Genomic DNA, 55,920 nt, shown 5'->3' with positions numbered 1-55,920 from the left:
GAACGCTCATGCTGGACAAGGCTGAGGTGCTCAGCAGGGGCCTGGCGCCCAGCCAGCGTGCGGCATTCTGGAAGGATATGCAGAAACTGGTCACCAGGACGCTGGTGCTCTTTACCGCAGGAGTCGTCTATGCGTGCATCCCTACGGTGGTGTTCTGGGGAAAAGTCTCTGCAGCAACCGCCATCGCAGTAGCAACAGGAGTGGTTGCCAGCACCGTCATGTCCATCTGGCGGTACTATCAGTTCGGCGGCAGCATCGACGAGTCGTTCGGTGACTGGCTGACCAGCGTCACGACCGAGCCTGAGCTGTCGTATGCCCTGGCGGCAAGTGTGATTGCAGTGGGCAACACCCTCAAGCGGGGTGCGGTGGTGACAGGAATCATCATCTGCGTGTTTGCCCTGTACAACGTGGTGGACATGGTCAAACCGATGCTTGCCAAATACAATTTCGGTGTTTGAGCAAGCCCTGTGTTTCTGAGGTTGCTCCAGCCAGTGCTTTGTGAAATACTATGTGCATCACGAACATCAGCAAGGAGCTCCTCACCATGTCTACTTCCCTGAAAAACGAAATCCTGTCACGGTTCCTCCGTTATGCAGTCATCGATACCATGAGCGACGACCAGGCTGTGGCCGTCAAGCACCCCTCCACCGACGGTCAGTGGGATCTGTTGAACCTGCTCGTCGATGAATTGAAGGCGATGGGCATCAGCGACATCCAAGTCGATCCCAACGGGGTGGTCATCGCAAGACTTGCTTCCAACATCGATCACCCGGTGCCCACCGTTGCCTTCATGGCCCATGTCGATACCGCAGATGATGTCATGGGAAACAACGTAAAGCCAAGAGTTATTGACTCCTACGACGGCAAGGATATCGTGCTGAACGAACAGTACACCCTTGTGGCCGAAGAAAATCCCGAGCTGGCCAAGTATGTGGGGGAGACGATCATCGTCACCGACGGCAATACCCTGCTGGGCAGCGACGATAAAGCCGGCGTGGCTGAGATCATGAGTGCCGCCGCCTATCTGAAAGCCCATCCAGAGGTCAAGCACGGGGTGGTGGAGTTCATCTTCACCAGCGACGAGGAGACCGGGGCTGGGATGAATACCTTTCCCTACGACAAGATCAGCTGCGACTACTGCTATACCATCGATGGGGGAAAACGCTTTGAGATTGAGAGCGAGTGCTTCAATGCAGCAACGGTGAAGGTCCATTTCAGCGGGGTCAGCTATCACTTGGGCATGGCCCGCGGCAGGCTTGTCAACGCTCTGACGATGGCCTCGTTCTTCATCAATGCCCTTCCCCAAGCGGAAAGCCCGGAAGCAACCGATGGCCGTTACGGTTACTACTGCGCCCAAAACATAAGCGGAACCAGCACCGAGGTTGACCTCACCCTCTACCTCAGGGATTTCGACCTGGACATCCTGAATCGCAGAATCGATGCGATCAAGAGTCTTGCTGCCGCCACCGAGGCTCTCTATCCGAACGGAAAGGTCAGCGTCGATGCAAAACACATCTACTACAACATGGCCCTGGTTGCAGCAAAGAAACCCTTTGCCATGGAGAATCTCTATGAGGCAGGCCGGCAGCTCGGCATGGAACTGCAAAGCAGCTTGATTCGCGGCGGCACGGATGGAGCGCGCATGGCCAATGAACGCGACATACCTTGTCCGAACATTTTCACCGGCGGTCACAACCTGCATTCACGCTTTGAGTGGGCGGCTCTTCCTGCCATGGTGGATGCCTGCCGCCTGATCATCAAGATTGTCGAGGTGGGTGCTTTGAAATGAAGCGGCTCTCCTCTCTCCTTCTATGCCTGCTTCTCTTTTCGCTTCCGGCCGCATCCCTTGAGATTGACAGTGCAAGCACCGTTTCCGAGCAGGTCCGCCTGTCTGTCAGGCGGGCCTTGGAGCGTGCGGTGCTGCCGCTGCTCAAGGAAGATGAGACGCTTGTCGCCCATATCGATACAGCGGTCCTCAATCTTTCCGTCGGAGAGCGGCACCTCGCACTTGATATGCCCGGTCATGAACAGGACCTGGAAACGTTTCTGGTCTCCAACCTCGCCTATGACGGGCTTGTCCTGGTTGGGGAGCTTCCTCCCTTCGGCTTGGAGTTTGTCCTTGATCGGGGCTTTGCCGTCGAAAACAGCTCAAAGACGCTCATCGGTGAAGGTCGGCCCTACTGGGTATTGGACGGCCAAGGCCGAAAACGCGGAGTGGTGGTCGCTTCTCATGTGCGAACCAGCGAGCCCAAGTTGGCCTTCCTCCAGCAGACGGCAGGGGGAGAGCTCCTTGCCGGCATGGCCCTTGCCCCCATGGGGTTGTTTCCCCTCAGTGTCGAATCCAGCATCCATGTTGATGGCTCGATAGGAGTGGGCGTTGGTACTTCCTATCCCCTGCCTTCCTATCCGCTGTGGTTGCACTTGGGTTTCAGCACCCCCGATTTTGAGCAGGGGTATCTGGTTGTCGGGCTGGGCTCTGCACTCCCGCTCTCCCATCTTTTCTCTTCCAAGAGCCATTTGGTTCGTTCCCTCAGCCTTGAGGCAAAGGCTCTCGTCGGTATAGGCACCTTTTTTGCATCAGGCGGACTCTCCTATATGGGCGAGGGAAGCCTTTCTGTGGTGTATCACCAGGGAGCCTGGGCTTTCAGGCTGGGAGCGGGGAACCACCTTGCGGCCTCCAGTCAATCGTTGGTGCGTCAAGGGCTTTTCCTCAGTCTCGGAACATCGTACACTTATACACCATGAAACACGCATTGCGCACCCTCTTGATCGGCCTTCTCTTCAGCCTGATGCTCTCATCCTGCTCGTCGCTGTCCGACTTGGTGCGTTCCCAGGTGGAAGGTCTTCCCTCCTGGGTGTACAGCCCCCAGACACGAAGCGACCAGGTGGCATTTGTCGGACAGGGGAGTGCAGCGGTGGCATACAATGCAAGGCTGCTTGCGTACGAGGACATCCTGAAGCAGATATCGGAGTATGTCGGTGAGGATGTGCGCAGTGCCTACTATCGCGAGCTGACCACCACCAACGCCATCGCGGACCTCAAGCTCACCATTTCCAGCGAACATGAACGGACCGAAGGCCGCTTGCAGAACCATGTGTATCTTTTGGCCCGCTTGGATGCCGGGCTGCTTGCCGGCAAGCGGACAAGCGTCTACAACGAAATCTTGAAACGCGATGCTGATATTGAAGAACTGCTGAAACAGGCCGACCGCTCCTATCGTGCCAATGATGACACAACAACCATCCGTCTCTATCTGGAGGCGGCGATTCTTGCCGCCCAAGGACCGGTCAATGTCAAGAAACACGAGTTGCCATACCTTTTGGAGAAGGCCCAAACCTTTATCTCATCGCTGCAACTGTCCCTGCGTGATGCCGACCCATCCAAGGCAACCGTGAGTGTGTATGTCCGCCGCAAGAGCCGGCTGCTCTCCCCGAAGGTCCTCAAGGCATCGGTCACAGCGACGTTCCAGGCTCGAAACAGCCTGGGAAGGTCGTATACCGATTTCTTGCAGTTCAACACCGCCGGTGATGGGTTTTTCTCCTTTGTTCCCTACAACCAAGGATTGCACAAGAGTGGTGAAGTGATTTTCTCCCTCGATTTCACCGATTTGCGCAATCGGATTTCATCTGCATTGGATGCTCAGGCCATCGCACCCATCCTCGCTGCCATGGATGAGTGCCGCATCGAATTCCCCTATTCGATAGCTTCACCGGTGGCCGGCCGGATGGTGGCAGCACAGATACAGGCCTTCAACCAGCAAGGGGCCCTTCTCCCCCAGGGCAGTGCCCTGCAATCCTTCAGCGAAGAACTGGCCCTTGACGGCATCGCTGTCCAGCAGGTCTCCCTGGGTTCTGTGGAATTGGAAGAACAACTTGCCCAACTGCAAACGATGTATCCTCAAGGTGCATTGGCTTTGTTGGGGACGGTGGGAGTGCTCTCCACCCAGCAGATACAGGAAAAGCAGGTGGTGGTGGTCTCAGGACGGGTACGGATCCACGACCTGGAAAACCAAAGCGTGCTGTATGACACCGCTGAAGTGGAAGCCGTGGCTTCGGGAGCCACCTTGCTTGAAGCACGCGAAGAGGCCTTCAGGCGTTTCGGCTCCATGGCAAGCTACCTGGTGAGGGACTTCCTGTTCAAGCGTTGAATAGCGCAAGCAGGGCCTTCGGATTGTTGCTGATGATTCCCATGGCACCCCGTTCAAGCAAGGATGCCGCTTCGTCGGGATCATCGACTGTCCAGGTACAGAGCTGATAGTTCCACTCTCTTGCCTGATCGAACTGCTCCTTCGGCGGTTTGAGATAGGCCGGCCGCACCAAATGCCTGCCTTGGCCGTGCCGAAGGATTTTCGGTACGGAGGACGAGTCGCTGTAGATGATGGCTGTGGGGATGCTGTTTTTGCTGATGCGCTTGAATCGCAGCAGGCTGACGGGGTTGAAGGAGCTTAGCAAGGCCCGGCTCTTGAGGCTTTTCATTTCAAGCAGGGCAAGCACGGCAGCTTCCAGGCCGAGGTTTGCTGTTCCCTCGGCTTTCAACTCGATGTCATACAACACCTTGTCCCGACAGAGGTCGAGCACCTCTTCCAGAAGCGGTATATGCTGACCGTCGCCGACGTCGATCTGCTTCAGCTCTTGATGGTCCAGTTCGTCGATGCGCTTGTCAATGCCGGCTATGCGCTTCAGGTCGTAATCGTGGAAAACCACCAGCTCACCGCTTTTGCACCTCTGCACATCGAGCTCAATCCCGTCGATGTGCATATCCAGGCAGGCTTTGAAGCTCGCAAGGGTGTTCTCCGGATGATCGAACGAGGAACCGCGATGGCCGAAGAGGACCGGTTTGTCAAAGACTTGCTGCATTATGGTGTCCCCCAGCGGAGGCGGGAGACCTCAGCCTTCCAGAGTTCCGTGTCGATGGTCTCAAGAACCAAGGGGATATGTTCGAATCGCCGATCGGAGGCGATATGTTCGAAAGTCGGCCAGCCGATGGTCCCCTTCCCAAGGCTCTCATGACGGTCGAGCCTGCTTGCCGCCGGCTCTTTTGCATCGTTGAGATGCATGCCCCTGAGTTTGTCCAGCCCGATGAGGGTGTCAAACCGTGCAATGGCCTTCTCAAATTCCTCGATGCTGCCGAGATTGTACCCTGCAGCATGTGCATGGCAGGTGTCGATGCAGAACCCCACCCGCTCTTGTGTCCTGCACTGCTCATACAGGTAGGCAAGCTCTTCGAAATTGGAGCCCAGATTGGATCCTTGGCCTGCAGTATTCTCTATGACTGCAATGGCATTGCCGGTCTCGGAAAGTGCGATGTCCAGACTCTCGGCAACCAGGCGCAACCCCTCTCGGGCATCCACCTGGTTGAGGTGTGAGCCCGGGTGAAAGTTGAGGAGCTTCAGTCCCAGCTGCTCCACACGCTTCAGTTCATCGATGAAGGCATCCAGACTCTGTTGCCGTTTCACTGAATCAGGATTTGCGAGGTTGATCAGATAGCTGTCGTGCACCAGGATCTGGCTGGAGCTGAAATCCAAGGACTCGCATGTTTTGACAAAGAGCGCAATTTCCTCAGGGTCCAGCGGCTTGGCCTTCCACTGCCTCTGATTCTTGGTGAACATGCCCAGTGCATTGGCACCGAGCTCGTGGGCCGAGATGAGGGCGTTCTGAAGTCCTCCAGCGATGCTGGTATGAGGTCCAATCGTATGCATAGAGGAAACCTAGAGCTTTAGGGCAGGGTTGTCAATCATCTGAACTCATGGTAGTGTCCTCCTTACAGAGAGAGGAGCGATACAGGATGAGCGAACGGCAATGGGCCCTTGGCGATGAGGTATCCGGGTTTCAGTTGGTAGAGATTTCCACCCTGCCTGAGTACAAGGGCATAGGGTACTTGTTTCGACATATTGAAACCGGTATGGAAGTGTTCCAGGTGGTCAATGAGGATAGCGAGCTCTTTTTCAGCTACGTGTTCAAGACGCTGCCCGGCAACGACTGCGGGATCGCCCACATTCTGGAGCACTGCGTGCTTGCCGGCTCGGCGCGTTACCCGGTGCGCGATCCGTTCATGACGTTGCTCAAGGGCAGCACCAACACCTTCATGAATGCCATGACCTACCCGGACAAGACCCTGTATCCAGCGGCCAGCCCGCTGAAGAAGGACTTTGACAACCTCTTCAGTGTGTACACCGATGCAGTATTCGCCCCGCTTCTGAGAGAGGAGACTTTCTGGCAGGAAGGGGTGCGCCTGGTCACCGACGGTGAGAACCTTCACTTTGAAGGGGTTGTCTACAACGAAATGCTCGGAGACAGCTCCGACCATGACTCGATTGTCGGCAAGAGCAGTGTTCGTTCCCTGTTTCCCGATACTCCCTACGCCTTTGAATCGGGGGGGAATCCCGAACAGATTGTCCGCCTCGATTATCAACAGTTTCTCTCTTTCTACAGCCAATTCTACCATCCCTCCAACTGCAAGCTGTTTCTATTTGGAGACCTGCCGGTGGGAGAGAAGCTGGCCTACCTCGATCAGGAGTATTTGAAGACCCGCGGTTCGCTTCGGGTGAACAGCACCTGCAAGCTGGCCAAAGGCTGGAAGCAGGAGCGCAGTGTCACCTTCACCAGTCCGATGGAAGAGGGGCAGACCAAGGAGAGTTCCTCGGTTGTCCTCTGCTGGGCCACCGGCGAGGTGACTGATTCCTTGGCTTTGATCACCCTTTCAACCCTGGTGGACATTCTTCTGGGAAATCCGGCTGCACCGCTGTACAAGGCGCTGCTTGACAGCGGGCTTGGGTTGGATATCTCTCCAGAAAGCGGGATGAGCGCCGACTTCAGGCAGATGCCGTTTTTGGTCGGTTTCAAAGGAATCGATGCACAGAAGGCGGAGCAGGCAAGAGCTTGCATCCTCAACTCACTGGCGGACATCATCGAGCAAGGCTTGGACAGCGAATTGGTCGCCTCCAGCCTGAAGCGTGCGCGCTTCAAGCAGCTGGAGATTCCCGGGGGCATGCCCAATGGGCTGAGGGCGTTGAACCGGAGTCTTCGTGGTTGGATCTTCGACCTCGGCCCCAGCGCCACCATCCAGTCGGCGCCCTTGCTTGAAGAGCTCGAGCGGAAGCTGCAGGAAAATCCCCGATATTTCGAGGATTGGATGCAGGTCAATCTCATCGACAACCCCCACCGGTGCCTGGTGACGGTAAAAGGGGATGCCGAGCACCAAAAACGCCAAAGTGATTCAATCGCGCGATACGCCCAGCAAGTCAAGGAAGAGCTGGGAAAGAAGGGGATGAAGCAGATCGCCTTGCAGAATGAGCGGTTTGCCGCATTTGAGAATGAGGGTGATACACCCCAGGCGTTGGTGACTGTACCGTACCTGCGTTTGAGCGACCTGCCCGGCACGATCAAGCCGAATACCCATGATCATGTGCTTGCAGGCGGGCGGGACCTCTTCATCAGGCCGCAATTCTGCAACCAGATCGTCTATGCCGATATCAGCTTGGATATTGCCGACTTCTCTGAGCGTGAGTTGCTGTTGCTTCCATTCTATACAAGGCTGGTGCAGATGACCGGTATGGGCGAGCTCTCCTATGTACAGGTAGCCACCAAGCTCAAGCACCTGACCGGCGATTTCAACCTCTTTGTCGAGATGGGCTCGTCGTGCAATGATGAGGATGTTCTGGTGCTGCTCTGCCGGGCCAAAATGCTGGTTGAGGATTTTGAAGAGGCGATGCATTTCATCCAGCGGTTGCTGTTTGAAGCCAAGGTCGATGACCTGAAGCAGATCAAGCAGGTGCTGAACAACTATAAAACCGATTTTGCAGACAGCATAACCTACAGCGCCCACAGTTTTGCCTCCCTGTGTGCGGCCAGCGTCTTCAGCCCGGTCCAGTACGAAGGCGAGCAGCTTTCCGGTCTGCACCAGTGGTTCTTCCTCGATGCCCTGACCGACGACGACCTGCCTCAATTGGCTGAACAGATGCTCGCACTGCAGCAGAAGCTGAACAATCGCAATCGCCTGATCACCCACCTCAGCTGTGATGAACAGACTGTCTCGTCCCTGATTCCGGTCGTTGATCGCTTTGTTCTGGGGTTCGAGGACAAGGGCCCCGTTATCGCCAAAAAACGCAGCTACGATGCAGTCAGCAAGGGTGAAGTGCACGAGGTGCAGCTCTATCGGCTTCCCTCCACTGTCAGCTATGCAGCCTATGCCCTGAGAACCAGTGCACGGGGCAGCATCGAACAGGCGGCCCAAGTCTTGCTCGGCCAGATTCTCAGCGGAAACGACCTGTGGGAGGTAATCCGAGGTCAGGGAGGAGCCTACGGGGTGTCGGCCACTGCCGATGTGATGGAGCAGGTGTTCGTGTTCTCCACCTATCGCGATCCTCGGATCATCGGCTCGCTCAGTGACTTCAAGCGGGTGCTCGCCACATATGCAACCGAAGCCGTCGATGCCAAGCACATTGAGAATGCCTTGATTTCCACCGTCGGTTCCGAGCTCAAACCGCTCTCACCCGGCCAGGACTCCATCCTTTCATTCCGGCGGCTGCTCTACAAGATCAGCGATGAATTCAGGCTCATGCGCAGGGAGCAGTTGCTGGGCATGGACAGCGACAAGCTCAACAGGGGAGCCCAGGCGTTGCTGCAGTCGGCCGAGATGGAGGATTCCTATGTGGTGTTGGCTGGTTCCCAGTTGCTGGAAGCTGAGAAGATGAAGCATCCTATGCTTGATCGTCCTTCAATCCGTCTGCCGCTATAGATCGTTCGCCCCAGATGCGGGCCAGGCTGTTGAGGTCCTTGGCCGACTTGAGTTTGAGCACAACGCATTGACGGATGCTCGCCTGGCTTTTTGCAATATCCTCGGCCAAGGCTTTGCAGGAAGGGCTGCCGCACAGTCCGCAGTCGATGCCGGGCAGGGCTGCGAGGATGCGCTCGGCCTTGCGGAGTTTTTGCAATGCTTTTGCATGGTCGGTATCGAGTCCGAGTACCTCAAGGGGGGCGGCCGGTTCCAGATTGAGATTCTTGTAGAACGCACTCTTATGCATCAGGATGCGTTCACACAAATTTTGGTCCAACTGCTTGGGGACGGTGCTGGACCAGTGCCTGAGCCGTTCGGTGGCCAGAAATCGGTTGCGGACCGTCAGGATTCCACCGACGCATCCCTCTGCACAGGCGTCAAGCTCCAGAAATTGCAGGTTCGTCTCCTGCTCGTCTTCCAGGATTTCCAAGAATTCAATGACATTGTGCATCTCGTCGACGGCCAGGCAGCGTCCGCTGTGATTCGAGCTCTGTCCCTTGACCAAGCTCCACCGTAAGGCTTTGCGGGTGCAGACTGGGAAGCTGAAAGCACGGGTTTCTTCCTGTACTGCTTCCTTGTGCTTTGCAAGGTATGAGCAAACAAGGTTGTATGCGGTATCGAAGTTGATGATTCCGTCGAAGAGACGATGTTCCTCCGATCCCTCGGTCTTGAACTGGGCGATTTTTGCAGCGCAGGGACTGAAGTAGAAGACGCCCAGGCCATCGGCAAGTGTCTTCAGTTCACTGCGGGCGAACATGGCCGTCACCTGTGCAGGGGAGCGAAGGGTGCTCAGATTGCCCACCAAGAGGGGGAACCTGACTTGAATCAGGCGCTGGACCGATGGACAGAAATTGCTGATCAGGGGAAGAGAGGAACTCTGGTCCTTTGCTTCAAGAACAGTAAGAATATCCACACCGGTTTCGGCAAGGTAGAGATGGGTGAAACCCAGCGCATATAGAGTTGTGATGATCTGACCAAGAGTCACCGAATCGTCGAACTGTGCAAAAAAAACAGCCGGTACAATGGCGACGCGGGTGGTGTAGCTTTCAAGCTGGGAAAGACTGTCCTGCTCGATGGCGATGGCGTTGTTCGGACAGACAGCCATGCACTGGCCGCATTCAATGCACAAGCCATTGTCGATCCGGGCTTTCCCCTTGGCGATGCGGATGGCCTGGGTCGGGCAGCGCTTCATGCAATGGGTGCACCCCTTGCAGGCATGTTCGACGATGTAGAGGGCGTGATGGAAAAGCTGGGTGCTCATACATCCTCCTTGAGATTGAAGAGCATGGTCAGATGGGTATGGTCGCCGGCTTTCGTATAGATGGAGAGCTTGTCACAGCTTTTTTGGATGTTCGGCAGTCCCATGCCAGCCCCGTATCCCAGTTCGCGTACTTCATCGGTTGCAGTGGACCACCCCTCGGTCATTGCCAGGTCCAGGTCAGGGATGCCGGGGCCTGTATCGATGACCTGGACTTGGATTGTATCTTCCTCGAAGTCGCAGAGAATCCTGCCTCCGTAGGAGTGTGCAATGACGTTGACTTCAGCCTCGAAGACCGCGACTATGATGCGCTTGATCGTCAGGGGGGGGATGTTCAGCTGCTTGAGCAGCCGTTTGAGATTGCTTGCGGCAACCCCTGCCACCGAGAAGTCCTGAGCTGGTACGAGGTACTCTTGATGCATCCTAATATACCGGCTTCAACCCTTGTTGATAGAGCAGTGCGCTGGCCTTGAAGAGGGAATAGGCAGTGTAGGAGAGGGAGATGTTCAGCTCATTTGCCATATCGATCATGCTCTGGCTCGGTTTCTTGTTGCGGACCAGGAGGATGTTGCTGATGTCGCTCATCTCCGCAGTTCTGATGGCTTGGTTGTTGGACAAGCCGGTGATGAGGATGATGTCATCCTCCAAAATGGTCAGGACATCGCTCATGAGGTCGCTGGCGAAGCCTCTCGTCACTTCATCTTCCAGATGGGACTCTCCGCAGACGAGTTTCCCATCCACACATGCTAAAATATCTTTGAGTTTCATAGGTGAGAGTATACCATGGACGGAGGCCTCAACGGTAGGTAAAACTCCGGCTCCTTTTGCTCTTTTTGCCTTTCAAAAAGAAAGGTGAGAAGCTATACTGGCCTAAAGAGGAGGATTTGCGTGAAATACGTTGGAGCTTTGGACCAGGGAACGACCAGTACCCGCTTTATTGTGTTTGATCAGGAAGGAAGTCTCGTTTCATCTCATCAGCTGGAACACCAGCAGATTTACCCCCAGCCCGGTTGGGTTGAACACGACCCTTGGGAAATCTGGGACAACAGCTCGGAGTGCATCAGCAAGGCTCTGAAGGCTGCCAACCTCAAAGGTAGTGACATCGCCGGCATCGGCATCACCAACCAGAGGGAGACGATTCTTGCATGGAATCCGAAAACCGGAAAAGTATGGCACAATGCAATCGTCTGGCAGGATTTGCGGGGAGCCGATCTCATTGAACGGCTGAAAGGGCAGGTCGATGCCTCCTTCCTCCAGAAAAAAAGCGGATTGCTTTTCAGCCCGTATTTTGCCGCGTCCAAGATCGCCTGGCTTTTGGACCATGTTGAGGGCCTTCGAGATGAGGCTGAGAAGGGGAATGTGGTCTTTGGTACCATCGACACCTGGCTTACGTGGAATCTGACCGGAGGGAAGGCTCTGGTCACCGATGTCTCCAACGCCTCACGCTATCTTTTGATGAACATTGAAAGCTGCCGGTGGGATGATGATCTGCTCGAGCTTTTCAACATCCCCAAGAAAGCACTCCCGACCATCGTGCCATCCTCGGGTATGGTGTACGCCATGACGACCCCCAGCGGGCCCTTGCGCAGTGAAGTGCCTGTCTGCGGCATTCTCGGCGATCAACAAGCCGCCTTGTTCGGTCAGGCATGCTTCACCGAAGGACTAGGAAAAAGTACGTATGGCACCGGCTGTTTCCTTTTGGTGAACACCGGGCGCAAGTTGGTCACCAGTGCACAGGGACTCTTGACCACCGTTGCCTACCAGCTGGGAAACGAGCCTCCCATGTACGCCTTGGAGGGCTCCATTGCGGTAGCCGGTTCTCTGGTTCAGTGGGCCCGCGATAACCTCAAGATTGTGGAGACTCCACAGGAACTGGACAAACTGGCCTCCTCTGTGCCAGACTGCGGCGGAGTGTACATTGTTCCTGCTTTCAGCGGGCTTTTCGCCCCGTACTGGAGATCGGATGCCCGCGGGGTCATCGCCGGCCTTACCGGGTATGTCACCCGTGCCCACCTCGCCAGGGCCATCCTTGAGGCAACAGCCTTCCAAGCCCATGATATTTTCAAGGGAATGGAGAAGGACAGCGGCATCGAGATGACCACATTGAAGGTCGATGGAGGACTTACCAACAGCAAACCGCTCATGGAGTTCCAAGCCGACTTGTTGGGCATCCCCGTCATCCGTCCGTTGGTTGTGGAAACCACCGCTTTGGGCGCCGCCTATGCGGCCGGCCTGTCGGTGGGGGTATGGAAGGATCTCGACGAACTGGCTTCCTATTGGAAGGAAGATCGACGCTGGGAACCCAAGATGAGCGATGAGGTGCGATGTGAGAAAATTCGGTTCTGGAAAAAAGCAGTGAACCGCACCCTGGATTGGGTGGGTACCCAAGAGGATGAACAGTAGGAGTTCCTGATGGTTCTTGATGCAATGCAAGGAGTGTTGTCATTCATACGCCCCGCCTTACAGGTGGGGGTTCTTGCATGGTTGTTCTATCGGTTCTATGAGACCATAGCCCAGACCAAGGCACAACAGATGGTCAAGGTGGTGGTTGTCCTGTTCTCCGCCTTCGCCATCAGCTACATCCTTAAATTGGATGTACTGCTCTGGTTCTTCCGCTATATCTCGGTTCCCGCAACCATTTTCATCTGTATCGTCTATCAGCCGGAACTGAGGAGGTCGTTCACCCAGCTTTGGAGCGGCCGTTCCAGGCTCTTCAGGATCGGGACGCAGACTACGAGTTCGGATCAGATCGACTCCATCCTCAACGCCTGCACCGTGCTGGTGAACAAGCGCAGGGGCGCCTTGATCGTATTCCCCCGCCGCCTGGGGATCAAGAACATCATCGATAGTGGGACCCGGCTCAACGCCGACCTTTCCACCAGCCTGATCCTTACGGTGTTCGACCATGATACCCCGCTGCACGATGGGGCGATGGTTATCCAAGGCGGGCGCATCGTCGCCGCCGGATGCTACCTCCCCCTCAGCGAGCAGACCGATATCAAGAAGAGTTTCGGAACCCGCCACCGGGCGGCGTTGGGATTGGCCGAGGAGTCTGATGCCGTTGTGCTCATCGTCAGCGAGGAGACCGGGGCGATAAGCATGACATACAACGCCAACCTCTACTATGACTTGGAAACAGGGACGATCAAGCGAATGCTGCTTGCCTTGTTCAGTTACAACGACATCACGCCCGAAGAACTATTGCAGGAGGCAAACAGTGATGAAACTGAATAAACACCTGCAAGCATTCATCTACAACTGGCCGGCCAAGGTCTTGTCCTTGGTCTTTGCCTTGCTGGTCTATGCCTTTATCCAATACACCACCTTGGGAGCACGGGTGGTAACCATTCCCCTGGAAGTCTTGCTGCCTGACCGATACGAGGCCGAGAGCCTTGTGCCTGCTTCGGTCGAGGTCAGCATCAGGGGGAATGAGGATGTCATCTACCTCATCAATCCGAATTCCATCCAGGCAAGTGTGGACTTCTCTGCCGTCAAGCAGGAGGGTATTGCCACAGCTCCGGTGATTCTTGTCTACGATGAGCAGGTCTTTGACAGTGCCGATATCGCCTTGTCGGCCAATCCCACCCAATTCAGGATTCTCTTCACAGCGGGGAGCGGACCTGATGATTGAGGGCATCGGCATCGACGTGGTGAATATTGACCGGATCGGCAGACTCTCTGAAGCAGTGAAGCAACGGTTGTTCCATCCGCGGGAGCTGGAAGATGCATCCGCTCTTGCCTTGGAGGTGCAAAGCGAGTTCCTTGCCGGTCGATTTGCCGCCAAGGAAGCCCTGGGCAAAGCTTTGGGCACCGGATTGAAAGGGATAAGCTTGCAGGAAATCTGGGTGGAGAAGCAATCTGACGGCAGTCCCAAACTTTGCTTTGCAGGAAGAGCCCGGATATTGGTAGGCTCCCGGACGGCCATGCTATCCATCAGTCATGACCAGCCGGTTTCAGTGGCTGTGGTCTTGCTTCAAGGAGGTTGTGATGGCTCGCTCTGATTGGAAACGGCCTGATCTGGAGCCTCTGGGGCCGGGGCTTAGAAGAATTCGGATGACTGTCTCCTACCACGGCAGCCACTACAGTGGTTGGCAAAAGCAAGCCAATGCAAAAGCTGTCGCCGAAATCATCGAGCAAGCGGTCAAGCAGATGATCGATGAGGATGTTCAGGTGGTCGGCAGCGGTAGAACGGACAGCGGGGTGCATGCCTTGGCGCAAGTCTGTCATATGGACATTGCCAACACCCGGGTGAAGGCACAGAAGTTCGCCCTTGCGCTCAACCGGCTGCTTCCCGCCGACATCAGGATTCTCGACTCCAGCGAAGTCGATGGAACCTTTCATGCCCGCTATACAACCATGGCGCGGATGTACCGCTACTACTACAAGCGTGAATGTGACATGACCGCCTTTGACGACCAGTTGGTGGCAAAGGTGAAGCAGTTTCCTCCGCTTGACTTGCTGAGCTCCTATGCCCAAGTCCTGCTGGGAACGCATGACTTCACCACCTTCACTGCAAGCGGTGATCTCTGTCCATCCCGCTGGCGGGACATCTATGAGTCGTATTGGAAGGTGGAGACGGACCGTTACGGCAAACAGCTCTTGACATACACCATCTGCGGCAATGCGTTCTTGTACAGGATGGTACGCTCTCTGGTGGGGTCGATGATGGAGTTTGCCCGGAAAGGCCTGACTGGAGAGGAGTTTGCCGACATACTCGCTTCACTGGACCGAAGTCGTGCCGGCTGTACAGCCGGCGCCTGTGGTCTCTATCTCTACCGGATCAGCTACGATCCGGCTGAGTATGCATGGTTTGAGGAGGACGGCAATGAGTGACATCCAGCACAAACGCGACGCCCTTGCCACGGCGTTGCAAAGCTTTGTGGACCTGTGCGATGAGGCTGAGGCGGTCATCGGGTCTGTCCCGGTGCAAGGCAGTGGCCCACGTGATTTCTCCGCCCTGCTCGATGCCTTGCTGCCCCTTCCGATCGATAAGGATTCCATCCAGGGCACCAATATCCGACAGCTGGAATCCCTTGCTCTGGCGTGTACCAAGTGCCGTCTTTGTGAGGGAAGAAACCATGTGGTGTTCGGAGAGGGGACCCTCCCGGCCCGCCTGATGGTCATCGGAGAGGGCCCTGGGTTTGAGGAAGATGCCAGCGGCAAGCCATTCGTTGGAAAGGCAGGCCAGTATCTGGACAGCTGGCTGAACGCCATCCATCTCAACCGCAGCAGCTCGGTGTACATAGCAAACATCGTCAAGTGCAGGCCGCCGCAGAATCGTGATCCCGAGGTCGACGAGGTGCAGGCCTGCATTCCGTACCTCAAGCGGCAGATCCAGCTGGTCAAGCCGCAAATCCTTCTTTTGGTCGGCAGCGTAGCAGCACGTTCACTGCTTGGCGTTGCCGACGGGGTGGGCAAGCTGCGGGGTCGATTTTTGCGGTATGAAGGAATTCCGGTGGTGGTTACCTACCACCCGGCTGCAGTATTGCGCAATTTGGAGCTGAAACGGCCGGTTTGGGATGATTTGAAGAAGGTTGCCGCGTATTTGGATATCCAGCTGTCCGGGAGGTCGTGATGGCCTTGTTTGCCATGGTGGCCTTGGACTTGCCGCTCAAGCAAGCCTTTACCTATACCATCGATCCCGAGATCGCCGACAAGGTGGCTGTAGGGCATCGGGTGGTCGTCCCATTCGGCAAGCGGGAGATGACCGGCTTTGTCATCGAGCTGTTGGACGCTTTCACCGCTGCATACGATGTGAAGCCGATCAAGCGCGTCATCGACGCATCGCCGCTCTATGGCAGGCAGCTCATCGACCTTGCCGATTGGATGAGTCGGTACTATCTGTGCTCGCTCGGGGAAGCGTTGAGCATGATGGTCCCCGGAGGAAGAAGGGAGCTCGGCATCCCCGCTCTCGAGATCGAGGAAGACCTGAGCTTTGAGCGCATCCACCATCTCAGCGATGAGCAGGATGCCGCGATCAAGGAGATCCTGAGGCGCGAGAAACCGATGTACTACCTCTACGGAGTGACCGGAAGCGGCAAGAGCGAGGTGTTCTTGCGCTGTGCCGAGGCGGTGATAGCAGAAGGGAAATCGGTCATCTACCTGGTGCCCGAAATCACGCTGACCCATCAACTAGTCCAGCAGGTCTCCACACGGTTTGCCAATAAGGTGGCGATTCTTCATTCAGCTCTCACTCCCAGCCAACGGCTGAAGGAGTGGAAGCGCATCATCAGAGGGGAAGTGGACCTTGCAATAGGTGCCAGAAGTGCCGTGTTTGCTCCGTTTGAAAATCTTGGTCTGATCATCCTCGACGAGGAGCATGAGAACAGCTATAAGAGCGGCAATACCCCCCGTTATCATGCCAGACAGGTTGCCCAGCGCCGTTGTCAGCAGGAAGGCGCGACCTTGGTCATGGGCAGTGCTACCCCTTCCCTTGAGGCGTACAGCCTCATGCTGGACGGCAATCAGGTGGGAGCTCTTCGCCTCACCAAGCGTGTGGCAGGCGGAAGCATGCCCCGTGTGGAGGTGGTAAACCTTGCGTTTGAGAAATCCCTGGTCAGCTCTGCGTTGAAGCAGGGTATCAAGCAGACACTGGGTAAAGGGAAGCAGGTCATCCTCTTTCTCAATCGTCGGGGCTTTTCATACTTCTTCCACTGCAACAGCTGCGGCTATGAGCTGCATTGTCCCCATTGTTCGGTGGCTCTGACCTACCACAAGAAGAGCGAACAGATGGTTTGCCACTACTGCGGGTATCGCACCGCACCGATGCGGGTCTGTCCCGAGTGCCGCAGTGTTGATGTGACGTACAGCGGCTTCGGCACCGAGATGATTGAGCAGGAGATTCGCACCCTCTTTCCCAAAGCCCGAGTCGAGCGCCTGGACACCGACAGCGCCAAGGAGAAAGGGCATGTGCAGAAGACGCTCTCCGAATTCCGTCAGGGGTCGATCGACATCCTCTTGGGGACGCAGATGGTGGCAAAGGGGCTGAATTTCCCCAAAGTGGAGCTGGTCGGCATCGTGCTTGCCGACAGCGGGATGAATATCCCGGACTTCCGCAGCCAGGAACGGACGTTCAGCCTGCTTGTCCAGGTCTCGGGCAGGGCTGGACGGTACAACGACCAAGGGAAGGTGATCATCCAAACCTTCCATCCTGACAATCCTGCCATCCAATACGCCTTGGGCGGCGATGTAGAGGGGTTCTACAACGAGGAGCTGGTGGTTCGCAAGGAAACAGGGTTCCCCCCGTACAGCAGGCTCATCAACCTGGTGCTCAGGGGGCGCAACCAAAAGAAGGTGGAGGCGGAAACCGCCAAGCTGGAGGCCCTCCTTCAAGCCGCATCGGCCCATATCAAGGCTGAAGTACTTGCCGCCGGCGAATGCCCGCTGGAGATGATTGCCTCCAACTACCGTTTCCACATCCTTGTCTCAGGCAAGGATGGCTCTTCGGCGCACCACCTGGTCTCTACCGTGCTTGCTTCCTATACCCCTCCCTCGGCGGTGTATCTGGAAGTGGACCTTGATCCGTTGCAGCTCTTGTAGCGGTTACGGGCTGCTCGGCTCGGAAAATTCCATCTCTGATGCATCATTGGTCACGGTACTTCCATCGAGCTAGCCGGGAGGCCCTTGCTTGGGAAACGTAATCTTCAGGATGAATGTGGTTTCAGCTCCTACCACACCGCCCTTGAATGTCATGTTCATGAATCCTGCATCGGCAAGATTCGATGGCGTCAAATGTATCGGTGCCGGTGATTATCGTATGGTGTGCTGTCCTCTCTTGCGTTGACCATAGCGTTTTGTGTTGGTATAGTTGAGATACTATGTTAGATATTTATACACTTGGAGATGAGGTACTTACCGAGAAGTGCCAACCGGTAACCAAATTTGATGATGCGCTGAAAATCTTGGTGGATGCGATGTTTGAAACCATGGCTGAAGCCGATGGAGTCGGCCTTGCAGCTCCCCAGGTCGGGGTGAACAGCCGCTTGTTCGTCATTCACATCCAAGGCCAAGAGAAGCGTGCATACATCAATCCTCAGATAATCGAGACTTCGATAGAGACCGATACCGCCGAAGAGGGCTGCCTCTCCATACCCGGCGTCTGGCATGATGTACAGCGCCCTGCCAGGGTCGCCGTCCAGGCACAGGACACCGAGGGCAAGGTATTCACCGTCAAGGCCGAAGGCTTGCTCGCACGGGCGATCCAACACGAGAACGATCACCTCAACGGGGTGTTGTTCATCGACCGCCTCGATGATGAGGAGCGGGAGAAAATGGTGAAGGCCTATGAAAAGAGGTCGAAGTCAACAAGCAGGAGACGCGAGCGGTGAGAATCCTCTTCGCGGGAACTCCAGAGATTGCAGTCCCCACCCTGAGGGCCTTGTCGGAGCACTTTGAGGTCGGTGCGGTTTTAACCAATACCGACAAACCCGGTGCAAGGGGCAGGGCCCTTGTTCCGTCTGCAGTCAAGAGTGAAGCACTCAGGCTCGGTCTTGCAGTACTGCAGCATGACAGCCTTGGGTTGCAGGCACGCACCGAGGTTGCAGAGACCGGCTGCGATACGCTTGTTTGCTTTGCTTACGGGAGAATGTTCGGACCGAAGTTTCTCTCGCTTTTTTCCAATGAGAAGCTGAATATCCATCCCTCGCTGCTTCCCTCCCTGCGTGGTCCAAGCCCCATACAAGGGGCGATCCTCAACCAGATGACGGAGAGCGGGATCAGCATCCAACGCATTGCCCGAGAGATGGATTCGGGAGACATTCTGGCCTGTGAACGTTTTGTGCTGCAGGGTGACGAGACGGCGGAAAGCCTCTCTTCCTTCGTCAGCCTCAAGGCTGCTGATCTGGCGGTACGAGCCCTTGGCTTGGTGCAGGCAGGAACTGCAACGTTTACCAAGCAGGAAGGGGAGGCTACCTACACCACGTTGCTCACCCCTGAGATGGCCCATCTTGATTTTCATCGCAGTGCAAAGGAACTTCACGCACAAATTCGTGCCCTCTACCCGTGGCCGAAGGCCCGTACGCTGTACAACGGACAGAACCTTATGATTACCGGGGTGCATGGTAGTGTGCAGGATGCGGGAGAGCAGAAGGCGGACGCAGATATACCGGTGGGGACGGTGGTTGGAAAGCAAAAAGGCAAAGGCATTGCAATTGCAACCGGTGATGGGTTGCTCTGGGTCACTTCACTGCAGCTGGAAAAACGCAAGGAGATTGACTGGGCCTCCTTTTTAAACGGCAACCAAGGTTTTCTTGGTGCAAGGCTCGGGTAAAGCTATGAAACGAGCGCTGTTTTTCATGCTTTTTTCTCTCTTGTGTGTACCGCTTGCCGCCTCCAAGCCGACAGTCGTCCTCGTACTCAGCGGCGGCGGCGCCCGCGGGCTTGCCCATATTGCTGTGCTGGAAGCCCTTGAAGCAGAGGGAATTCCCATCGATATGGTTCTGGGAGCCAGCATGGGCTCGCTGGTCGGTGGTTTGTACAGCAGCGGCTACACTCCCAAGGAAATTCGCAGGCTCCTGGAAGAGACCGACTTGGTCGGCTTGTTCTCGGAGCCGGCTCTCGATACCGTACGCAATCAAAATACAGCGTTCTCCTACATGCACGACCATGTATTCTCCCTTGGTTTCGGCGAGAAAGCCTTAGGTGATGGTCCTTCACTCATCGGAGACCAGAAAATTCTTGAGCTGTTGGGGTATCTTTTTGCCAAATACCCAAATACGATCGATTTCGACGATTTGCCCATTCCGTTTCGCTGTGTTTCTGCGGATGCACTAACCGGAGAGCGTATCGTATACGAATCGGGGTCCCTGGTCAGCGCCATCAGAAGCAGCATATCCATCCCCTTGGTATTTTCCCCATACCCCTATGAGGAGAATCGGTTGGTGGTGGATGGAGGCGTGGTGGACAACCTGCCCATCGCTCTCGCCCGGTCGTTGGGAGCCGATATCGTCATCGCCAGCGATGTGAATGCCCTGCAATTTCAATCCTATGAAGAACTGGAAAACCTTTCGGCGATGGCGGTGCAGACAGTCTTCCTGCTCACACAGGAGAAGGCTACCATGCAACACCCGCTTGCCGACCTGCTGTTTCTCCCCGACCTGAGGGATATCAATTCGCTGGATTTCACCAAACCGGAACTGATCATTGAGCGCGGCAGACAGGCTGTGGAGGCAAGGCGTGATGAGCTTGCAGCCTTGGCCGAGAAGATAGGGTCGACACGAGGCCTTGCTGTTCTGGACAGCAACCGCAATGGGGCGTACAGCCTGCAACCAACACCGACTATTTTGCAGATTGCCATCCAGGACCTCTCTCTCAGCGATGGACATCAGATGCCCCAGGCTAAACAGTTTTCCTCGTTCCTGGGACGGAAACTCGACAAGCAGACAGCCGAGGAACTCAACTTGAAGTTGCGGGAAATCCGCAAGGCCAACGCTCTGGCAAGCCTCTCCTATGAGATGGCGCCTGGCGGCACCTTGTTGATATCGGGTCGCGGTTTTGGGAAGCTTGATCGGAATATCAGCCTCGGCTTGCAAAGCGATGCAGGGTTTTCCAACGCACTGCCTTCATCCTTGGCTTGGTACCGGGCGGATGTGTTTCTGGATGCATACGTCAATGACTTTTGGAACACCGAGCTTTCCTTGTTGGTCAATGCGACCTTGGGGCAGAAGACCAGCATGCAGATTGCCCTGAGCTACCCGTTTGCATTTACCAGTTGGGGGCAGGTGGATGTGAAACTCGGCCTGTTCTACGGCAGCGGCAGTTTCAGCACGCTGAGCACGGTGGTGAATGCAGCCCGGACGGCTCCCCTTGACCGAGCTTTCCATGCCGACCTGGCCCTGGATCTTCGGTTCAACGAAATCGGCTTGGCTTCCCTGATGGGCTCTTACCACCTTGTCTCGCTGCACGACAATCGGTTTGCCGATACCTTTCTTGCTTTCCCCGAACTGAAAGTCAGCTTGTTGTACAACAGCCTGCGAAGCCGTTTCACCCCCGGCGGATACAGGTTGGACGTGCTTGCATCGATAGGATACCTTGACCAACTGCTGGGCAGCATGCGTCTTGCATGGAATCAGAGATTTGCCCTCACGTATCTGGACAGTCTCGGGTATGACCTGCATCTCTCCTTGATCCGCAGGCCGTATCCCTTGTTGGACAGCTATGCCGATTTGGGTATCGTCGAAGGAATACCCGGCTACAGTCCCTTGTCGCTCAGGCGTGATGCCCTGTATGCAGGAGTAACCTGGCAGCATCGGCTCAATGAAGTGCTGGGGTATCCCACCTACAGCAAGGTCATCCTGCGAACAGGTGTGCTGGACGTGTATGACCCTTATACTGCCCAAGCCCCCGCAAGCAATGACTATTTCTCCGATATCATGTGGGATATGGGCTTGGGGGTGGTCCTGGGACTGGTTGCACCCCTTGGTGAGATCCTGATCAGTTTCGGGGCAAACCTCGCTGGTTTTGTCACCCTCGCCGTCGGAGTCTACTGATGCAGGCCCCGTACCGCATGTACGCCCGGCATTTGGAGGGTGTCTATGGAGGCCGGGTGTATCGAGTCGGTGTCGACGCCCTTTTTTCTTGTCCGAATCGTCGGGAGGATGGAACGGGTGGGTGCGCCTTCTGCGACGGCAGGGGAGCTTCAGCTGTCTATCACCGTACGCAAGAGCATGAGCTGAGTCGGTTGGGCTTATGCCGGGACGGGATTGTGGAAGATTTTTGTTCGAATGCCGGTTCCCTTGCTGAGCGGATCGACCGCATCCGTTTTCAAATCGAACGGGGCAAGGCTTTTGTGAAGCGCCGCTATAAAGCCGAGCGGTACAGCCTCTACTTCCAGTCCTACACCAATACATTTGACACCATTGAGAACCTCAGGGCGTTGTTTGATGCCGCGTTGGCCTGCGGTCCCTTTGTTGAGTTCATCGTCTCAACCCGTCCCGATTGCCTGCCGCAGCAGGTTGTAGATCTGCTGGCATCGTATACCGGCATGGTCGAGAAAGTCTGGGTTGAGATCGGCCTGGAGAGTGCAAATCAGCGCAGTTTGGACCTCATGGGTCGAAATCATGACATAGAATGTTATATTCGTGCGGTAAAAGCGTTACATTTGCGCCATATCGGTGTTTGTACTCATGTGATGCTGGGACTGCCGTATGAAGGGTGTGATGACTATCTTGCAACGGCACGACTGATCAACGCGGTACACAGTGATGCCGTGAAAATCCATAACCTGCATGTCTGTGCGGGAACTCGCTTGGATGATTGGCATCGGCAGGGAGAGGTATGTACAGCTTCGCTGAAACGGCATGTCAGTGATTGCATCTTCTTTCTCCGACATCTTCAAGACTCGGTTGTCATCGAACGGATGATGTGCGAAACTCCCAGTCATAGGCGTGTATCTCCTCGTTCGTTTCCTGACAAGCACCAATTTCTTGCACAGGTAACACAAAGCATGGAAACGCATGGCTGGGTACAAGGGGATTTGGTATGAGTGGAAGGATTCCATTGCAAAAGATAGTCCGGATAACAGGAATTGTGCTTACGATAGTGGTAGTCGGTCTCATTTTGGCGTATTCGTTCATGCCGAAGGAGGCCTATCCCCATATTTCATGGATACCATTTGCCGACAAGGGCGACCATATGGCAGCCTATGCAGCCTTCGGGTTCTCCTTCTTCTTGGCGACGCTGCAAATCCCCGGTTCCGGAAAACAACGAAGAGCACGATCCAAGGTCCATTCAACCCTGCACATCACCAGCTGGTCCGGCAGATCGATCATCTACACCTTGGTGACCGGGTTGCTGCTTGGTGGTTTCGTGGAGTTCCTCCAGCCAAGGTTTGGAAGGACCCGGGAATGGCTCGACCTTGCAGCCGACTTCATGGGGCTGGTCGTCGGGGTGGCGGTGGTCCTGTTGCTGCTCAAGTTGGTCGGTTCGTATTTTACCACGCGGCCTTGGCTGTATGACCCGAATTGGAAGGATGGGGTTGATGAAACTCGCTGAACGAATACGAGACGCGCTGATGCATGCAGTAGTCGAGCTTGATGAGGATGTGCTTGACTTGATCAAAAGAGCTTATGGGCAAGAGGAGCGTGAGCCGGCAAAGGCCGTACTCGATGCAATACTGAAGAACCTTGAGCTTGCAAAAGAGACCGGCCTGCCTATGTGTCAGGATACCGGATTGTTCTTGGTCTTTGCCGATGTGGGGCGCACCTGTCCTCTTTCGTTTGGAAGCATTGAAGCCTCCATCATGGAGGGCTGTGAGACAGCCGTCCAGCAAGCATATTTTCGTCGTTCCATCGTTGCGGAGCCGGTCTTCGACCGAACCAATACCCAAAACAACCTGCCTCCGGCCATCTGGTGGAATCTTGTCGAAGGCAGTGGCCTCACCCTCCGCATCCTGCTCAAGGGTTTCGGCAGTGAGAACTGCAGCTCGGTGAGGATGCTCAATCCCACCGGGGGAAAAGAAGCCGTAGTGGAAGCGGTCAGGCAGATCGTCCAAAAGGCCGGGGGCAAGCCTTGTCCTCCGATTTTTGTAGGAGTGGGCTTGGGCGGCACCATGGACAGAGCGGCGTATTTGAGCAAGCGCGCCTTGCTTCGCGATGTACGCCAGGCGAACAGTGATGCGCGATATGCTGCCTTGGAGCAGGAGATTCTTGCCTCCATCCAGACGTTGGGAATCGGCAGCGGCGGATTGGGGGGCACCATTACCGCCTTGCACGTGGCTGTCGAGCAGGAGAGCACCCACATTGCGGGGCTTCCCCTTGCTGTATCGATCAATTGTTGGGCCGACCGAAAGGCGACCATCACCTGGAAGGAGGGAGAAGATGCGTGAGCTCAACCTTCCTCTCACACCTGAAGATATTGCCGGCCTGCAGGCATACGACCAAGTCCTCTTGACCGGAAAGCTATATGTCGGCCGCGACCAGGTGCACAGCCTGTTGTATGAACGACTGCTTCATAGCGAGAGCCTTCCCATTGATCTGATGGGACAGGCGATCTATTACATGGGCCCATCTCCGGCACCGGCGGGGAAGGTGATCGGCGCCTGCGGTCCAACGACCAGTGCAAGAATGGATCCCTTTTCACCCCTGTTGCTGGACCACGGGTTGAAGGTCATGATCGGAAAAGGGCCGCGAAGCCAGGATGTTGTTGATGCGATCAGGCGAAACAAGGCGGTCTATCTTCAGGCTTTTGGTGGATGCGGGGCACTCTATGCCTCCACGGTGAAGTCTTCACGCATCCTTGCATTTGAACACCTCGGACCGGAAGCTCTCCTCCTTCTTGAGGTAGAGAAATTTCCGGCAATTGTCGCCATTGATAGCCTACAGGGAAGTGTTTTCACGTATTAGTCCTGTTTTTCTTCTTTTTACTGGACGTTTTGGTGGAGGTGGAGTACAGTTTCCTGTATGCAAGACTCCCTTGCAAGCCTCTTCATCTTGGGGTGACTGAAGAGCCTTCTCTTTCCATGCGGAAAGCGGGGAGGAAAATCATGTAAGCCGGAAGGATATGCCGTGAAGAATTATATGACTGTGCGCTTTGCGCCCTATCTTCTCCTGTTTCTGCTCATCGGCTGCACAAAAGAGGCTGTCCCCCAGGTGGCGATGCCGAGCATCCCTGTTGTTACCGAGAAACAGATAATCAAAGAGACTGATGTCATCAACGACCTGGTCAAACCGGTTGAATTGGATGACCGATTCAGCTACACCTACGGATATATGCTGTACACAACACTGCAACAACAGGGCTTCGGCAACCTGGATGCTTCCTATTTTGCCAAGGGCGCATTGGACGCCCAGAGGCAGAAAGGTTTTTTCACCCAGGAGGAGATGGGCGCGATCCTCTATGAGGTCCAAACAAACATGCTTCAGATCGCCCAGCAGGAGCTTGAGGCCCTCGCTGAGCAAAACCTGAAGACAGCCCAGGAATTCCTTGCAACCAATGGCACTCGTGAGCAGGTCAAAAGTACGGAGTCGGGACTGCAGTACGAAGTATTGTCAGTCGGCGAAGGGCAGACGCCTACCGAGGAGAGCATTGTCGAGGTTGACTACCAGATCCTGCTTCCCAACGGCCGAGTCGTCGACAGCAGCTATGAGCGGGGCCAGAGCTCAACATTCCAGCTGAAAGCCATCATGGTTCCCGGATTCATCGAAGGGGTGAAACTCATGAGCGTCGGTTCCAAATACCGGTTCTGGATTCACCCTGACCTGGCGTACGGCAAGGAAGGGACGCAAACCATTGAACCGAACACGCTCTTGATTGTGGAAGTCGAGCTGAAAGCCATCAAATAGGTGCTGCAAGCAGATCCAGTATCGTTTCCAGCCGAGTCACCGTGTAAGTCGCCTCAAGGTCGGGGGGGAGTGCCTGATTGTGAGGATTGTACCAGACTGAGTCGATGCCGCTGTCCATTGCACCGCGGATGTCGCTCTCAGGGTTGTCGCCGATCATCAGGCAGTGACTCTTCTCGCCCAACAAATTCGAGCGCTCAAGCATGGCAGAGAAGTATCGGGTGTCGGGTTTCTGCCATCCAAGTTCCTCGCTGATGAAAATGTCCTTGAAGAAGTGAGAGACACCACTCTCCTTCAATCGTCCCCGCTGCACCTCAGCGATGCCGTTGGTGGCGAGAAAAAGCGTGTAACCCCGCTTTGCAAGCGTCGAGAGTATGAGCAGGCTGTGTCCAAACAGTATCCCTTGCCCCGCCAGATGGTTCTGATAGCTTTGGGATGCTCTGTTTGCATCCAACAAGAAGAGGGATGTTTCAGAGAAGCGCTCAAACCTCTTTGTCTTCAGCTCCTCAAGGGTCAACGCACCTTGCTCGAACTCTTTCCAGCAGGAAGCATTGCAAGCTTTGTATTGCAAAAAGTGATCGTTCTGGACTGAAAGTCCCAAGTCCCGGGCCATCGAATGGAATGCGTGGTGCTCAGCCTGTTCAAAATCGAACAGTGTTCCGTCTGCATCGAAAAAAAGATAGCGGTACATGCTCTGTCATCCTTTACTTGGGTTCTTCTTGTCTGTACGATAAAGAAAAACAGTCCGGTGATGCAAGACCGGTTCAAGGAGTTGACAATGCAGGATAGTTTTCTCAAACGCCACTTGACCCTTTCAATTCTCTTTGGGTCGTTGCTCATGATTCTTGGCATCTACCTGATGTTCCAGCAGGAGTCGTTCGTCAAGATATTCATCTCGATTCTTGGCTTGTTCCTTGCCGGCTCAGGACTGTTCACCCTGTTCTCCCTGAGTGGGTACAAGCTGGGAAAGCGTTCCAAGATTGCAACCCTCGTCAAGGCACTGATCAGTCTTGGCCTGGGCATCACAGCAGTCATCGTACCGCTGACGGCAGCCGATGTGAGCTGGAAGGTGTTCTTGTTTGTAATCGCCATCGAATTGGTTTTTTCGGCGGTCATCTTATTCTTGGATGCGCTCTTGCTGCGAAAGAGTGGTATCGTCGTTACCGGGATGCTCTCTGAAGGTGTGTTTTCCTTGGTTGTTGCAATCCTGTTGTTTGTCTTCCCCGAGCAGATAGGCAGCATGTTGCTCAAGCTGGTAGGGGTTGTGTTGATCGCCTCAGGCCTGGGCATGGTGTTTTGGGCCTATCGGATCCGCAAGATCAACCGACAGTTCAACACGCAAGCCATCGAGGTTGAAGCTGTCGTGGTTGACGAAAGCTCCAAGGACTAGGGCACCAGGAAGGAGGAGACGAGACCGTAGCGGGCGATGCCATCGGCATCTGCAACCGATTCCCCTCCGATGGTAAGCATGGAGGAAGCGAGCGGCAGCATCTTTCGGCTGAACATATAGTCGATGCGCTCCTTGAAGTCCTTCTTGACCAGCGTGTTGCCTGCATCGGTTGCACTGGAGAAGTGCGTCACCCGATAGACATCATAGAACTGTTCATCCTCGAGGAGGGTGGTCAGCGGCCAGAGATAATCGACTTGCCGATAGGCTATCGGGCTGAAGGTGTTCCAATCCTGGTGTGATGGTTCGAAGAGGCTTGCAGCAAGCAGGGTCGGCTCGGTGACCGAGCCTTCGGCAATGATGGCTTTCAGGCTCTCCTGCCGTGCTTGGGTGACGCTTTTTTGGACAGCCTTCCAATCACCACCGTCTGCGAAGGTCGCGAGCACCTTGTACTCCGGCAGGTAGGCGAGAGCTAGGCGGAGCGTCTTCTTCTCGCTGAACTGAACGCTGGCACCATGGGTGCTGGAGCTGATGATCGGCAGGGATGTGATGATGGCCCCGCCTTCCACCAGTACTGCATGCATGCCCACCTGTCGTACCACATCAATGACATTCTGCATGTGACCGGTCAAAAATATGACAGGATAAGAGAGGTCGCTGATACTGTTCTTGACCTGCCCAGCCATGCTCTTATCGCTCCAAGGCGTATCGTCGAGGGGCAGCAGCATTGCATGCAGCTGGCTTTGGTCGGTGAATAGAACGGTCGGCTTGTCGGTGGTGTAGATTCTTGGGAAGGTGAGTTCGTCCAGCGGTGGGATCTGCCGATACAGCTGGTCCAAGGCAGCTTGTCGGAGTCTTTCTTCTTCCTCCAATTGGCGCTCCAAGGCTTCCTTCTGTGCAAGTTCGTGCTGCTTCAGCTGGGCGAGGCGCTTTGCTTCTGCGTCCCGTTCTTGTTCAAGCTTGATTTTTTCCTCAAGTGTCGAAGTTTTCTCTTCCAGCTGGACCTTCAGGATGGCCATCTCCTCACCGAGAGCCTGGATGGTGGACTCAAGGGTTTGCACTAGGGTTGCATGCTGGCTCTGCCATGCCGATTCCCTTGCAAGAAAGTCGGCTTCGGTCTGGGAAAGCAAATCTTCCAACTCGCCATTGATGACCTGCTGTTCGGTAAGCAATCCTTCCAGCTCGTTTGCATGATAGGTCAGATTTTCGTATGCCTGGGTCATGTCCTCCAGTTCCTGCAGGGCGAAAGTCAGCTGCTCGCCGGTGGACGTTGCTTCCTCTTTGGTTGCGACCAATGCCTTCAGTGCAGCATCGAGGCGGGCCTGCAGGTCGGTTTTTGCTTGGGTCAGTTCCTCAAGCTGCTGCAAGGCGATGACCAGCTGCTCGCTGGTGGAGCCTTGTTCCCCCTCGATTGCAGACAAAGCCTGCAGTGTTGCATCGAGGCGGGCCTGCAGGTCTTCGTTGGAACGTTCCAGCAGGGTATTCTTCTCTACAAGGGAGGCGATATTGGCTTGCGCCTCATCCCATGCTTGTTGGCGGCTTTGCTGCAGTTGCTGCTCTGCTTCCATCGCTTGCCGGGCGGCCAGCATCCTCTCCTGTTCTTCTGCTTCGGCCTTGCGTTGTGCTTCCTCAAGCTGCTGCTTGGCCATTTCGGCATCGAGGATTGCCTGCCTCTCGGCTTCGATGGTGGAATATTTGGTGACCGGCAGTGTGCCTTCGGATGCACTCAGTTGAATGACATCCTTGCCCTGGCTTGCAGTATAGCTCTGGCATCCGACGGTAAAAAGAAGCATGACGAGAAGAATGGGCAGTAACCAACGTTTATTCATAGTGCTGTGGTGTCCTTAAAAGTTGAAGAATGCCTCGGCCCGGGCCTTGGCTTGTGCTTTGCGCTCCGCTTCCTCCTTGGAGTCCTCTCCAAGCATGAACGAGTCGCAATAGTTTGCTTCCACCTTGTCCTCGATGTACTCTTCCACTCCTTCGAGGCAGTCATGATAGATTCCCGGGTGGTAGAAGCGGCAGTTTACGCAGCTGTGCAGACTTTTCGAGCAGGTTGGGCAGAGCGTCGAATAGCCGATACTGGTCATGACGTCGATGCTTGTATGACAGTGATGGCAGGCACGCATAGTTAAAACTCCAATTGTTTCCCATACTCGGCCATTTCGCCATCGGTATAGGTCTCTTTCGAAAGCTGGATGGTTTTATGGTCGTTCTTCCAGCGGGGGATGATATGCAGATGCAGGTGCGGAACTTCCTGCCCGCTCTCTTTTCCATTGTTGATGATCAAGTTGGTGGCATCGCAGCCGATCTGTCTCCTCAGTGTTGCATCAGCTTGTTTTGCCAGTTTCATCAGTTGGGCGAGCACCTCATCGGGGCACGATTGAAGATCTGGATAGGGCTCCTTGGTGATCAGCAGCAGGTGCCCCTTGTTGACAGGTTTGATATCGAGGATGGCGAAGCAAAGTTCGTCCTCATGAAGTTTAACGCTGGGGATTTCCCCTTTTAAAATTTTTGTGAAAATCGTTTCCATGGCACACCTCGAAGCCATTGTATCACACAAGTGTCGAGTCGGAAAAGGATTGTATTGGGAAAAGGGATTGCACAAAATAAACAGATATACTATCATCCACGAGGTACGGTGGGACAGCAGATTTGCTTCTTGGTCCCTTTCAATCCCTTCAGAGGCTAACCTGATGCGTACTAGGAAGAAAGACCTTTCCCATCGGGTGTTGTTTGGAACTGCAGGGATACCTGTGGATTCGTTTTATTCTATTTTATAGAGGTTATACAGAATGGCTAGTTTGCAAAACTTGAGGAACATCGGAATCAGTGCCCACATTGACTCGGGAAAAACGACTCTCTCCGAACGCATCCTCTACTACTGCAATAAGATCCACGAAATTCATGAAGTTCGTGGTAAGGATGGCGTTGGCGCCACCATGGATAGCATGGAGCTCGAGCGTGAACGAGGTATTACGATTGCCTCAGCTGCAACTAACGTCACTTGGAAGGGAACGGAGATCAACGTCATCGACACTCCGGGCCACGTTGACTTTACCATCGAGGTAGAGCGTTCACTGCGCGTACTTGACGGCGCAGTGTTGGTACTTTGCTCCGTCGGCGGCGTACAGAGCCAGTCGATTACCGTTGACCGGCAGATGAAGCGCTACCATGTTCCCCGTATTGCCTTTGTCAATAAATGCGACCGAACCGGGGCCAATCCATACCGTGTCAAAAAGCAGCTGGTCGAGAAGCTCGGCCTGAATGCGGTTCTGATGCAGATTCCCATCGGGCTTGAGGATCATTTGGAAGGCGTTGTCGACTTGGTGACCATGAAGGCACTGTACTTCGATGCCGGTCCGAATGCAGACCAGGTCCGTGAAGCTGAGATTCCCGCCCATCTCATGGCAGAAGCCATCTCCAAGCGCGAAGAGCTGCTTGACGGTGTTTCCATGTGCTCCGATGAGCTTATGGAAGCCATGCTTGAGGACAACGTAACCGTTGAACTGCTGCAGAAGGCTATCCGTGAAGCTACCATCCGTCTTGAGCTCTGCCCGGTGTTCATGGGCTCTGCATACAAGAACAAGGGCATCCAGCCGTTGCTTGATGCTGTTGTCAGCTATCTGCCCAACCCGACCGATGTCGTGAACAAGGCTCTTGACCTGGACAAGAACGAGGAAGAAGTCATTCTCAAGGCTGACGATGATCTGCCACCTGTCATTCTTGCCTTCAAGCTTGAGGACGGTCAGTACGGCCAGCTTACCTATATTCGTGTGTATCAGGGCAAGGTGAAGAAGGGCGATGAGCTCTACAACACCCGGTCCAAGAAAAAGTTCCGTGTAGGCCGCTTGATTCGCATGCATGCAGCCGCCATGGAAGACTTGACTGAAGTCGGTTGCGGCGAAATCGCAGCCCTCTTCGGAATCGAGTGCGCCAGCGGAGACACCTTCTGCGATCCCAAGCTCAACTACTCCCTCTCCTCCATGTTTGTTCCCAACCCGGTTATTTCGCTGGCCATCAAGCCGGTGGACAAGAAGGCTGCCGACAATATGGGCAAGGCTCTCAACCGCTTTACCAAGGAAGATCCCACATTCCGCAGCTACGTCGATCCCGAGTCCAACCAGACCATCATCCAAGGCATGGGTGAATTGCACCTCGAAGTCTATGTCGAGCGTATGAAGCGCGAGTACAAGGCAGAGGTTGAAGTCGGTAAGCCCGAGGTGGCCTACCGCGAGGCAATCACCGCCCGTGCCGACTTCAACTACACCCACAAGAAGCAAACCGGTGGTTCGGGTCAGTACGCACGAGTGGCCGGTTACCTTGAGCCGCTTCCGGATCCTGTCGAGGGAGAGGAGTACAAGGACTACGAGTTTGTCGACGAGGTCAAGGGTGGAGCCATCCCGACCGAATATATTCCTTCCTGCGACAAGGGCTTCCAGCTGGCCGTCAAGAAGGGCAGCCAGGTTGGCTTCCCGGTCATTGGAGTCAGGGCTGTAGTGAACGATGGTGCCTGGCACCCCGTCGACTCTTCCGATCAGGCGTTCCAGACTGCTGCTTTGGGTGCATTCCGCGAAGCGTTTGAGAGGGCCAAGCCGGTCATCCTTGAGCCGATCATGAAGGTCGAGGTTGTTGCCCCGAACGAGTTCCAAGGCGGTGTATTTGCTTCGATCAACCAGAGACGCGGTTTGATCGTCAGCTCCACCGAGGACAACGCCATGTGTACCGTTCTCGCCGAGGTTCCCCTCTCCGAGATGTTCGGGTACTCCACGGTGCTCCGCTCCCTGACTCAGGGAAAGGGTGAGTTCACCATGGAAATCGGCAAGTACGGCCGCGTACCCGCCGGTGTTTCCGAACAGCTGAAGAAGGATTATCAGGAGAAGCGCAGAAAAGAGCAGAAGTAAGTTCTGCACTGCCTTTCATTGTCGCCCCCATGGGAAGGTTTCTTTCTGTGGGGGTTCCTTATGCAGGCCATTGTGTAAAATTGTACCCAACCGGCGATTTCCATAGTATACTAAGGCTGAACCTAATTACTACTTGGAGGTGAGTACTATGGAAATTCAAGAGTTGAACGACTTGAGTCCTCTTCGCGTTTTTGATGAGTCACTGGGCGGCGGACTCGGTCGTGGAAACCTCGGGGTCCTCGTTTCTCGTCACGGGGTGGGGAAAACAGCATGTCTGGTACACCTGGCCACAGATAAACTGCTCAGAGGTGAGCATGTAATCCATGTTTCCTTTTCCGGCAACGTCGAGCACGTCATCAATTGGTACAAGGAAGTCTTCCGGGAAGTCTCTGAAGGGCGCAGCCTTGATGATGCAGCATCGGTGTACAATAATATTCTCTCCAACCGTGTGGTCATGAACTTCAGCCAAGAAAATGTCACCATCGAAAAGGTGCTTTCGAGCTTGGAAACATTGATCAAGCATGGTTCTTTCAAAGCTGACGCCATTCTCTTCGATGGGTACAAGCTGACCATTGCAACCGAGGATGATGTCAAGAAAATCAAGCAGTTCGCCCAGAACATGAATCTTGAAGTCTGGTTCAGTGTATCTCCGGTTCGTGCTGATGTGGTCTATGACAAGTACGGTGTTCCCAACACCATGCAAAAATATGTTGACCTTATCGATGTCCTTATCGGACTGATCTACAATGAGGAGCGTGACAAGGTAGTCATGACTGCGGTGAAGTCCCATGGGGGAATGGTGGAAAAGCCTATGGGGGTCAGCCTCGATCCCAAGACCATGCTCATTTCCAAGTAAAGTTCACCTGAAGGCCGCCTGAGAGCGGCCTTCAGTGTTCTTCAAAGCGGCTTGATGCTCAGGTTCTCTCCCTCAAGACCGATTTTCACTCCTTGGGAAGTGAGTTGGATGCGCGCCGGATGGGCGAGCATCCATTTGTTCTGCTTGAACAGCAACCTGTCCTCGTCGGTGTTCTCCCTATACCGGCCTTCTTCACCCAATGGCTCATTCGTACCCTTTGGAAGGACAATGATGGATTTGAAGCCCTCCTGGTGCACGCACAGCGGAGCCAGGTGCAGCACCTTGGCCTTGATGAGTGCAACCGAGCCCTTGGGAAAGTAAAAGAGTTCCGCTGCATTGGTGTGGACTGAATTGAAGTCCTTCAGCTGGGTGAAAGGAGTCAGAAACTGCAGGCAGTCGGTCACTGCGATGAAAAGCTCAGGGCTCTTGTGGTACTCTGCGCCGTTGATCGATCTGTTGCGTCCGTTGCAGTACCCCACCTGGATTTCCTCTCCTTCAAAGTACGCTGACAGGCACTTGGCTTCATCGAGCACTTCCAACTCAGGCAGTGAAGCGACATAGATGTTTCCCTCTTGGGGAATGGCGGTAAGTCTTTGTGCTGTTTCAAGTAGGTCGTCCACCTTCAGGTTTGGCAGCAAGGTCCCGTACTGGGTGAACCGTGAGGAGTCGATGCGATGGATCATGAAATGGGGATTCGCACTGATCAATGCATGGGGAATGTGATAGAAAGCTGATTGCATGGTTTACCTCGTACCTATCAACATGAAGATTCCAGTCAACAAGAGCATGGAGAATACGATAAGGGAGAACTTGCGCTCATCGACTTTGTTGTGCACCCGTTCTCCGATGACCACCCCCGCAACAATGAAGGGTATGAGCAGGGCCGTCGTTTTCAGGGTGTTTTGGTCGAGAGAGCCCTCGCCAAGGTATGTTGCAATGATGATGGTGTTGAGCGTGGCCCACAACAGGCAGAGCGTAGCCCTGAAGGAACCCTTGTCCGGCAGGGCGCGGGTGGCATACAGCACCACCAAGGGTCCGCCGGAGGAGAAAAGGCCATGTACAACTCCTCCCAGGACAAGCAGCGCGTAGTAGGGCAGGGCCCGCTTTCCTTGAGGAATGCCACCCTGTTCCTGTTTGCGCACAAGCCGGTACAGCTGGCTGACTGAGACAAGAACGATGAATACGGCCAGGATCATCGAGAGAGAAGAAGTGTCCTGGCTGCGAAAGAGATACATGCCGAAGGGAAGACCGGCAAGCATGCAAGCTGTGATGACGGCATATTGCTTGAAGTCAATCCTGCGAACATTCCGTACAGCCAGATACAAGGCCAGCAACCATGCGAGGATGGTAATGACTTTCACCGCAGTCTTCACCCCGAGCAGGGCGCTGACAAACGGCATGGCAAGGACTGCGCATCCGAACCCGGTCACAGCTTCCAGGGCATGGGTGATCAGGACGACCACGCCGCTTGCAAGAATCGCACTCACCGCTTTGCCTCGATGATGAGGTGAAGGTCCTCTCTTGAAAGCGATGGTTTCTGGTTGAGCAGCTTTGGATCGTCAAGGCAGCGGTCAAAGACCGAGGGGTCTCTGAGCTCGACGCCGATGTCGGCGAACCTGGTTGGAATACCCAGATCCTGCATCAAAGTGGCGATGTCGCCTCTCAGAGCGGCAATGGCTTGCCCGGTGCTGAGGGTGGGGTGGAAATGCTTGCCGATGCTGGCCAGCTCTGTTCGATTCGTCTCATCCTGCGCCGCCCGGTCGAAGATTTCCAGCAACGTGAAGGCGCATGCAAGGCCATGGGGAACATGCCAATCCTCACTGAGGACAAAGGAGATGGCATGGCCGGCGGCAGTCCCGGTGATGTTGAAGGCGATTCCGGCTTTTGTGGATGCCGTAAGCATTGCCTGGGAGAGTTCCCGTCTTTCCGGGCTCTGCCCCTTGATAGCCTTATACAGCTTTGGAAGTGTTTCCAGGATATCGATGGCGGCTTGGCGGGCTATCGTTCTGGTGATGGGAGTGCTGTTCTTGTTCCAGATTGACTCCAAGGCATGGTCCAGGGCATCCAGGCCGGTGGCTGCACAAAGTGAAGGTGGAACGCTGTCGAGCAGGGATGCGACCAAAACTGCGGCATGGGCGGTCATCAGAGGAGAGCCAAGGGTGTACTTCCTTCCGGTTTCGGCGGTGTAGACACCCACCTTGGTGACTTCCGAGCCGGTGCCGGCGGTGGTGGGGACCAGGACCAGCGGCTTTGAACGTTCGGTGATGTGCCGCTTCGGTTTGTTTGTGAGGTACTCATCAAGGCTTCCCCCGTTGGCGGCGAGCATGGCAAGCGCCTTGGCCGAGTCGAGGGTGCTGCCACCGCCGATGCCCAGTACGACATCGCACGATGCAAACCGCGGATCCTCATACATGCGCATGATATCCACGGAACGGGGATTCGGCTGGATCTCATTGAAGATCCTGACTTGGGCACAGCCGGCCAATTCCTCCAGCAGGGTGTCCTTGGCAGGGATCGGGGCGCCGTCGATGACTGCGCAGACGGTGAGCCCGTCTTCCTTGTTTGCCGAAAACTGAAGAATCTGTGCAAGGGTTTTCCCACTCAGATCGGCAAAGCTGAGGATATGAACCGAGCTTGCCAGGCTTTCGATCATTTGAGATTCTCCTCTTCGATGGCCTGCACCTGTGCGAAGGCATTGGTCAAGAAGTCCTTCTTGAACTCCATCTTCTGGGTGAAGCCCATGGCAAGCCATGCATCGACGATTTGCTTGCCGACAAAGGGTGCGGTGATCCAGCCTCCGAGGGTGATGACGTTTGCATTGTTCACGATCTTGGCCCGTTCTGCACTGAAAATGTCATCCACCACGCATGCATAGATGCCTTTGTGCTTGTTTGCCACGATGGCCATTCCCTGGCCGGTGCCGCAGATCAGGATTCCTTTCTCAGCCTTTCCCTCCTGGATCGCCTTTGCCACCTTGGGAGCCTGGATGAAATAGGGTTGTGGTGCGTTCTCGCTCTCGATGCCGAAATCGAGGACGGTGTATCCGCTTTCTTTCAGATGTTCAGCCAACTCCTTCTTGAGGGGAAACCCGCTGAGATCGCTTGCTATTGCTATGGTCATGCATTCCTCCTTGCGCTCTGTACCAATGCCAGAGCCTTGCGTGTAATTTCTTGTGCAGTGAGACGGTAGTGCTCAGCCAGCCAAGATTGCGTACCAACCTGGCCGAATTCATCGTGGATGCCCACCATCGCCATCGGTGTGGGATGGGTTTGTGAAAGCAAGTTTGCAACTGCAGAGCCCAAGCCTCCTGCTGTCTGATGGTTTTCGGCCGTTACGATGCAGCCGGTTTTCTTTGCATAGGAGAGGACGAGCTCCTCATCCAAGGGCTTGACGGTGTGCATGTCGATAACCGCTGCATCCAGGCCTTCCTGCTTGAGAAGCTCTCGTGCCTTGATCGCTTCACCAACCATGATGGCTCCGAGGGCGATGATGGTGACATCCCGCCCGTCGCCAAGCACCTTGCCCTTGCCCAAGGTGAAGGATTCACCTGCTTCATACAGGGCAGGGACTGCTTTGCGGTGGAGGCGCATGTAGGTGCACCCTTGGTGGGCGGCACACGCTTTGACCAATGCCTTCAGGCTCACCGGGTCGGACGGCTCGATGATGTACAGGCCCGGAATCATGCGCATCAGGCCGATATCCTCAAAGGGCATGTGCGTTCCCCCGTTGAAGGCGGCGCTGATGCCGGGGTCGGTTCCCACCAGCTTCACGTTCAATTTTGCATAGTTGGCCGAGATGAAGAACTGGTCGAATACCCGTCTGGAGGCAAAACAGCCGAAGGTGGCTGCAAAGGGAATCTTCCCTGCTGCGCTCAGACCGGCGCTCACTCCGACGAGGTTCGCCTCGGCGACACCGACGTCGACAGCGCGTTCAGGGAACATCTGCTTGAAAGCCATGGTCCCGCTTGCCCGCATCAAATCAGCTTCGACCACCATGATCCGGTCATCTGCTTGTGCAAGCTCGATAAGGGTATCGCAGTAGACTGCGCGCATCTCTTTGGTTTCCATCATCTCCTCCTCATCCCAGCTCGGCAATCGCCGCTTTGGCGGTTTGCAGATCGAAGTTCATATTGTGGTTGGTCACCTTGTTTTCGCAGAAGGAGGCTCCCTTTCCCTTGATGGTATCCAAGATGATCATCGCAGGTTTATCCGATTGCTCTTTTGCCTTCTGGATGGCTGCATCCATCGCTGCAAGATCATGGCCGTCAACGCGCTGGGTGAACCAACCGAAGCTCTTCCACTTCATTTCGATGTCGCCGAGGCTCATGATGTCATCGGTAAGGCCGTCGATCTGCATTTTGTTGTAGTCGGTGAAGGCGATGAGGTGTGCAAGCTTGTAATGGGCGGCAAAAAAGGCAGCCTCCCAGTTTTGTCCTTCCTGACTCTCCCCGTCGCCGATGATGGCATAGACATAGCGGTCCTTTTTATCGATTTTCCCTGCATAGGCAAGACCGCAGGCGGCTGACAGGCCCTGGCCGAGAGAGCCTGTGGTCATGTCGATTCCCGCTGTCTTGGTCCGGTCGCAGTGGCTGGGAAGGTTGGTTCCTCCCTGGTTGAGTGTATCCAGCTCTGCAAGGGGGAAGAATCCCTTGAGTGCCAGCGTTGCGTACAACGCCGGTCCTGCATGTCCTTTGGATAAGACCAGCAGGTCCCGGTCTTCCCAATGGGGATTGGCCGGGTCCACACGCATGACCTTTCCGTACAGCAGAGCCAGCAGGTCTGCGATTGAAAGAGCGCCTCCGATGTGTCCGACACCGAGATTTCCAATTGTATACAGGGTTTTCTTGCGGATTTCCTTGGCAAAATCCGACAGTTGCCGCAGTTGTTGCGAGGTGAGCATGAAGGTACCTCTCTTTTAGTTACTTAGTGAAAGTAAATATATTGCATTCCTTCTTGCTTGTAAAGCCACTTCTTGTGGATTTTTTTCATCGATGGGATTAGACTGGTCGCACAAGGGAGGGTGCAATGCAAGGAAATCCACTGAGGGCATCAGATCTACGAGTCCATAATCAGAATATGGTGCTCTCCCTCATCCATGCTTCCAGGGATGCGGGCATCAGCCAATCGGAGGTGGTGCAAAAAACCGGGTTGAAAGCTCCGACCATTTTTCGCATCTTCACCTCCTTGGAAGAAGAAGGCTTGATTGTCCCCGCCCAGGGCAATGCAGAGGAGATCGTGGCAAAGAAGGGAAGGAGACCGGTTCTGTATGTGGTATCCAAGCATGCCCGGTATACCATCGGTCTTGAATTTTGGACCGCCTTTCTCTCCCTTGGCGTCTTCGACTTCCAAGGCGAGCGGATATATTCGGTCATGCACCCGCTTTCCGAATCTGTGCAGGCGGGCCAGGTCATCGACCTCATCGTAGACGAGATTCATCGGATACTGGACGAACTCTCCATTCCCAAGCAGAAGATCATCGGGGTGGGGGTGGCAGCCCCCGGCCAGGTCGACCTCGCCCGCAAGCGGGTGCGCTACTATCCCCGTATCGAGGGCATGAAGGATATTGCCTTGGTCGATGAGCTTTCGAGGCGGCTCGGACTTGCGGTAATGATCCACAACAACTGCAGCGCCCTTGCTTTCAGCGAGTACCGCTACGGCGGATTCGACCACCAGGGCAGCATGTTCACCTTCCTGCTCAGGACCGGCGTGAATGGTGCCTTCGTGCATGACGATGAGATTTATATAAACAGCCAGAACCAGACGATCGAGTGCGGCCACATCCCGATCGACAGTGACGGGCCCCGATGCAGTTGCGGCAGCCGCGGCTGCCTGCAGGCGTATCTGCAGGACCTGGACCCGAATTCCGTAGAGCTCAGGCTCGCTCTGTTCGAAGGGCTTGAAGAGAAACTCCAAAACGGTGATGGGGTGGCAAAGCGGACCATCGAACGGGCTGCCGGGTACCTGGTCATCGCAATGAAGGTTCTCACCCGTCTGCTGGCTCCGAAATCCTTCCTGTTTGTAGGGTGTTGTGAAACCATCGCCCAGGCCTTGCGTGAACACGTTGAACACCTGCTGAGCGAACCTGATGCATTCTGCTCGGAAACCCCGCAGATTTTCGCTACCGCCTATGACCCGTTGCTTGCCCAAAAGGGGGCGAGCGATTTGGTGCTCCAAGAGTATTTCCGCTGAAAAAACGAAAGTTTTCATTGACGAAACAACTATTGTAGTATTTACTTACTTATGGAAAGTAACTATATAGGGTGAAGCTTGGCCTTCCCCTTTTCCATCCATAAGGAGTCGAGCGTGAAACATCCCGTAAAGATAGCAGTAGTATGCCTTGCAAGAAAAACCTATGACTATGAGGCGGCAGGGGAGCTCTATTCCAGTATCCGTCAGGATCTCAAGAAGATCGAGGCGGTCCAGTGGTGCTTTGTCAATGAGCTGGTGATCAGCCAGGAAGACGGCATGGCTGCTGCCGCCAAGTTGGCAGGCGAGCATGTGGATGGCTTGATCTGCATTTCCGGGACATTCCATCTCGGACATCTGATTCTGATGCTCAAGCGTGAGCTTTCGGTTCCTGTCCTCCTGTGGGGCCTGCCCGAACTGCCGTACAACGGGGGAAAGATTCGGCTCAATTCGGTATGCGGTGTGAATCTCAATGCATCCAACCTCTACAAGAGTGGTTTTAACGATTATTCAGTCATCATCCAACATGCGGTAGACGAGGATTGGATCGACGCCCTGAGGGTGATCAAGGCGATGAAGGGCGCGAAGATCGGCATCTTCGGGTATCGCGCTGATGGTTTTTTTAATGTCGGGGTGCAGGACAACCTGCTTTTCGGACAGACAGGCGCCTTGGTCGATCATTATGAGCTCTCCGATGTGCACAACTATGAGGTGCACGCCGAGGAGGTTGCACAGCGGCGCAAGCAGCTTGAGGCGACCTTCGATGTCTCCACCCTGTCCGAATACCAGCTGGACAAGGTGTCTCAGCTCTCTGCAAAACTTGATGCCTTCTACCATGCAAACGGACTCAGTGCCCTGGCAATCCGCTGTTGGCCGGAGTTCGCCCGCGATTTCGGGGTTTCTCCCTGTGCAGCGATGTCGTTGCTGCAATCGGAAGGCCTCATCCTGGCCTGCGAAGGGGACATCGACGGCGCTCTTTCCATGATCGCCCACAAGGCCCTTGGTGCTGAAACCCCCTTCCTCTTCGACTTCTCGCAAGTGGATTTCGAACAGGATTTCGCTCTTTTCTGGCATTGCGGGGTGGCCCCCTGCAACCTCTGGGATGGTGTCTGCAACCGAAGTCTTGACACCTATTTTGCCGGTGGCAAGGGTGTGACCGCTGATTTTGTACTCAAGAGTGGAGAGCTCTCGGTACTTCGCATTGATTCGGCTCGAGGTGGATACAGGATGTTCCTGCAGAAGGCGAAAGCCATACCCATGGAGAAGCTGCTCAAGGGTACGTATATGAAGGTGGTATTCGATCGGCCGGTCAGGGAGGTGTTGAACCTGGTGCTGGACAACGGACTCGCCCACCACTCGTCGGTGGTGTACGGCTCCTACCTCCGCCCCTTGGAATTCGTTGCCAAAATCAAGGGATGGCAGGTAATCCAGTAGCAACGTATTTGTTTTCGACACATTACCATACAAACTTTTTGCCTGTAAGGCGAAAATAGGATACAAAGGAGATAACTATGTTGAAAAAATCAAGATTACTTGCGGCTCTGCTGATGCTTTGCCTGGTCTTTCCGCTTGTTGCCCAGGGACAAGTCGAGAGTGCGCCGGCCAAAGAGATTGAACTGCGCTGGGCGAGCATTTGGGTCGGAAACGACAGCAAGGCCCCTGCCGTTGAAGCCTTGGTGGCTGAGTACAACGCCAAGAATGCAGGAAAGATCAAGGTGGTGATTGAACCGCAGCCCGACTACAACGCCTACGAGCAGAAAGTGCGGACCAGCCTTGCTGCAGGACAGGCTCCGGCGGACATCTTTACGATCAAGTTCAATCCGACCACAGCGACCTTCTATCAGAGCAACCTGCTCATGGATTTCGCAAAGGTGATGGACCCTTCTTGGAAACAGACCTTCGATGCCGGCTCACTCGAGCAATCGACCGTTGACGGCATGCTCAAGTCCCTGCCGATGGAGACTGCAATCCTGCCCATCTGGTACAACATGGATGCATTCAAAAAAGTCGGTATCACCGAGCTTCCGACCACCCTTGAGGGAATGTTTGCTGCATTTGACAAGCTGAAGGCTGCCGGCATCACCCCGACCAGCCAGATGACCGGTGACACCAATGCTTGGACTTCCATGATCTGGTTCAGCCATTTCGCCGTTTCATTGGGTGGAACCAATGTATGGGAAAAAAGCTTCACCGATCCAGCCTTCGTCGAAGCAGCCAAGCTGACCAAGCGCATGATCACCGAATACTCCACCAGCGATGCAGTCGGCTTGGGTGCCGGCGGCAGCGGAGGCCACTTCCTCGCCGGCCGTACTGCAGTCTTCTCCAACGGGCCTTGGTATGCCGGTCGTGCAGACCTTGCAGCAACCCCGTTCTTCAACTCCATCAAGATTGCAGGCCTTCCCCCCGCCGGTTCGACCAAGGATTTCATGATCAGCCGCCTGCAGGCCAACATCTGTGCAGCCTCCTCCAAGGATAAGGCTCGTGAAGCGGCTATTGTCGACTTCCTGAAGTTCTTGACCAGCGCTCCCTCCATCTCCAAGCTTGCCGAGACCAGTGGTGCAATGTTCGCCATCAAGACCGACTACCGCCCCACGAAGCCTCTGCAGAAGCAATTCTATGATGTAGCTGCTGCTGCCAAGACCACCGCTTTCGACCTCGAAGCCGCCCTCGGATCCGAAGCGACGCTTGAGTTTGCCCAGCAACTCGGGGCCCTTGCCCTCGGACGCATCAGTGCAGAAGAGTTCTGCGCCTTGGTCGACCGCAAAATTGAACGCTAGAAAATCGGTGTGCTGCCGTCGTCCTGACGGCAGCATGGATTTGTAATCAGGAGCATCGCATGCAAGCAGTTGGTACACACCGTAGTCGGGTCTGGACAGCAAGAGTTCTGTTTTTGCTTCCGGTCTCCGTTCTCTTCTTTTTCTTTTTCATCTATCCGTTTCTCTTCACCATCTACACGAGTTTCACCAGTTGGAGAGGGATCGGGTCGATGAAATTCAACGGCCTGGCCAACTATGCCAAGCTCCTTGGAGACCCCACCTTTCGGAAAGCCTTGGGAAACAACGTTGTGTGGGCGCTTTCCCAAGGGTTCATCCAAGTCCCGCTTGCCTGTTTGGTAGCCATGATCCTGGTGCGCAAACCTCGTTTCTGGCGCTCGCTGAGAACCATCTACTACCTTCCCAATGTCATTTCCACCGTCGCACTGGCGATGGTCTGGGTCGCCATTTACAACGTAGAGGGGCCCTTGAATGCAATTCTGGGCGCCTTGTTCGGCGCTGAGAAGCGCAACTGGCTGGGCAACCCCGATACCGCCCTCTTTGCGGTCATCTTCCAGACGGTCATCTATATCGGTTACTTTATGATCATTCTGCTGGCATCGGCTATGAACATTCCCCGTTCCCTGTATGAGGCGGCCGAGATCGACGGGGCCTCCACCTTCCAGCAGGAGTTGAATATCACCCTTCCCATGCTGCGCGGCAGCCTCATAACCACCATGACCCTTGCAATGGCCTACGGCATGCGTCACTTTGAATCGACCTTCCTGATGACCGGAGGCGGTCCTGCATATGCGACCACCACCATGGGCATCGACCTCTACCTGAAAATGGATGCCTTGCGGTACAGCGAGGCAAGTACTGCAGGCGTGTTCCTCATACTCATGGGAACGGTGGTGATCACCGTTCTTCGCAAGATCTTCGGTTCTTCGGACCCGATGAGCGAAATGGCACAGTAGGAGAAGACGATGAAGCACACCTATACACCCGCTCAGATCATCGCCAATTTCCTCAAATGGATCTTGCTGCTCTCCCTGCTTGCCGTGGCCCTGCTGCCCCTTCTCTGGCTGCTGGTCAGCTCCCTGAGGACGAACCTGGAGTTGCAGACCAACCCCTTCGGCTGGCCGGAGAAAATGCAATGGGTCAACTATACGAAGGCCCTTGCCATGGCGAGCCTGCCCAGACTGTTGCTCAACTCCGCAGTGGTGGCTGCAAGCAGCGTCATCCTCAACAGCGCCGTCACCGCCATGGCCTCCTTCATCCTCGCCCGTGAACGATTTCGGGGGCGGGATGTGCTGTACACCTTGTTTACTGCCGGGGTCCTTGTTCCCGTCATCTCCTTCATGGTTCCCTACTTCTCTCTCATCACCAAGAGCGGGCTGTACAACACCTTGCTTGCACTGGTGCTTGTCTATACGGCAGTGAATATTCCTGTTTCGATCTTTCTGGTCACCGCCTTCATGAAGTCGATCCCCCGGGAGCTGGAAGAGGCGAGTGTCATCGACGGCTGCGGCTTTTTCAAGCGGTTCTCGGTCATTATTCTCCCGCTCTCCCGTTCCGGTCTTGTCACTGCGGCAACCTTCTGCTTCATCTACAGCTGGAATGAGTTTCTGATGGCGATGCTGCTTACCTCCTCGATCGAGTCGAGGACCATCCAGCTTGGCATCAAGTTTTTCACCAGCCAATTCATCACCGACTATGCAAGCATGTATGCAGCGGTGATCATCACCATTATTCCCAGCATCATCGGATATGTGTTCCTCCATGACAAGATCATCGGCGGCTTGACCGCCGGCGGGGTGAAGGGGTAGGCATGATCAGCTTTTCCAGACAAAACGGCAAACTTTCGGTTTTTTACAATCAGCTCAAGATTCTCGAACACAGCGAAAGTTCTCCAATGATTATGCTCAAGCACGGCAAGGAGAGCGTGGACATGTACCGGGGCAACTTTTTTATCAGTGATGAAATTGATGAGACCTTGCCGCTTGTTTCCTATCTGCTCGGCGAGTCGTACAGCGAAGGCAGGGGTGTTTCCAATCTCACCTTCAGCGCAGAGGGAAAGACGTTCAGTCTCGAGTTGAGTGAGCGGGACGGGAGGCTCTATCTGTGTTTCTCACCCCTTCCAGAGCCCTACAACCGACTCTTCATCCGCCTGTATGCCGACCCGCTCGAGTGTGTATGGGGGTGCGGGGAGCAGTTCTCCCACTTCAACCTCAGGGGGAAAAACTACCCCCTGTGGACCCAGGAACAGGGAGTGGGCAGGAACAAGGAGACTGAAATCACACAAATCGCCGACCGTCTGGACCGTGCCGGCGGCGACTACCACACCACCTTCTACCCCCAGCCCACCTTCGTCTCAAGCAGGCGCTACTTTGTGCATGCCGATACCTATGGGTATGCGGATTTCGATTTCTCCAATCCGTCATACCATGAACTGCAGTTCTGGGACGTTCCTGCCAGCATTGTTCTTTCCGGCAAACCGAGCTTGCTGGAAGTGGTAAAGGATGTCTCCCGTTTCCTTGGGAGGCAGCAAACCCTTCCAGAGTGGGTGTACGACGGTATCATCTTGGGCATGCAGGGTGGAACCAGCACCTGTCTTCAGAAGCTTGAGCGTGTGCAAGAGTCCGGAATGAAGGTGGCAGGCTTGTGGATCCAGGACTGGGAAGGGGAGAAGTACACCAGTTTCGGCAAGCGCCTGCGATGGAACTGGCAGTGGGACCAGAACCTCTATCCCGGTCTGGATGCCGAGATAGTACGACTGCGACAGCGCGGGGTGCGGGTGTTGGGATACATCAATCCCTACGTGCTTGTCGATCATCCGCTCTACGAAGAAGCCGCGCGACTTGACTTGTTGGGAAAGCGAGGGGACGGCTCGGTGTATCTGGTGGATTTTGGCGAGTTCGATGCGGCCATCGTCGACTTCACCAAGAGTGAGGCAGTAACCTGGTACAAGCAGGTGATCAAGAAAGAACTCATTGATTTCGGCCTGTCCGGCTGGATGGCCGATTTTGGGGAGTACCTGCCCACGGATGTCGTGCTCGCCGGAGGAAAGCCGGCGATGCTCGAGCACAACAGGTGGCCGGGCTACTGGGCCGAGATCAACAAGGAAGCCATTGAGGAGGCCGGCAAGCAGGACGATATTTTCTTCTTCATGCGCGCCGGTTGCGCCCAGAGCCTCAAATCGTGCCGGATGATGTGGGCGGGGGACCAGAATGTGGATTGGTCGGAGGACGACGGTCTTCCTTCCGTCCTCACGGCAACCCTCTCCCTGGCGATGAGCGGCATGGGGCTCAATCACAGCGATATCGGAGGGTACACCACCCTGTATGGTATGAAACGCAGCAAGGAGCTCTTGATCAGGTGGGCGGAACAGGCTGCCTTCACCCCCTTGATGCGCACGCACGAGGGAAACCGACCCAAGGACAACTGGCAGTTCGACAGCGACCAACAGACCATCGATGCAATAGCCTACATGACCGATGTGCATGTGCAGCTCAAGCCGTATCTGATGCATCTGGTCGCCGAGAATGCACAAGAGGGCATCCCGGTGGTCAGGCCGATATTCCTGCACTACGAACTTGAGCCTTTTTTGAGTGTGAAGGACTCCTATCTTTTGGGGCGGGACCTCTTTGTGGCTCCCATCCTTGAACAAGGAGCAGTGAGGCGTGAGGTGCTGCTTCCCGATGATGATTGGGTGCACCTGTTTACCAAGGTCGAGTACCGGGGAGGGAGACACACTCTTGAAGCGCCGTTGCTTCGCCCTGCAGTATTCTACCGAAAGGCCAGCAGTTTCGCTCCTCTCTTTGCATCGATTCAGTAGAGGAAGGGAGCAGCTTCCCTCAGCGTAGCCTTGGGGATGAAGAGCTCGATGATGTTCACGCTCTCTTTCTTCACTACAGATAAGATGGTGGACAGCGTTCCCTTGGCAATAGAGTAGATTCCTGATGGTTTTTCACCTGTCTTTGCAGGCAGGTTGCCTTCCTGGAAGGCCTCGCGGTCCTTTGCACTTGCGCTGAAGGTGGAGAAGTCCCACAGAGAAACATCGTATGAGGCTTCAAGAACATCTTCTTCTCTGTCTTTCAAGCGGTGGAAAAAGTCGATGCCGGTGACTTCCTCCACCTCGTCGACACTCACGGCAAACGCTTGCAGATCCTTTTTGGAACCCTCGTTGGGAAGCAAAAAGCCGATGGCTTTATACTCCGGCTCCTGATAATCCAGAACCACCTTGTAGTAGGCATTGGGGACTGAAACCTGGTTCTTTCCTATCGTCTTGTACGGGCCGTCGGTAAGGACAGGTCCTGTGACTACATACACAGCCCCTTCCGTGTCGGCAAAATTGCGTACCGTTGCTTCCAGCTTGCTCCAGATGCCGCGGTTGAATGTACCTGCCTGCGGGCTCATGTTGCTCAGGAAGAAGGAAGCACTCATTGCCTCCTGTGACCAGGAAAGGTCGGCTGCCGGGATGAGGTGGCCGCGGTCGTAGCCGCTGCTGCGGTAATCGTCCAAGGCAGCCGATCCGGTGGGAATGGAGGGGTCGGCCCTGAAGTCATCGCCCCTTTCTTGGCTGCCGTACAGTTCCTCGCGGCTCAGGTGGTAGGCCACCCAACGTGCTTGTTCATGCTCTTCATCGTAGAGAAGGGTGTAGCCTGGATGGCGCACCACCAGTTCCCCCTTCTGATACAGGGGGAGCTCCAAATCCTGGACATAGGCGGATGATGGTTGGGCCACCGGCGCAAAGACCAAAGTGAGGATCCATAGGACGATGAGGATGGCAAGCAGTATGAGCAGCCGCTTGCCGCGCTTCTTCGCCTTTCCTGCTTGTTTCTGCAGCCGGTTTGTCTTTTTCTGTTTTGCCATCGATGCTTCTCCTGAAAAACCTGAGTATACCCGGGCTCCGAAGGTATGAAAACCTGCCGTCCTCAGCAAAGGAACCAAATACTTGGAGAGAGGTTACGAACGGACGATGGTAATCGTCCCTTGCTTGGGTATTCTCTTTGCGGGGTAGTCTCCCTTGGGATGCCCTACAGCCAGGGTGCCGGTCACGCGGTAGCCTTGGGGAATACCGAATTGAGTCAGCTTCGTATCGAGCTCATGATTGCCGTTGATGCGGTTGCACCAGACCGAACCAAGTCCAAGGGCATGGGCGGCCTGCAACATGTTGGTCAGGGCGCATGCGGTGTCTTCCTTCTCGTAGGCATTGCCTTCCTGGATGGAGACAAGGATCAGGGTGGGGGCGTTGTAGAAGAAGCTGTCGCCTTTTCCAACCACCAGTTCGTCGAGCATTTTCAGTTTGCCTGGATCCTGCAATGCGGTGAAGTGCCAAGGTTCCTGGTTTCTTCCATTCGGTGCAAGAATCGCTGCCTGTAAAATCAAATCCAGATCCTCATCGCTGATCTGCTTGTCGGTAAAAGTACGAACGCTGCGCCTGCTCAGCAGGCTTTCGATAATGCTGTTCATGTGCTGCCTCCTCATCCCATGGTACCCCTTCCCAGAAAGCCTTCCAATAGGGTAATGTAGAGGCTCATGAAATACCTCACCCAGCTTGCAATCATCTTTGGCCTTTGTTTGGTGGGAGACTTGATTTCCTCGCTCCTTCCGTTTGCGTTTCCCGGCAGCGTCGTAAGCATGCTGCTGATTCTCCTTCTGCTCTCAACCAACCTTATGAAGGAGCAATCGCTGGGGGAGAGCGCGGATTTCATGCTGTGCAACATGACCTTCTTCTTCATCCCTCCCGGGGTGAGCATCATCCGCTACATGGATATCATCAACAGCATCTGGTGGCAGTTGCTGGTCGTCAATATCGTCAGTGTCATCACCTGTTTCGCCGCTGCGAGCTGGACTGTGGTGCTCGTAAGCCGTGCACAAAAGGCGCTGCAAAGGAGGAGGCATGCTTGAGATTCTCAGCTCCCCTTTGTTCGGGATATCCCTTTCGATCGTCGCCTTCAGAATCGGCATGTGGGTGAATCGAAAGCTGAAAACTCCGTTGGCCAATCCCCTGATCATCGCCATGCTGCTGGTCGTCGGCACTCTGGCTGTGTTCGATATCCCCGTGGAGGCGTATGAGGAGGGTTCCTCGTTCATCCTCATGTTCCTCTCTCCGGTAACCGCAGTGCTGGCACTGACCATTTATCGTCAGCGCAAGACCCTGATGAGCAATTTTTTTCCAGTCCTGCTGGGTACGCTTGCAGGCTCGCTTGCCGCCCTGGCCACCATCCGAGGCAGCTGCTACCTTCTGGGCCTGGACCGAACCATCCTCGCCAGCCTGCTTTCCAAATCGGTGACCACCCCGGTGGCTATCGCGCTGACCGAGCAGTTCGGCGGCATTCCGGCTCTGACCATCGCCTCGACGATCATCACCGGTCTTGCGGGAAACCTGCTTGCACCAGTGCTTCCCAAGCTGTTTCATATCAAGGACCCGGTTGCCCACGGGGTGGGCATCGGATCGTGCAGCCATGCCTTGGGCACAAGCAAAGCCCTCGAAATCGGTGAGATCGAGGGCGCCATGAGTTCCATTTCCATCAGCTTGTCAGCGATTTGGACTGTTTTGCTTGCTCCGCTTTTCTTCTAACTTGATCAGGTTCTGCATCGGGACGAATCCTTCACCGAGTGCTTGGTAGGTCTCATGTACGAACATGAATGCCTTGGGGTCCTCCTGATGGACGATCTGGGTGAGGTGGTTGATCTGCTGATTGTGCACCACTGCAAGCAGTATGGTCCTCTCACGTCCGGTGAATATGCCCACTCCGCTGATCAACGTTCCTCCATGGTGAAGTTCGGTGATGATGCGCTTTCCGATGGCTTCGTGGTGCTCGCTGACGATGTAGGCGGTCTTGGCGTACTTGGTGCCGAGGTTCATGACGACAAAGTTGACCATCTGACCTGAGAGGTAGAGGGTGATGACGGCAAAGAGCGCCCGTTCAAGGCCGAACACCATCGCACCAAACACGATCACCGAGGCATCGCACAAAAACAGTGCGGTTCCCAGCGGCAGGGGAGTGAAGCGCGCGAGAATCTGGGCAAGGATGTCAGTCCCGCCGGTATTGGCGCCCGAGCGCATGACGATGCCGATTCCGCTTCCCAGCAATACTCCTCCGAATATGGCCGAAAGCAGTGTGTCCATTCGGTCGATATAGGGAAGAAATCCATTATAATCGGTAAGCTGGCCGAAGAGGCTGACCCAGATGCTGAGAAACAACGTTCCTGCAAGGCTTCTCACCCCGTAGGTCTTGCCAAAGATTGACATGCCGACCAGAAAAAGCGGTACGCTGATGCAAAGCATGACAAACCCGGTATCCCAGCCTGTGAGGTGGTAGATGATGGTCGCCACCCCGTTGACGCCTCCGCTGGCGATTTTGGCCGGGGTAATGAAGACGGCGATGGCAAAGCCGGCCAGAGCAGTCCCTCCGACAAGATAGAGCGCCTCGAGGACGAGGCGCTTGTGATTGATATCAGTCATACATCCTCCCCTGAAGGGAAGTATTCATCAATGGACGTATCGTTGCAAGGTCCTGCGTACTGCACCCTTGCCTTCTATGAGACTGGTGAAGTAGGAAAGAACCAGGTCGGCAAGTCCAACCTCCAGCAAATCTACACCGAAAATCGTAGCATCGGAGAGCAGACCCTTCAGCTGGTCCATACTCGGCTTGTCCCCGATCTTGATGTCCTTCACATAGGCCTGTGCCTCTTGCAGTCTTGGATCGGGACTGGGAGTGAAGCTGTTCAGCTCATCGTCGATGGCCATCAGGTAGCGCAGCCAGCCGGCGAATACCAGCGGGATGAGTTTCAGGTTCTTCACGTCAAGCTTCGGATCGGCAACATACGCCTTGATAGTCTCCCCGAATCGAATGGCAAGCTTCTGGGAAGTATCGGTTGCGATGCGCTGCGGGGTGTCGGGCATGAACGGGTTGGGGAAACGCTTTTCCAAAACCTCGCTGATGAAATCCTTGGGGTTGAGAATCTTGGGATCGACAACCACAGGCATTCCTTCGGTGTAGCCGATGCCTTCCACCAGCTTCTTGAGCTCGACGTCCTGCATCTCCTCGCTGATCAGGGTGTGGCCCAAGAGGCAGCCATATATTGCAAGGGCGGTGTGCAATGGATTCAAACAGGTCGTCACCTTCATCCGCTCCACCTTGTTGACGGTGTCACGGTCGGTGAAGTAGACGCCTGCCTCCTGGAGGGGAGGTCTTCCATTGGGGAACAGGTCCTCGATCACCAAATACTGTGATTGCTCGGCGTTGACGAAGGATGCGGTATAGGTGTTCTTGTCGGTGACAACAAGGTTGGTATCCTCAAAGCCGTCGGCCTTGAGCATCGCCTCGACCTTTGCATCGGGACGCGGGGTGATTTTGTCGATCATCGACCAGGGGAAGGCTACATCGTTGTCCAGATATGCACAGAAGCCCTTTTCAACCAGGCCTTTCTGCTCCCAGGTGCGGGCGATGTCGATTACTGCTTCGTAGAGCTTTTGGCCGTTGTGCGAGCAGTTGTCCATGCTCACCAAGGCAAGCTTGCCGGCCTTCGCCTGATACCGCTTGTAGACCAAGGCGGTGAGCTTGGAGAGGAACATGGTCGGCTTTGCAGGGCCGTTTGCCAAATCCTCGACGATCTGGGGATAATATTCGCCGTTGCCACCCTTCAGCGAGTAACCTTTCTCGGTGATGGTGAAGCTCACCATCTGCAGGCTGGGCTTGGTGAAGGTTTCGGTGAAGAACTTCCATTCTTGCTCAAAGCGGGGATCGCACTTGTAGGCGTAGGCCACCGATGCAATGACTTCCTTGTCGATCGAGCCGTCGCTCTTGAGTGTCACCATGAGCGTGAGATTGTCGTGCTTGGCGTATACCTTGTCGATGATCTGGTAATCGAAGCCTTCTCCGACGATGATGCCCGCCTTGCTCAGACCCCTGTTGAGCAGCTGCTGCTGCAGAGCAGCCGGAAACACCCTGAAGATGTTGCCGGCACCGAAGTGAACCCAAATTGGATTCTCCTTCGTATTGTGCTGCATGGCACCGCGGTCAAAGGAGGGGAGGATATACCCCTTTGCTTCCCATTTGCTTCTTTCTTGCAATCCTGTATCGGTAAGTTTCATCTGTGACTCCTAGTGGTTGACAACCCGTAGCTGCAGGCCGCTGTAACTGTTCTCATGCTTGAAATACGAGGGATAGCGCCCGACCATGCTTTCAGTCTCCTGCAAAAGCTTGGACAAGTGCTTGTCCTCGAGGCTGAGCATCACATCCAACTGCTTGGACTTGAGGGCTTCAACCATGTTCTGGTGCTGTTCGATAATATTGGAAAGGGCATTCTTTTCATAGAAGGAGAGGAGACGGATGCGGTGATGGTTGCCGCCCTGTGCTTTGATGATCGACCAGATCCGCTGCAATCCGATGGCAGAGAAGATGGTGGAATGGAATCGATCATCCTCTTCCAGGAAGGTGATGAAGTCATTGTTCTTCATCGCCTCAATCTGGCTCTCGATTGCCTTTTCCATTGCACTAAAATGCTCGCTCCTTCCCTGGTAGATGAACTTTTTCACGGCGCTTTCTTCCAAGCTCTTGCGTAAAAAGCGTTCCTCTTCCACCTGCTTGAGGTTGATCAGGGAGACCCTGGTTCCCTTCTGGGGGAAGATGTCGACCAGATTGTCGCCGGAGAGGCGCATCAATGCATCACGAACGGGAGAGCGGCTGACCTGCAGCTGCGTTGAAAGCAGCTGCAGATTCAGTTCCTCGCCAGGTTTGAACCGAAGGGATAAGATTTCCGAACGGAGGGTCTGGTAGATCTCTTCCGATGCGGTAACTCGAACTATCGTCGTCATCTTACTTCCTCTGCTCGTTTTTCTGGATGGCTTCATACAAGCCGAGGATGTAGGAAGCTCCCAAAGCACGATCGTACAAGCCGTATCCGGGCATTGCCACCTCTCCCCAGATCATTCTTCCGTGATCGGGGCGGGCGGGTCCTTCGAAGCCGGTTTCGTGCAAGGCCTTTACGATTTCATACAGATCGAACGAACCGTCGCTGGACAGGTGAGCCGCTTCTTCGAATACGCCGCTCTCGAAGTGGTGGAGGTTGCGGATGTGTGCGAAGTGAATCCGGCCTGGAAGGGCGCGGATGATGCCCGGCAGATCGTTCTTCGGATTGGTGCCGAAGGAGCCTGCACAGAAGGTGAGTCCGTTGAACGGGGCATCCACAGCCTTCATGACCTTCAGGATCTTCTCCTTGCTGGTGATGATGCGCGGCAGTCCGAATACAGGCCATGCCGGATCGTCGGGGTGGATTGCCATCTTGATGCCCCACTTTTCACAGGTCGGCTGGATGGCCTTGAGGAAGTAGACCAGGTTGTCGAACAGCTTCTCCTCGGTGACATCCTTGTATGCCTCGAACAGATCCTTCACCTTTGCAAGGCGCTCGGGTTCCCAACCGGGCATCTTGAAGCCCTGCGCGCTTGAGTTGGTCTGGTTGAAGAAGACCTCGGGATCGATTGCATCGACTACTTTCTGGTCGTAGGCAAGGACGGTCGAGCCGTCTGCGCGCTTCTTGAACAGGTCGGTGCGGGTCCAGTCGAAGACCGGCATGAAGTTGTAGCAAACAGTGGTGATGCCCTCTTTGCCCAAATTTTCCAGCGTCTCGATGTAGTTTGCGATGTACTGTTCGCGGTCGGGACTGCCGATCTTGATGGAGTCGTGGATATTGACACTCTCGATGCCAAGCACCTTCAGGCCTGAGGCCTCGACTTCGGCTTTGAGCGCCTGGATGCGCTGAAGCGGCCAGAGCTGGCCGGCAGGAATATCGTACAGGGTGGTGATTACTCCCTCTACGCCGGGAATCTGTCTGATTTTTTCCAAAGAAACGGTATCGTGCTTTGAGCCGAACCAACGAAGTGACATGTGGATCATGGTGAGTGCCTCCAAATCAGGGTTATGCTAATACTCTAGCATACTAATATATTAGTTGCAAGAGGACAGGCATTTTCCCCTGCGATTTGCAGGGATGTCCTATCGCCGGTCTCCCATCACCAGCATGGAGGAGGTTTTATCCAGGAGCAGGGTGCACTCTTTTTTGGTTCGAAGCACCGTACAGGGGGCATAGACGGAGATTTGATCATACAGACACATCGCCACCGCCCGGGCCTTGCGCTGGTCGGGCACCGAGCAGATGAGGTTCTTGGCCTTGAGAATCTGGCGAACCGACATCGTAACGGCTTGCAGTGGGACGTCGTCGAGTTTGGGAAACCAACCCTCGCTGACTTGCTGGCGGCGGCATCGCTCCTCCAGATCGACGACGATGTAGGGATCGTTGGTTTCAAAGTTGGCAGGTGGGTCGTTGAAGCCTATGTGTCCGTTCTCACCGATGCCCAAAAAGGCAACATCGACATCCTGCTCCCTGATCAGGGTGTTGAGGCGTGCAATTTCTGCATCCAAGTCCTCTGCATCGCCGTTTACTGCATGGAACGCTCCAAGGTTCTGCACCTTTTTTACAAATCGAGTCTTCAGGTAGTAGCGAAAGCTTGATGGATGGGTGTCGGGCAGATTCACATACTCATTCATCCCGAATGCTTCAACCTTGCTCCAATCGACATCCGCCTCGCCCAGGTGTGCATACAGGGAGAATTGGCTGAGTCCTGTGGCGACCACGATAACCGCACGGCCTTTTTTCTCGATGGCTTCCTTGATAAGGGAAATGCCGAGCTTTGCAGCTTGATAGCCCATGTCGTGTTTGTCTTCACAGATGGTGATGCGCATAGTTGTAGTTCCTCCAGGATGCTTCAGTGTATCCTAAGAGGCCCATCATTTGTAATCCCTCAGAGAAAGGCTTCTTCGCTGCTGGGGTGGTTGTTGTTCCAATTGTTGGTCGAAAGAATCATCTGCTTGGAAGCAGTCTGGGCAAAGAAGGGTGCAAAGAGCCGTTCGAGGGAGACCGATGAGCCTGCAAGATTGACGATGATGGTCCGGTAATGAAAGCGTGCCATCTGCCGGCTGAACGAGTCGAACAGCAGCCTGAAGAGTCCCAAGCCGCGGCACTCCTGCTTTACGGCGAAGAAGGGTACTTCGACCAACGCATCGGTGAGGGGGATGTAGGCAAGCAGGGCGGCAAGGCTTCCGTCCTGGCTGCGGGCTAGCTGATAATGCTCGGGCATCTCATTCTCGAACCTGCGGCCAAGCAGCAGGCTCGCGATTGCATCCTGCTCCCTGCCGTTTTCCATCTCCTCGAGGATGAGCTGTACGAAGCTGTCCATCTCGCTGGTGGGATACCCTTCATGCGTCTCGAAGGTGAAGTCCTCAAGCAGAATTTCCTCGGTCAGGTCCTCAACCTCTTCCTTGAGATTGAGCAGTCCGAGTGCACCTTCCTGCTCCCGGTACCAGGTGATGACCACCCGCTTGAGTTGTTCGTCCTTGAAAGAGAACCACTTCCTCTCCAGAACCGGGAGTTCGGACAGGGCATCCTTGAATTTTCGGAAGACTCCTTTGCCGCTGTTCAAGCAGGAGAGCAGACGTTCACGGTACAGAGGATTGCGCACCCGGTTGGCGAACATCTCCATCAGGTGGAATCCGTCCGAGGGCTCCCAATCGGGAATGGGGATGAAGCGGTTCTCATCCAGCGGCTCTTCATGTTCCTCATCCTCGTCGAGATAGCGCATCTCTTCCTCGCTGATCAGGTTTCCGTCCTTGAGGTCGAGGTAATAGTCGCTGACCTGGTCTTCCATGGCGAAAATGATCGAGCCAAGCAGGTCTTCGGTGAGATCGGGCATGTGGTAGACTGCAGATTCCATGGCTTGTATCATACCGTCAGTTTTCCCATCTGGCTAGAGGAGCTTCGAATAGTCGTTTCTTGACCAGAAGAATCTGCAGAGTTCCATGATGCCGTCGAGTACACTATAAAAGAGTGCGAATTGCTTGCTACATATTCTGTAATAGCGATGCTGCCTGACTTTGCAGGTATGGACCGGTTCATTCCCTTCAGGGTTTGAAGAGCGGCTTTCAATTGCTTTTTCAATGGAGTCGATCAAGGGCCGTACAGCAATTTTGTTGTCCAAGACATGCGAAATATATCGGACCGCCTGTGAATAGCTTTGCTGGAACCGGCAATCCAGGAAAGTCGCTTACCTTGACATTAGCGCTAAAAGATACGAATATATTTTGTGTGATTTCAATTACGAAACTAGGAGTGTATTCATGAGCATTATTGAATTTATCGAAGCCAGGGAGATCCTTGACTCACGTGGTAACCCCACCGTAGAAGTAGATGTCATTCTTGAGGATGGTTCCATGGGCCGTGCAGCGGTTCCCTCCGGAGCATCCACCGGTGTTCACGAAGCAGTTGAGCTCCGTGATGGGGACAAGAGCCGCTATTTGGGTAAGGGCGTTCTGAAGGCTGTCGACAATGTCAACAACATCATCGCCCCCGAACTCGAAGGCATGGATGCTCTGGATCAGGTCGCCATCGACCGTGCCATGATTGCTCTTGACGGTACCCCCAACAAGGCAAAGCTTGGCGCCAACGCAATCCTGGGTGTTTCCATGGCTGTTGCACGTGCAGCCGCCGACTACCTCGGCCTGCCGTTGTACAAGTACCTTGGAGCCTACCACGCCTGCGTCCTTCCCGTTCCGATGGCCAACATCCTCAACGGCGGCGCACACAGCGACAACAAGGTTGACTTCCAGGAGTTCATGGTCATGCCGATCGGAGCTCCCTCCCTTCGCGAAGGCCTGAGATGGACCGCCGAGGTGTTCCACAATCTCAAGGCTGTCTTGAAGGCGAAGAAATACAACACCTCTGTAGGTGACGAGGGTGGTTTCGCTCCCGACCTGCAGTCCAACGAAGAGGCTCTCGAGGTCATCATGGAAGCCATCAAGAAGGCAGGGTACACCACCGGCCGCGATGGTGACTTCATGATCGCCCTGGACCCCGCCGCTTCCGAGCTCTATGACGAGAAGACCAAGACCTACACCCTCAAGTGGACTACCGGTGAGAAGCTGACCAGTGCCCAGATGGTTGACCTGTGGGAAGATTGGTGCAACCGCTACCCGATCATCTCTCTCGAGGACGGCATGGCTGAAGACGACTGGGAAGGCTGGAAGATGCTCACCGATCGCATCGGCGACCGCGTCCAGCTCGTCGGTGACGACTTGTTCGTAACCAACGTCGAGAGACTGAAGATGGGTCTGGAAAAGGGTGTAGCCAACTCCATCCTGATCAAGGTGAACCAGATTGGAACCCTCACCGAGACCTTCGAAGCCATCGACCTTGCAAAGCGCAACGGTTACACCGCTGTTGTATCCCACCGCTCCGGCGAGACTGAGGATAACTTCATTGCCGACCTCGTGGTCGCTCTCGAGACCGGTGAGATCAAGACTGGATCCATGAGCCGTTCCGACCGTCTTGCAAAGTACAATCAGCTGCTGCGCATCGAGGACTACCTCGGTGATACCGCCAAGTATGCTGGTCGTGACGCTTTCCGCGTTCTGTAAGAGTAGTATTGCATTGTATTCAGAGGCCATCGCACTGCGGTGGCCTTTG

At 55.0% G+C, this 55,920-nt stretch carries 55 protein-coding genes (1 of these 55 only partly in view); 32 read left to right on the top strand and 23 right to left on the bottom strand.

What is annotated here, in order from left to right; genetic code table 11:
• From B3F49_RS06505 to B3F49_RS06490, 4 genes are all read left to right on the top strand, one after another.
• Positions 1-458 carry the 3' portion of a hypothetical protein gene (locus B3F49_RS06505; protein WP_293891575.1) on the top strand. It extends 382 nt beyond the left edge of the window, so 458 of the gene's 840 nt are visible here — the last part of the coding sequence; the start codon falls outside the window, past its left edge; the stop codon is at positions 456-458.
• A gap of 86 nt (positions 459-544) precedes the next feature.
• Positions 545-1,789, top strand: a complete 1,245-nt coding sequence (gene pepT, locus B3F49_RS06500; RefSeq protein ID WP_293909882.1) for a peptidase T — start codon at positions 545-547, stop codon at positions 1,787-1,789.
• Positions 1,786-2,745, top strand: coding sequence for a hypothetical protein (locus tag B3F49_RS06495; RefSeq protein WP_293909880.1), 960 nt, complete (start codon positions 1,786-1,788; stop codon positions 2,743-2,745). The genes pepT and B3F49_RS06495 overlap by 4 nt, the downstream gene beginning before the upstream one ends.
• On the top strand, positions 2,742-4,148 hold the full coding sequence (locus tag B3F49_RS06490; protein WP_293909878.1) for a hypothetical protein: 1,407 nt from the start codon (positions 2,742-2,744) through the stop codon (positions 4,146-4,148). The genes B3F49_RS06495 and B3F49_RS06490 overlap by 4 nt, the downstream gene beginning before the upstream one ends.
• Here the strand turns inward: B3F49_RS06490 and B3F49_RS06485 are convergent.
• Positions 4,138-4,857, bottom strand: coding sequence for a glycerophosphodiester phosphodiesterase (locus B3F49_RS06485; RefSeq protein ID WP_293909876.1), 720 nt, complete (start codon positions 4,855-4,857; stop codon positions 4,138-4,140). The two genes, B3F49_RS06490 and B3F49_RS06485, sit on opposite strands and share 11 nt — an antisense overlap.
• Complete coding sequence (gene nfo, locus B3F49_RS06480; RefSeq protein WP_293909874.1) at positions 4,857-5,699, bottom strand: deoxyribonuclease IV; 843 nt, start codon at positions 5,697-5,699, stop codon at positions 4,857-4,859. The genes B3F49_RS06485 and nfo overlap by 1 nt, the downstream gene beginning before the upstream one ends.
• 86 nt (positions 5,700-5,785) lie before the next feature.
• On the opposite strand from nfo, the gene B3F49_RS06475 reads away from it, so the two are divergent.
• Positions 5,786-8,737 (top strand): insulinase family protein, encoded by a 2,952-nt coding sequence (locus B3F49_RS06475; protein WP_293909872.1) that lies wholly within the window; start codon positions 5,786-5,788, stop codon positions 8,735-8,737.
• Here the strand turns inward: B3F49_RS06475 and B3F49_RS06470 are convergent.
• The 3 genes from B3F49_RS06470 to B3F49_RS06460 are packed head-to-tail and all read right to left on the bottom strand — an operon-like array spanning position 8,700 to position 10,802.
• Positions 8,700-10,037, bottom strand: a complete 1,338-nt coding sequence (locus tag B3F49_RS06470; RefSeq protein ID WP_293909870.1) for a [Fe-Fe] hydrogenase large subunit C-terminal domain-containing protein — start codon at positions 10,035-10,037, stop codon at positions 8,700-8,702. The genes B3F49_RS06475 and B3F49_RS06470 overlap by 38 nt on opposite strands.
• Positions 10,034-10,456: an ATP-binding protein gene (locus B3F49_RS06465; RefSeq protein ID WP_293909868.1), complete on the bottom strand. Its 423-nt coding sequence runs from the start codon at positions 10,454-10,456 to the stop codon at positions 10,034-10,036. Before B3F49_RS06465 ends, B3F49_RS06470 begins: the two co-directional genes overlap by 4 nt.
• Position 10,457: 1 nt before the next feature.
• Positions 10,458-10,802 carry a DRTGG domain-containing protein gene (locus B3F49_RS06460; protein WP_293891600.1) on the bottom strand — a complete coding sequence of 115 codons (345 nt, stop codon included), beginning with the start codon at positions 10,800-10,802 and terminating at the stop codon, positions 10,458-10,460.
• 120 nt (positions 10,803-10,922) lie between these two features.
• Here B3F49_RS06460 and glpK point away from each other — a divergent pair, with 120 nt between their 5' ends.
• The 15 genes from glpK (at position 10,923) to B3F49_RS06385 (ending at position 25,312) form a co-directional block, all read left to right on the top strand.
• On the top strand, positions 10,923-12,437 hold the full coding sequence (gene glpK, locus B3F49_RS06455; RefSeq protein WP_293891602.1) for a glycerol kinase GlpK: 1,515 nt from the start codon (positions 10,923-10,925) through the stop codon (positions 12,435-12,437).
• A 9-nt stretch (positions 12,438-12,446) separates the two neighbouring features.
• Complete coding sequence (gene cdaA, locus B3F49_RS06450) at positions 12,447-13,268, top strand: diadenylate cyclase CdaA (RefSeq protein ID WP_293891605.1); 822 nt, start codon at positions 12,447-12,449, stop codon at positions 13,266-13,268.
• Positions 13,255-13,665 (top strand): CdaR family protein, encoded by a 411-nt coding sequence (locus B3F49_RS06445; protein WP_293891608.1) that lies wholly within the window; start codon positions 13,255-13,257, stop codon positions 13,663-13,665. The genes cdaA and B3F49_RS06445 overlap by 14 nt, the downstream gene beginning before the upstream one ends.
• Entirely contained in the window at positions 13,658-14,035 is a 378-nt protein-coding gene (acpS, locus tag B3F49_RS06440; RefSeq protein WP_293891611.1) for a holo-ACP synthase, read from the top strand. The genes B3F49_RS06445 and acpS overlap by 8 nt, the downstream gene beginning before the upstream one ends.
• The gene (truA, locus tag B3F49_RS06435; protein WP_293891614.1) at positions 14,022-14,867 is read left to right on the top strand and encodes a tRNA pseudouridine(38-40) synthase TruA; all 846 of its coding nucleotides are present in this window, start codon (positions 14,022-14,024) and stop codon (positions 14,865-14,867) included. Before acpS ends, truA begins: the two co-directional genes overlap by 14 nt.
• Positions 14,860-15,609, top strand: coding sequence for a uracil-DNA glycosylase (locus B3F49_RS06430; RefSeq protein ID WP_293909866.1), 750 nt, complete (start codon positions 14,860-14,862; stop codon positions 15,607-15,609). Before truA ends, B3F49_RS06430 begins: the two co-directional genes overlap by 8 nt.
• On the top strand, positions 15,609-17,573 hold the full coding sequence (gene priA, locus B3F49_RS06425; protein WP_293909864.1) for a replication restart helicase PriA: 1,965 nt from the start codon (positions 15,609-15,611) through the stop codon (positions 17,571-17,573). The genes B3F49_RS06430 and priA overlap by 1 nt, the downstream gene beginning before the upstream one ends.
• 278 nt (positions 17,574-17,851) lie before the next feature.
• The gene (def, locus tag B3F49_RS06420; protein WP_293891626.1) at positions 17,852-18,361 is read left to right on the top strand and encodes a peptide deformylase; all 510 of its coding nucleotides are present in this window, start codon (positions 17,852-17,854) and stop codon (positions 18,359-18,361) included.
• Positions 18,358-19,302: a methionyl-tRNA formyltransferase gene (fmt, locus tag B3F49_RS06415; RefSeq protein WP_293909862.1), complete on the top strand. Its 945-nt coding sequence runs from the start codon at positions 18,358-18,360 to the stop codon at positions 19,300-19,302. The genes def and fmt overlap by 4 nt, the downstream gene beginning before the upstream one ends.
• A 4-nt stretch (positions 19,303-19,306) precedes the next feature.
• Positions 19,307-21,520, top strand: a complete 2,214-nt coding sequence (locus B3F49_RS06410; RefSeq protein WP_293909860.1) for a patatin-like phospholipase family protein — start codon at positions 19,307-19,309, stop codon at positions 21,518-21,520.
• Positions 21,520-22,515: a TIGR01212 family radical SAM protein gene (locus tag B3F49_RS06405; RefSeq protein WP_293891635.1), complete on the top strand. Its 996-nt coding sequence runs from the start codon at positions 21,520-21,522 to the stop codon at positions 22,513-22,515. Before B3F49_RS06410 ends, B3F49_RS06405 begins: the two co-directional genes overlap by 1 nt.
• The gene (locus B3F49_RS06400; protein ID WP_293909858.1) at positions 22,512-23,024 is read left to right on the top strand and encodes an antibiotic resistance protein VanZ; all 513 of its coding nucleotides are present in this window, start codon (positions 22,512-22,514) and stop codon (positions 23,022-23,024) included. The genes B3F49_RS06405 and B3F49_RS06400 overlap by 4 nt, the downstream gene beginning before the upstream one ends.
• Positions 23,011-23,856, top strand: coding sequence for a fumarate hydratase (locus B3F49_RS06395; protein ID WP_293909856.1), 846 nt, complete (start codon positions 23,011-23,013; stop codon positions 23,854-23,856). The genes B3F49_RS06400 and B3F49_RS06395 overlap by 14 nt, the downstream gene beginning before the upstream one ends.
• Positions 23,849-24,373: a FumA C-terminus/TtdB family hydratase beta subunit gene (locus B3F49_RS06390; RefSeq protein ID WP_293909854.1), complete on the top strand. Its 525-nt coding sequence runs from the start codon at positions 23,849-23,851 to the stop codon at positions 24,371-24,373. Before B3F49_RS06395 ends, B3F49_RS06390 begins: the two co-directional genes overlap by 8 nt.
• Positions 24,374-24,535: 162 nt before the next feature.
• Positions 24,536-25,312, top strand: a complete 777-nt coding sequence (locus B3F49_RS06385; RefSeq protein WP_293909852.1) for an FKBP-type peptidyl-prolyl cis-trans isomerase — start codon at positions 24,536-24,538, stop codon at positions 25,310-25,312.
• On the opposite strand, the gene B3F49_RS06380 is transcribed toward B3F49_RS06385, so the two are convergent.
• Entirely contained in the window at positions 25,305-26,000 is a 696-nt protein-coding gene (locus tag B3F49_RS06380) for a YjjG family noncanonical pyrimidine nucleotidase (RefSeq protein WP_293909851.1), read from the bottom strand. The two genes, B3F49_RS06385 and B3F49_RS06380, sit on opposite strands and share 8 nt — an antisense overlap.
• Before the next feature lie 87 nt (positions 26,001-26,087).
• Here B3F49_RS06380 and B3F49_RS06375 point away from each other — a divergent pair, with 87 nt between their 5' ends.
• Positions 26,088-26,699 carry an HdeD family acid-resistance protein gene (locus tag B3F49_RS06375; protein WP_293891651.1) on the top strand — a complete coding sequence of 204 codons (612 nt, stop codon included), beginning with the start codon at positions 26,088-26,090 and terminating at the stop codon, positions 26,697-26,699.
• Here B3F49_RS06375 and B3F49_RS06370 read toward each other — a convergent pair.
• Genes B3F49_RS06370 through B3F49_RS06360 form a run of 3 tightly spaced genes read right to left on the bottom strand, consistent with a single transcriptional unit; the run spans position 26,696 to position 29,226 of the window.
• Positions 26,696-28,525 (bottom strand): hypothetical protein, encoded by a 1,830-nt coding sequence (locus B3F49_RS06370; RefSeq protein ID WP_293909849.1) that lies wholly within the window; start codon positions 28,523-28,525, stop codon positions 26,696-26,698. The two genes, B3F49_RS06375 and B3F49_RS06370, sit on opposite strands and share 4 nt — an antisense overlap.
• A 15-nt stretch (positions 28,526-28,540) precedes the next feature.
• On the bottom strand, positions 28,541-28,822 hold the full coding sequence (locus tag B3F49_RS06365) for a hypothetical protein (RefSeq protein WP_293891656.1): 282 nt from the start codon (positions 28,820-28,822) through the stop codon (positions 28,541-28,543).
• Between the two features lie 2 nt (positions 28,823-28,824).
• Positions 28,825-29,226, bottom strand: coding sequence for an HIT family protein (locus B3F49_RS06360; RefSeq protein WP_293891659.1), 402 nt, complete (start codon positions 29,224-29,226; stop codon positions 28,825-28,827).
• Between the two features lie 262 nt (positions 29,227-29,488).
• Here B3F49_RS06360 and fusA point away from each other — a divergent pair, with 262 nt between their 5' ends.
• Together fusA and B3F49_RS06350 are read left to right on the top strand one after the other, a co-directional pair.
• Positions 29,489-31,597 carry an elongation factor G gene (fusA, locus tag B3F49_RS06355; RefSeq protein ID WP_293909847.1) on the top strand — a complete coding sequence of 703 codons (2,109 nt, stop codon included), beginning with the start codon at positions 29,489-29,491 and terminating at the stop codon, positions 31,595-31,597.
• A gap of 148 nt (positions 31,598-31,745) precedes the next feature.
• On the top strand, positions 31,746-32,453 hold the full coding sequence (locus B3F49_RS06350) for a hypothetical protein (protein WP_293891665.1): 708 nt from the start codon (positions 31,746-31,748) through the stop codon (positions 32,451-32,453).
• 41 nt (positions 32,454-32,494) lie between these two features.
• On the opposite strand, the gene B3F49_RS06345 is transcribed toward B3F49_RS06350, so the two are convergent.
• From B3F49_RS06345 to B3F49_RS06320, 6 genes are read right to left on the bottom strand one after another with little or no spacing between them, the layout of a single operon-like run.
• Positions 32,495-33,193 (bottom strand): DUF4867 family protein, encoded by a 699-nt coding sequence (locus B3F49_RS06345; RefSeq protein WP_293891668.1) that lies wholly within the window; start codon positions 33,191-33,193, stop codon positions 32,495-32,497.
• A 3-nt stretch (positions 33,194-33,196) separates the two neighbouring features.
• Complete coding sequence (locus B3F49_RS06340) at positions 33,197-33,940, bottom strand: sulfite exporter TauE/SafE family protein (RefSeq protein WP_293909845.1); 744 nt, start codon at positions 33,938-33,940, stop codon at positions 33,197-33,199.
• Positions 33,937-35,106, bottom strand: a complete 1,170-nt coding sequence (locus B3F49_RS06335; RefSeq protein ID WP_293909843.1) for an iron-containing alcohol dehydrogenase — start codon at positions 35,104-35,106, stop codon at positions 33,937-33,939. The genes B3F49_RS06340 and B3F49_RS06335 overlap by 4 nt, the downstream gene beginning before the upstream one ends.
• Entirely contained in the window at positions 35,103-35,573 is a 471-nt protein-coding gene (locus B3F49_RS06330; protein ID WP_293891677.1) for an RpiB/LacA/LacB family sugar-phosphate isomerase, read from the bottom strand. Before B3F49_RS06330 ends, B3F49_RS06335 begins: the two co-directional genes overlap by 4 nt.
• Positions 35,570-36,520 (bottom strand): transketolase family protein, encoded by a 951-nt coding sequence (locus B3F49_RS06325; protein WP_293909841.1) that lies wholly within the window; start codon positions 36,518-36,520, stop codon positions 35,570-35,572. Before B3F49_RS06325 ends, B3F49_RS06330 begins: the two co-directional genes overlap by 4 nt.
• A gap of 10 nt (positions 36,521-36,530) precedes the next feature.
• The gene (locus B3F49_RS06320; RefSeq protein ID WP_293909839.1) at positions 36,531-37,352 is read right to left on the bottom strand and encodes a transketolase; all 822 of its coding nucleotides are present in this window, start codon (positions 37,350-37,352) and stop codon (positions 36,531-36,533) included.
• Positions 37,353-37,477: 125 nt separating this feature from the next.
• Here B3F49_RS06320 and B3F49_RS06315 point away from each other — a divergent pair, with 125 nt between their 5' ends.
• The 6 genes from B3F49_RS06315 (at position 37,478) to B3F49_RS06290 (ending at position 45,229) form a co-directional block, all read left to right on the top strand.
• Positions 37,478-38,641 (top strand): ROK family transcriptional regulator, encoded by a 1,164-nt coding sequence (locus B3F49_RS06315; protein ID WP_293891686.1) that lies wholly within the window; start codon positions 37,478-37,480, stop codon positions 38,639-38,641.
• A gap of 114 nt (positions 38,642-38,755) precedes the next feature.
• The gene (locus B3F49_RS06310; protein WP_293909837.1) at positions 38,756-40,072 is read left to right on the top strand and encodes a fucose isomerase; all 1,317 of its coding nucleotides are present in this window, start codon (positions 38,756-38,758) and stop codon (positions 40,070-40,072) included.
• Positions 40,073-40,149: 77 nt separating this feature from the next.
• Entirely contained in the window at positions 40,150-41,415 is a 1,266-nt protein-coding gene (locus B3F49_RS06305) for an ABC transporter substrate-binding protein (protein WP_293909835.1), read from the top strand.
• 59 nt (positions 41,416-41,474) lie between these two features.
• Positions 41,475-42,368, top strand: a complete 894-nt coding sequence (locus B3F49_RS06300) for a carbohydrate ABC transporter permease (protein ID WP_293909832.1) — start codon at positions 41,475-41,477, stop codon at positions 42,366-42,368.
• A gap of 9 nt (positions 42,369-42,377) precedes the next feature.
• Positions 42,378-43,220 (top strand): carbohydrate ABC transporter permease, encoded by an 843-nt coding sequence (locus B3F49_RS06295; RefSeq protein WP_293909830.1) that lies wholly within the window; start codon positions 42,378-42,380, stop codon positions 43,218-43,220.
• A gap of 2 nt (positions 43,221-43,222) precedes the next feature.
• Positions 43,223-45,229 (top strand): alpha-glucosidase, encoded by a 2,007-nt coding sequence (locus tag B3F49_RS06290; protein WP_293909828.1) that lies wholly within the window; start codon positions 43,223-43,225, stop codon positions 45,227-45,229.
• Here B3F49_RS06290 and B3F49_RS06285 read toward each other — a convergent pair.
• Positions 45,223-46,266 carry a DNA/RNA non-specific endonuclease gene (locus B3F49_RS06285; RefSeq protein WP_293891704.1) on the bottom strand — a complete coding sequence of 348 codons (1,044 nt, stop codon included), beginning with the start codon at positions 46,264-46,266 and terminating at the stop codon, positions 45,223-45,225. The two genes, B3F49_RS06290 and B3F49_RS06285, sit on opposite strands and share 7 nt — an antisense overlap.
• Before the next feature lie 93 nt (positions 46,267-46,359).
• A complete protein-coding gene (locus B3F49_RS06280) occupies positions 46,360-46,866 on the bottom strand; it encodes a nitroreductase family protein (RefSeq protein WP_293909826.1) in 507 nt (168 codons plus the stop codon).
• 66 nt (positions 46,867-46,932) lie between these two features.
• On the opposite strand from B3F49_RS06280, the gene B3F49_RS06275 reads away from it, so the two are divergent.
• Positions 46,933-47,304, top strand: coding sequence for a CidA/LrgA family protein (locus B3F49_RS06275; RefSeq protein WP_293891710.1), 372 nt, complete (start codon positions 46,933-46,935; stop codon positions 47,302-47,304).
• Positions 47,297-47,977: an LrgB family protein gene (locus tag B3F49_RS06270; protein WP_293891713.1), complete on the top strand. Its 681-nt coding sequence runs from the start codon at positions 47,297-47,299 to the stop codon at positions 47,975-47,977. The genes B3F49_RS06275 and B3F49_RS06270 overlap by 8 nt, the downstream gene beginning before the upstream one ends.
• Here the strand turns inward: B3F49_RS06270 and B3F49_RS06265 are convergent.
• From B3F49_RS06265 to B3F49_RS06240, 6 genes are all read right to left on the bottom strand, one after another.
• Entirely contained in the window at positions 47,936-48,865 is a 930-nt protein-coding gene (locus B3F49_RS06265) for a YitT family protein (RefSeq protein ID WP_293909824.1), read from the bottom strand. The two genes, B3F49_RS06270 and B3F49_RS06265, sit on opposite strands and share 42 nt — an antisense overlap.
• A 27-nt stretch (positions 48,866-48,892) precedes the next feature.
• Positions 48,893-50,497, bottom strand: coding sequence for a mannitol dehydrogenase family protein (locus B3F49_RS06260; RefSeq protein ID WP_293891719.1), 1,605 nt, complete (start codon positions 50,495-50,497; stop codon positions 48,893-48,895).
• A 9-nt stretch (positions 50,498-50,506) separates the two neighbouring features.
• Positions 50,507-51,220 carry a GntR family transcriptional regulator gene (locus tag B3F49_RS06255; RefSeq protein ID WP_293891722.1) on the bottom strand — a complete coding sequence of 238 codons (714 nt, stop codon included), beginning with the start codon at positions 51,218-51,220 and terminating at the stop codon, positions 50,507-50,509.
• A gap of 1 nt (position 51,221) precedes the next feature.
• Positions 51,222-52,295 carry a mannonate dehydratase gene (uxuA, locus tag B3F49_RS06250; protein WP_293891890.1) on the bottom strand — a complete coding sequence of 358 codons (1,074 nt, stop codon included), beginning with the start codon at positions 52,293-52,295 and terminating at the stop codon, positions 51,222-51,224.
• A 102-nt stretch (positions 52,296-52,397) separates the two neighbouring features.
• Positions 52,398-53,144, bottom strand: coding sequence for a glucosamine-6-phosphate deaminase (locus B3F49_RS06245; RefSeq protein ID WP_293891725.1), 747 nt, complete (start codon positions 53,142-53,144; stop codon positions 52,398-52,400).
• Between the two features lie 59 nt (positions 53,145-53,203).
• Entirely contained in the window at positions 53,204-54,172 is a 969-nt protein-coding gene (locus tag B3F49_RS06240; protein WP_293891728.1) for a UPF0158 family protein, read from the bottom strand.
• Positions 54,173-54,575: 403 nt separating this feature from the next.
• On the opposite strand from B3F49_RS06240, the gene eno reads away from it, so the two are divergent.
• On the top strand, positions 54,576-55,871 hold the full coding sequence (gene eno / locus B3F49_RS06235) for a phosphopyruvate hydratase (protein ID WP_293909822.1): 1,296 nt from the start codon (positions 54,576-54,578) through the stop codon (positions 55,869-55,871).
• The last annotated feature ends 49 nt before the right edge of the window (positions 55,872-55,920 follow it).

The sequence above is a fragment of the Sphaerochaeta sp. UBA5836 genome, from assembly GCF_002432845.1.
GTDB lineage: Bacteria > Spirochaetota > Spirochaetia > Sphaerochaetales > Sphaerochaetaceae > Sphaerochaeta.
This window is presented reverse-complemented; position numbering and strand designations above follow the sequence as displayed.

What these genes read in the sequence shown, in the direction of transcription:
- pepT (WP_293909882.1), top strand. Translation starts at nt 545, where the DNA reads ATGTCTACTTCCCTGAAAAACGAAATCCTGTCACGGTTCCTCCGTTAT.
- B3F49_RS06495 (WP_293909880.1), top strand. Translation starts at nt 1,786, where the DNA reads ATGAAGCGGCTCTCCTCTCTCCTTCTATGCCTGCTTCTCTTTTCGCTT.
- B3F49_RS06490 (WP_293909878.1), top strand. Translation starts at nt 2,742, where the DNA reads ATGAAACACGCATTGCGCACCCTCTTGATCGGCCTTCTCTTCAGCCTG.
- B3F49_RS06485 (WP_293909876.1), bottom strand. Translation starts at nt 4,857, where the DNA reads ATGCAGCAAGTCTTTGACAAACCGGTCCTCTTCGGCCATCGCGGTTCC.
- nfo (WP_293909874.1), bottom strand. Translation starts at nt 5,699, where the DNA reads ATGCATACGATTGGACCTCATACCAGCATCGCTGGAGGACTTCAGAAC.
- B3F49_RS06475 (WP_293909872.1), top strand. Translation starts at nt 5,786, where the DNA reads ATGAGCGAACGGCAATGGGCCCTTGGCGATGAGGTATCCGGGTTTCAG.
- B3F49_RS06470 (WP_293909870.1), bottom strand. Translation starts at nt 10,037, where the DNA reads ATGAGCACCCAGCTTTTCCATCACGCCCTCTACATCGTCGAACATGCC.
- B3F49_RS06465 (WP_293909868.1), bottom strand. Translation starts at nt 10,456, where the DNA reads ATGCATCAAGAGTACCTCGTACCAGCTCAGGACTTCTCGGTGGCAGGG.
- B3F49_RS06460 (WP_293891600.1), bottom strand. Translation starts at nt 10,802, where the DNA reads ATGAAACTCAAAGATATTTTAGCATGTGTGGATGGGAAACTCGTCTGC.
- cdaA (WP_293891605.1), top strand. Translation starts at nt 12,447, where the DNA reads ATGGTTCTTGATGCAATGCAAGGAGTGTTGTCATTCATACGCCCCGCC.
- B3F49_RS06445 (WP_293891608.1), top strand. Translation starts at nt 13,255, where the DNA reads ATGAAACTGAATAAACACCTGCAAGCATTCATCTACAACTGGCCGGCC.
- acpS (WP_293891611.1), top strand. Translation starts at nt 13,658, where the DNA reads ATGATTGAGGGCATCGGCATCGACGTGGTGAATATTGACCGGATCGGC.
- truA (WP_293891614.1), top strand. Translation starts at nt 14,022, where the DNA reads ATGGCTCGCTCTGATTGGAAACGGCCTGATCTGGAGCCTCTGGGGCCG.
- B3F49_RS06430 (WP_293909866.1), top strand. Translation starts at nt 14,860, where the DNA reads ATGAGTGACATCCAGCACAAACGCGACGCCCTTGCCACGGCGTTGCAA.
- priA (WP_293909864.1), top strand. Translation starts at nt 15,609, where the DNA reads ATGGCCTTGTTTGCCATGGTGGCCTTGGACTTGCCGCTCAAGCAAGCC.
- def (WP_293891626.1), top strand. Translation starts at nt 17,852, where the DNA reads ATGTTAGATATTTATACACTTGGAGATGAGGTACTTACCGAGAAGTGC.
- B3F49_RS06410 (WP_293909860.1), top strand. Translation starts at nt 19,307, where the DNA reads ATGAAACGAGCGCTGTTTTTCATGCTTTTTTCTCTCTTGTGTGTACCG.
- B3F49_RS06405 (WP_293891635.1), top strand. Translation starts at nt 21,520, where the DNA reads ATGCAGGCCCCGTACCGCATGTACGCCCGGCATTTGGAGGGTGTCTAT.
- B3F49_RS06400 (WP_293909858.1), top strand. Translation starts at nt 22,512, where the DNA reads ATGAGTGGAAGGATTCCATTGCAAAAGATAGTCCGGATAACAGGAATT.
- B3F49_RS06395 (WP_293909856.1), top strand. Translation starts at nt 23,011, where the DNA reads ATGAAACTCGCTGAACGAATACGAGACGCGCTGATGCATGCAGTAGTC.
- B3F49_RS06390 (WP_293909854.1), top strand. Translation starts at nt 23,849, where the DNA reads ATGCGTGAGCTCAACCTTCCTCTCACACCTGAAGATATTGCCGGCCTG.
- B3F49_RS06380 (WP_293909851.1), bottom strand. Translation starts at nt 26,000, where the DNA reads ATGTACCGCTATCTTTTTTTCGATGCAGACGGAACACTGTTCGATTTT.
- B3F49_RS06375 (WP_293891651.1), top strand. Translation starts at nt 26,088, where the DNA reads ATGCAGGATAGTTTTCTCAAACGCCACTTGACCCTTTCAATTCTCTTT.
- B3F49_RS06370 (WP_293909849.1), bottom strand. Translation starts at nt 28,525, where the DNA reads ATGAATAAACGTTGGTTACTGCCCATTCTTCTCGTCATGCTTCTTTTT.
- B3F49_RS06365 (WP_293891656.1), bottom strand. Translation starts at nt 28,822, where the DNA reads ATGCGTGCCTGCCATCACTGTCATACAAGCATCGACGTCATGACCAGT.
- B3F49_RS06360 (WP_293891659.1), bottom strand. Translation starts at nt 29,226, where the DNA reads ATGGAAACGATTTTCACAAAAATTTTAAAAGGGGAAATCCCCAGCGTT.
- fusA (WP_293909847.1), top strand. Translation starts at nt 29,489, where the DNA reads ATGGCTAGTTTGCAAAACTTGAGGAACATCGGAATCAGTGCCCACATT.
- B3F49_RS06350 (WP_293891665.1), top strand. Translation starts at nt 31,746, where the DNA reads ATGGAAATTCAAGAGTTGAACGACTTGAGTCCTCTTCGCGTTTTTGAT.
- B3F49_RS06345 (WP_293891668.1), bottom strand. Translation starts at nt 33,193, where the DNA reads ATGCAATCAGCTTTCTATCACATTCCCCATGCATTGATCAGTGCGAAT.
- B3F49_RS06335 (WP_293909843.1), bottom strand. Translation starts at nt 35,106, where the DNA reads ATGATCGAAAGCCTGGCAAGCTCGGTTCATATCCTCAGCTTTGCCGAT.
- B3F49_RS06330 (WP_293891677.1), bottom strand. Translation starts at nt 35,573, where the DNA reads ATGACCATAGCAATAGCAAGCGATCTCAGCGGGTTTCCCCTCAAGAAG.
- B3F49_RS06325 (WP_293909841.1), bottom strand. Translation starts at nt 36,520, where the DNA reads ATGGAAACCAAAGAGATGCGCGCAGTCTACTGCGATACCCTTATCGAG.
- B3F49_RS06320 (WP_293909839.1), bottom strand. Translation starts at nt 37,352, where the DNA reads ATGCTCACCTCGCAACAACTGCGGCAACTGTCGGATTTTGCCAAGGAA.
- B3F49_RS06315 (WP_293891686.1), top strand. Translation starts at nt 37,478, where the DNA reads ATGCAAGGAAATCCACTGAGGGCATCAGATCTACGAGTCCATAATCAG.
- B3F49_RS06305 (WP_293909835.1), top strand. Translation starts at nt 40,150, where the DNA reads ATGTTGAAAAAATCAAGATTACTTGCGGCTCTGCTGATGCTTTGCCTG.
- B3F49_RS06300 (WP_293909832.1), top strand. Translation starts at nt 41,475, where the DNA reads ATGCAAGCAGTTGGTACACACCGTAGTCGGGTCTGGACAGCAAGAGTT.
- B3F49_RS06295 (WP_293909830.1), top strand. Translation starts at nt 42,378, where the DNA reads ATGAAGCACACCTATACACCCGCTCAGATCATCGCCAATTTCCTCAAA.
- B3F49_RS06290 (WP_293909828.1), top strand. Translation starts at nt 43,223, where the DNA reads ATGATCAGCTTTTCCAGACAAAACGGCAAACTTTCGGTTTTTTACAAT.
- B3F49_RS06285 (WP_293891704.1), bottom strand. Translation starts at nt 46,266, where the DNA reads ATGGCAAAACAGAAAAAGACAAACCGGCTGCAGAAACAAGCAGGAAAG.
- B3F49_RS06280 (WP_293909826.1), bottom strand. Translation starts at nt 46,866, where the DNA reads ATGAACAGCATTATCGAAAGCCTGCTGAGCAGGCGCAGCGTTCGTACT.
- B3F49_RS06275 (WP_293891710.1), top strand. Translation starts at nt 46,933, where the DNA reads ATGAAATACCTCACCCAGCTTGCAATCATCTTTGGCCTTTGTTTGGTG.
- B3F49_RS06270 (WP_293891713.1), top strand. Translation starts at nt 47,297, where the DNA reads ATGCTTGAGATTCTCAGCTCCCCTTTGTTCGGGATATCCCTTTCGATC.
- B3F49_RS06265 (WP_293909824.1), bottom strand. Translation starts at nt 48,865, where the DNA reads ATGACTGATATCAATCACAAGCGCCTCGTCCTCGAGGCGCTCTATCTT.
- B3F49_RS06260 (WP_293891719.1), bottom strand. Translation starts at nt 50,497, where the DNA reads ATGAAACTTACCGATACAGGATTGCAAGAAAGAAGCAAATGGGAAGCA.
- B3F49_RS06255 (WP_293891722.1), bottom strand. Translation starts at nt 51,220, where the DNA reads ATGACGACGATAGTTCGAGTTACCGCATCGGAAGAGATCTACCAGACC.
- B3F49_RS06245 (WP_293891725.1), bottom strand. Translation starts at nt 53,144, where the DNA reads ATGCGCATCACCATCTGTGAAGACAAACACGACATGGGCTATCAAGCT.
- B3F49_RS06240 (WP_293891728.1), bottom strand. Translation starts at nt 54,172, where the DNA reads ATGGAATCTGCAGTCTACCACATGCCCGATCTCACCGAAGACCTGCTT.
- eno (WP_293909822.1), top strand. Translation starts at nt 54,576, where the DNA reads ATGAGCATTATTGAATTTATCGAAGCCAGGGAGATCCTTGACTCACGT.